At 58.8% G+C, this 45,509-nt stretch carries 44 protein-coding genes and 4 tRNA genes; 30 read left to right on the top strand and 18 right to left on the bottom strand.

The genetic code is table 11. From position 1 onward, the window contains the following. Positions 1-121 precede the first annotated feature (121 nt). Both PMI37_RS02680 and PMI37_RS02675 read left to right on the top strand, forming a co-directional pair. Positions 122-907: a sulfite exporter TauE/SafE family protein gene (locus tag PMI37_RS02680; protein ID WP_008077785.1), complete on the top strand. Its 786-nt coding sequence runs from the start codon at positions 122-124 to the stop codon at positions 905-907. 7 nt (positions 908-914) lie between these two features. Next, positions 915-1,241 (top strand): hypothetical protein, encoded by a 327-nt coding sequence (locus tag PMI37_RS02675; RefSeq protein ID WP_008077784.1) that lies wholly within the window; start codon positions 915-917, stop codon positions 1,239-1,241. Between the two features lie 163 nt (positions 1,242-1,404). Here the strand turns inward: PMI37_RS02675 and PMI37_RS02670 are convergent, their stop codons facing one another. Beyond that, on the bottom strand, positions 1,405-1,869 hold the full coding sequence (locus PMI37_RS02670) for a GNAT family N-acetyltransferase (RefSeq protein WP_008077782.1): 465 nt from the start codon (positions 1,867-1,869) through the stop codon (positions 1,405-1,407). Between the two features lie 208 nt (positions 1,870-2,077). Here PMI37_RS02670 and PMI37_RS02665 point away from each other — a divergent pair, with 208 nt between their 5' ends. Further along, a complete protein-coding gene (locus PMI37_RS02665; protein WP_008077777.1) occupies positions 2,078-2,641 on the top strand; it encodes a DUF4174 domain-containing protein in 564 nt (187 codons plus the stop codon). Positions 2,642-2,791: 150 nt separating this feature from the next. Here the strand turns inward: PMI37_RS02665 and ampC are convergent, their stop codons facing one another. Next, positions 2,792-3,886, bottom strand: coding sequence for a class C beta-lactamase (gene ampC / locus PMI37_RS02660; protein ID WP_443216810.1), 1,095 nt, complete (start codon positions 3,884-3,886; stop codon positions 2,792-2,794). A gap of 232 nt (positions 3,887-4,118) precedes the next feature. Between ampC and PMI37_RS02655 the strand changes: the two genes are divergently transcribed. Then, on the top strand, positions 4,119-4,991 hold the full coding sequence (locus tag PMI37_RS02655) for a LysR family transcriptional regulator (protein ID WP_008077773.1): 873 nt from the start codon (positions 4,119-4,121) through the stop codon (positions 4,989-4,991). Positions 4,992-5,140: 149 nt separating this feature from the next. Here PMI37_RS02655 and gudD read toward each other — a convergent pair whose 3' ends face one another. Then, positions 5,141-6,484 carry a glucarate dehydratase gene (gene gudD / locus PMI37_RS02650; RefSeq protein ID WP_008077771.1) on the bottom strand — a complete coding sequence of 448 codons (1,344 nt, stop codon included), beginning with the start codon at positions 6,482-6,484 and terminating at the stop codon, positions 5,141-5,143. A 40-nt stretch (positions 6,485-6,524) separates the two neighbouring features. Next, a complete protein-coding gene (locus PMI37_RS02645) occupies positions 6,525-7,871 on the bottom strand; it encodes an MFS transporter (RefSeq protein ID WP_008077769.1) in 1,347 nt (448 codons plus the stop codon). A gap of 358 nt (positions 7,872-8,229) precedes the next feature. Between PMI37_RS02645 and PMI37_RS02640 the strand changes: the two genes are divergently transcribed. After that, positions 8,230-8,943 carry a FadR/GntR family transcriptional regulator gene (locus PMI37_RS02640; protein ID WP_008077767.1) on the top strand — a complete coding sequence of 238 codons (714 nt, stop codon included), beginning with the start codon at positions 8,230-8,232 and terminating at the stop codon, positions 8,941-8,943. Positions 8,944-9,035: 92 nt separating this feature from the next. Continuing rightward, positions 9,036-9,266 carry a hypothetical protein gene (locus PMI37_RS02635; RefSeq protein ID WP_008077765.1) on the top strand — a complete coding sequence of 77 codons (231 nt, stop codon included), beginning with the start codon at positions 9,036-9,038 and terminating at the stop codon, positions 9,264-9,266. A 160-nt stretch (positions 9,267-9,426) separates the two neighbouring features. Here the strand turns inward: PMI37_RS02635 and PMI37_RS02630 are convergent, their stop codons facing one another. Further along, positions 9,427-10,320, bottom strand: a complete 894-nt coding sequence (locus PMI37_RS02630; RefSeq protein ID WP_052635249.1) for a DMT family transporter — start codon at positions 10,318-10,320, stop codon at positions 9,427-9,429. Between the two features lie 101 nt (positions 10,321-10,421). Here PMI37_RS02630 and PMI37_RS02625 point away from each other — a divergent pair, with 101 nt between their 5' ends. Then, positions 10,422-11,285 carry a LysR family transcriptional regulator gene (locus PMI37_RS02625; protein ID WP_008077761.1) on the top strand — a complete coding sequence of 288 codons (864 nt, stop codon included), beginning with the start codon at positions 10,422-10,424 and terminating at the stop codon, positions 11,283-11,285. Positions 11,286-11,356: 71 nt separating this feature from the next. On the opposite strand, the gene trhP is transcribed toward PMI37_RS02625, so the two are convergent. Then, positions 11,357-12,679: a prephenate-dependent tRNA uridine(34) hydroxylase TrhP gene (gene trhP / locus PMI37_RS02620; RefSeq protein WP_008077758.1), complete on the bottom strand. Its 1,323-nt coding sequence runs from the start codon at positions 12,677-12,679 to the stop codon at positions 11,357-11,359. A 156-nt stretch (positions 12,680-12,835) separates the two neighbouring features. Between trhP and PMI37_RS02615 the strand changes: the two genes are divergently transcribed. Continuing rightward, complete coding sequence (locus PMI37_RS02615) at positions 12,836-13,897, top strand: AI-2E family transporter (RefSeq protein WP_008077756.1); 1,062 nt, start codon at positions 12,836-12,838, stop codon at positions 13,895-13,897. Here the strand turns inward: PMI37_RS02615 and PMI37_RS02610 are convergent. From PMI37_RS02610 to PMI37_RS02600, 3 genes are all read right to left on the bottom strand, one after another. Next, positions 13,894-14,076, bottom strand: coding sequence for a hypothetical protein (locus tag PMI37_RS02610; protein WP_008077753.1), 183 nt, complete (start codon positions 14,074-14,076; stop codon positions 13,894-13,896). The two genes, PMI37_RS02615 and PMI37_RS02610, sit on opposite strands and share 4 nt — an antisense overlap. A 101-nt stretch (positions 14,077-14,177) precedes the next feature. Beyond that, positions 14,178-14,372, bottom strand: a complete 195-nt coding sequence (locus tag PMI37_RS02605; RefSeq protein WP_016984641.1) for a hypothetical protein — start codon at positions 14,370-14,372, stop codon at positions 14,178-14,180. A 230-nt stretch (positions 14,373-14,602) separates the two neighbouring features. After that, complete coding sequence (locus PMI37_RS02600; protein WP_008077748.1) at positions 14,603-14,962, bottom strand: hypothetical protein; 360 nt, start codon at positions 14,960-14,962, stop codon at positions 14,603-14,605. Between the two features lie 256 nt (positions 14,963-15,218). On the opposite strand from PMI37_RS02600, the gene PMI37_RS02595 reads away from it, so the two are divergent. Next, the gene (locus tag PMI37_RS02595) at positions 15,219-16,037 is read left to right on the top strand and encodes a shikimate 5-dehydrogenase (protein WP_008077746.1); all 819 of its coding nucleotides are present in this window, start codon (positions 15,219-15,221) and stop codon (positions 16,035-16,037) included. A 203-nt stretch (positions 16,038-16,240) separates the two neighbouring features. Beyond that, positions 16,241-16,759, top strand: coding sequence for a cupin domain-containing protein (locus PMI37_RS02590; RefSeq protein ID WP_008077744.1), 519 nt, complete (start codon positions 16,241-16,243; stop codon positions 16,757-16,759). Positions 16,760-16,892: 133 nt separating this feature from the next. On the opposite strand, the gene PMI37_RS02585 is transcribed toward PMI37_RS02590, so the two are convergent. Next, positions 16,893-17,540: a YceH family protein gene (locus PMI37_RS02585; protein ID WP_008077742.1), complete on the bottom strand. Its 648-nt coding sequence runs from the start codon at positions 17,538-17,540 to the stop codon at positions 16,893-16,895. A 125-nt stretch (positions 17,541-17,665) separates the two neighbouring features. On the opposite strand from PMI37_RS02585, the gene PMI37_RS02580 reads away from it, so the two are divergent. After that, positions 17,666-18,175, top strand: coding sequence for a DUF1993 domain-containing protein (locus PMI37_RS02580; protein WP_008077741.1), 510 nt, complete (start codon positions 17,666-17,668; stop codon positions 18,173-18,175). A gap of 144 nt (positions 18,176-18,319) precedes the next feature. On the opposite strand, the gene sstT is transcribed toward PMI37_RS02580, so the two are convergent. Continuing rightward, on the bottom strand, positions 18,320-19,549 hold the full coding sequence (gene sstT / locus PMI37_RS02575) for a serine/threonine transporter SstT (protein WP_008077739.1): 1,230 nt from the start codon (positions 19,547-19,549) through the stop codon (positions 18,320-18,322). 335 nt (positions 19,550-19,884) lie between these two features. On the opposite strand from sstT, the gene PMI37_RS02570 reads away from it, so the two are divergent. After that, positions 19,885-21,048 (top strand): MFS transporter, encoded by a 1,164-nt coding sequence (locus tag PMI37_RS02570; RefSeq protein WP_008077737.1) that lies wholly within the window; start codon positions 19,885-19,887, stop codon positions 21,046-21,048. On the opposite strand, the gene nhaR is transcribed toward PMI37_RS02570, so the two are convergent. Continuing rightward, a complete protein-coding gene (gene nhaR, locus PMI37_RS02565; protein WP_008077735.1) occupies positions 21,043-21,942 on the bottom strand; it encodes a transcriptional activator NhaR in 900 nt (299 codons plus the stop codon). The genes PMI37_RS02570 and nhaR overlap by 6 nt on opposite strands. Positions 21,943-22,173: 231 nt before the next feature. Between nhaR and PMI37_RS02560 the strand changes: the two genes are divergently transcribed. Together PMI37_RS02560 and PMI37_RS02555 are read left to right on the top strand one after the other, a co-directional pair. Next, a complete protein-coding gene (locus tag PMI37_RS02560; RefSeq protein ID WP_008077733.1) occupies positions 22,174-22,419 on the top strand; it encodes a hypothetical protein in 246 nt (81 codons plus the stop codon). 28 nt (positions 22,420-22,447) lie between these two features. Next, positions 22,448-23,197 (top strand): TerC family protein, encoded by a 750-nt coding sequence (locus tag PMI37_RS02555; RefSeq protein WP_008077731.1) that lies wholly within the window; start codon positions 22,448-22,450, stop codon positions 23,195-23,197. A 201-nt stretch (positions 23,198-23,398) separates the two neighbouring features. On the opposite strand, the gene PMI37_RS32000 is transcribed toward PMI37_RS02555, so the two are convergent. Beyond that, positions 23,399-23,569 carry a hypothetical protein gene (locus PMI37_RS32000; RefSeq protein ID WP_008077729.1) on the bottom strand — a complete coding sequence of 57 codons (171 nt, stop codon included), beginning with the start codon at positions 23,567-23,569 and terminating at the stop codon, positions 23,399-23,401. A 233-nt stretch (positions 23,570-23,802) separates the two neighbouring features. Here PMI37_RS32000 and PMI37_RS02545 point away from each other — a divergent pair, with 233 nt between their 5' ends. The 3 genes from PMI37_RS02545 to PMI37_RS02535 all read left to right on the top strand — a co-directional run bounded on the left by PMI37_RS02545 (position 23,803) and on the right by PMI37_RS02535 (position 24,990). After that, positions 23,803-24,474 carry a peptidase C39 family protein gene (locus tag PMI37_RS02545; RefSeq protein ID WP_008077728.1) on the top strand — a complete coding sequence of 224 codons (672 nt, stop codon included), beginning with the start codon at positions 23,803-23,805 and terminating at the stop codon, positions 24,472-24,474. A 90-nt stretch (positions 24,475-24,564) separates the two neighbouring features. Next, positions 24,565-24,771 carry a DUF6021 family protein gene (locus tag PMI37_RS02540; protein WP_008077726.1) on the top strand — a complete coding sequence of 69 codons (207 nt, stop codon included), beginning with the start codon at positions 24,565-24,567 and terminating at the stop codon, positions 24,769-24,771. A gap of 12 nt (positions 24,772-24,783) precedes the next feature. Further along, on the top strand, positions 24,784-24,990 hold the full coding sequence (locus PMI37_RS02535; protein ID WP_008077724.1) for a hypothetical protein: 207 nt from the start codon (positions 24,784-24,786) through the stop codon (positions 24,988-24,990). A gap of 121 nt (positions 24,991-25,111) precedes the next feature. On the opposite strand, the gene pbpG is transcribed toward PMI37_RS02535, so the two are convergent. Next, positions 25,112-26,050, bottom strand: a complete 939-nt coding sequence (gene pbpG, locus PMI37_RS02530; protein ID WP_008077722.1) for a D-alanyl-D-alanine endopeptidase — start codon at positions 26,048-26,050, stop codon at positions 25,112-25,114. Between the two features lie 230 nt (positions 26,051-26,280). Then, the gene (gene folD / locus PMI37_RS02525; RefSeq protein ID WP_008077717.1) at positions 26,281-27,135 is read right to left on the bottom strand and encodes a bifunctional methylenetetrahydrofolate dehydrogenase/methenyltetrahydrofolate cyclohydrolase FolD; all 855 of its coding nucleotides are present in this window, start codon (positions 27,133-27,135) and stop codon (positions 26,281-26,283) included. A gap of 276 nt (positions 27,136-27,411) precedes the next feature. On the opposite strand from folD, the gene PMI37_RS02520 reads away from it, so the two are divergent. The 10 genes from PMI37_RS02520 (at position 27,412) to PMI37_RS02470 (ending at position 36,814) form a co-directional block, all read left to right on the top strand. Beyond that, a tRNA-Arg gene (locus tag PMI37_RS02520) sits at positions 27,412-27,488 on the top strand. A gap of 32 nt (positions 27,489-27,520) precedes the next feature. Next, positions 27,521-27,596: transfer RNA gene (locus PMI37_RS02515), tRNA-His, on the top strand. Between the two features lie 58 nt (positions 27,597-27,654). Continuing rightward, a tRNA-Leu gene (locus PMI37_RS02510) sits at positions 27,655-27,739 on the top strand. 77 nt (positions 27,740-27,816) lie between these two features. Beyond that, positions 27,817-27,892 (top strand) — tRNA-His (locus tag PMI37_RS02505). 403 nt (positions 27,893-28,295) lie between these two features. Next, positions 28,296-29,606: a trigger factor gene (tig, locus tag PMI37_RS02495; RefSeq protein ID WP_008077716.1), complete on the top strand. Its 1,311-nt coding sequence runs from the start codon at positions 28,296-28,298 to the stop codon at positions 29,604-29,606. Between the two features lie 92 nt (positions 29,607-29,698). After that, on the top strand, positions 29,699-30,334 hold the full coding sequence (gene clpP / locus PMI37_RS02490; RefSeq protein WP_007951559.1) for an ATP-dependent Clp endopeptidase proteolytic subunit ClpP: 636 nt from the start codon (positions 29,699-29,701) through the stop codon (positions 30,332-30,334). A 112-nt stretch (positions 30,335-30,446) separates the two neighbouring features. After that, a complete protein-coding gene (gene clpX / locus PMI37_RS02485) occupies positions 30,447-31,730 on the top strand; it encodes an ATP-dependent Clp protease ATP-binding subunit ClpX (RefSeq protein ID WP_003223632.1) in 1,284 nt (427 codons plus the stop codon). Between the two features lie 163 nt (positions 31,731-31,893). Next, positions 31,894-34,290: an endopeptidase La gene (gene lon, locus PMI37_RS02480; protein WP_008077715.1), complete on the top strand. Its 2,397-nt coding sequence runs from the start codon at positions 31,894-31,896 to the stop codon at positions 34,288-34,290. A gap of 148 nt (positions 34,291-34,438) precedes the next feature. Then, on the top strand, positions 34,439-34,711 hold the full coding sequence (locus tag PMI37_RS02475; protein ID WP_008077714.1) for an HU family DNA-binding protein: 273 nt from the start codon (positions 34,439-34,441) through the stop codon (positions 34,709-34,711). 231 nt (positions 34,712-34,942) lie between these two features. Next, positions 34,943-36,814, top strand: coding sequence for a SurA N-terminal domain-containing protein (locus PMI37_RS02470; protein WP_008077712.1), 1,872 nt, complete (start codon positions 34,943-34,945; stop codon positions 36,812-36,814). Positions 36,815-37,481: 667 nt separating this feature from the next. On the opposite strand, the gene PMI37_RS02465 is transcribed toward PMI37_RS02470, so the two are convergent. Beyond that, entirely contained in the window at positions 37,482-38,687 is a 1,206-nt protein-coding gene (locus PMI37_RS02465) for an MFS transporter (protein ID WP_008077704.1), read from the bottom strand. A gap of 119 nt (positions 38,688-38,806) precedes the next feature. Between PMI37_RS02465 and PMI37_RS02460 the strand changes: the two genes are divergently transcribed. Continuing rightward, entirely contained in the window at positions 38,807-39,706 is a 900-nt protein-coding gene (locus tag PMI37_RS02460; RefSeq protein ID WP_008077702.1) for a LysR family transcriptional regulator, read from the top strand. Positions 39,707-39,798: 92 nt separating this feature from the next. After that, on the top strand, positions 39,799-40,671 hold the full coding sequence (locus tag PMI37_RS02455; protein WP_008077700.1) for a DUF2242 domain-containing protein: 873 nt from the start codon (positions 39,799-39,801) through the stop codon (positions 40,669-40,671). Positions 40,672-41,063: 392 nt separating this feature from the next. Here the strand turns inward: PMI37_RS02455 and PMI37_RS02450 are convergent, their stop codons facing one another. Both PMI37_RS02450 and PMI37_RS02445 read right to left on the bottom strand, forming a co-directional pair. Then, positions 41,064-42,104, bottom strand: a complete 1,041-nt coding sequence (locus PMI37_RS02450; RefSeq protein ID WP_008077698.1) for an AraC family transcriptional regulator — start codon at positions 42,102-42,104, stop codon at positions 41,064-41,066. Positions 42,105-42,107: 3 nt separating this feature from the next. Beyond that, positions 42,108-43,238, bottom strand: coding sequence for a carbon-nitrogen hydrolase family protein (locus PMI37_RS02445; protein WP_045122943.1), 1,131 nt, complete (start codon positions 43,236-43,238; stop codon positions 42,108-42,110). Positions 43,239-43,446: 208 nt separating this feature from the next. Between PMI37_RS02445 and PMI37_RS02440 the strand changes: the two genes are divergently transcribed. Continuing rightward, positions 43,447-45,486 carry an NADPH-dependent 2,4-dienoyl-CoA reductase gene (locus tag PMI37_RS02440; RefSeq protein ID WP_008077696.1) on the top strand — a complete coding sequence of 680 codons (2,040 nt, stop codon included), beginning with the start codon at positions 43,447-43,449 and terminating at the stop codon, positions 45,484-45,486. Positions 45,487-45,509: the final 23 nt, after the last annotated feature.

Below are 45,509 nucleotides of genomic sequence, written 5' to 3'. Positions count from 1 at the left end.
AGCTCCTACAGGGGGAGTGGGGGGTTGGGGTATAACGATAGACCGTATCGATATATGTAGTTATAAGAAAAATCGCTATGCTGCGGGCCAGATTTTTCCTGTCGTTTTTCTGGACGGTTTAATGGAATTGGCAAATTTCGGCCTGGTGATTGCCGGGCTGGTGGTGGGTTTTATTGTCGGCATGACCGGTGTCGGCGGCGGTTCCTTGATGACGCCAATCCTGCTGTGGTTCGGCATCAACCCGGCCACGGCGGTGGGTACTGACCTGTTGTACGCGGCCATCACCAAATCCAGCGGCGTGCTGGTGCACAGAAAGAACAAGAACATCGACTGGGCCATCACCGGTTGGCTGACCCTTGGCAGCGTGCCAGCGGTGGCGATGACGCTGTGGTTTCTCAGCACCCTGCACACCGCGCCGGAGGCGATGAACGCCATCATCAAACAGGCGCTGGGCTTCGTCCTGTTCGCCACCGCGCTGGCAATCTTCTTCAAGAAACGCTTGCTCGAATTCGCCCACAAACGCGCGGGTGGCAACTACAACCCAAGCGGTTCACGCTTGAATCTGCTGACGGTGATCACCGGTCTGATCCTCGGCACCATGGTCGCGCTGACCTCGATCGGCGCTGGCGCCCTCGGCACCGTGGCGCTGTTTATTCTCTATCCACTGCTGCCGACCCGCCGCCTGGTCGGCACGGAAATCGCCCACGCAGTACCGCTGACGCTGGTCGCCGGTCTGGGCCATGCGAGCATGGGCAACATGGATTGGGGTGTACTGGGCTTTCTGCTGGTCGGCTCGCTGCCGGGCATCTGGCTCGGCAGCCACTTGACCGGGCGTATCTCCGACGAAGTCCTGCGTCCGTGCCTGGCAACGATGCTGGTGCTGATCGGCTACAAACTGGCGTTCTGATCCGGCCATGAGTGAAACCACTTATCACTGCGATGGCCGTGTCGCGATTTCCGTCGAGCCGCGTGAAATGCGCATGAGCCATTGGCTGTATGCGCCGAAAGTGGTTGATCAGCAGCGCCAGCAGGTGCTGCTGGATCTGAGCGACAGCCTGTGGGATCTGATCGCTACTGCTGACGAGACTCCCGATAGCATCGAGTTGATGTTGCGTAAGTATCCGGGGGATCGCGGGTCGGTGATGGTGAGTGTTGGTCTCGACAGCGGTGAGCTCAGGATCGGCGAGCGGCGAGTCGATGCTGGGCAGTTGCTCGCAGCACTCGACTCAACCCTGAACTGAAGCGCTACCTTTGTGGTGAGGGGATTTAGCGAAACGTCGTCGCGTCCCGTTGGGCTGCGCAGCGGGTCCTGGGTCACCCGACCGGGTCTATCTGAGACTCCGTGTCGGGTGGTTTTGGGGCTGCTTCGCAACCCAACGGGGATGAATCCCCTCGCCACAGGGGTTAGCGGTGGAGGGTGTATTTCATGACGGTCATCGGCAAATCGTCGTAGACGAGTTCTTCAATCACTTCCCAACCCAGCCGTGCATACAGCGACTGCGACGTGTCGGTGTACAGATACAACTCAGGCACACCCAGCGCCGCCGCTTCTTCAACCACACGCTTGACCAGTTGCGAAGCAATCCCGCGACCGCGCTCTTCAGCTTTCACATAAACCCCAGCCAACCATGGCGTCAGGTTCGGGCGCAGTTTCAAATCGTTTTCGATGAGCAACGCGCCGCCCAGTAAGCGTGAGCCTTCCAGTGCTACCACCACACTGGGGATCGCACCTTTGCCACAAGATTCACGCATATGTTCGATGCGGTGCTCAACGGTTTGCCCGGGACGAAACTCGCCCCACTCCTTGAAGTTGAGCGTGGCCAGTTCTGCGATCAATTCGGGGTGGTCGCACAGGTAATCGATGTGCACGCGGGTGAACTCCATTTCATTGGCGAAGCGTCCACCCTAATGCGGTCATAAAAGGTAATCAAATCCGCGTTGCGATCACATCGGATATGTTGCGCAATGTCGCGCCTGTCCTAAGCTTCTGACTAGGCGGAAGATATTTGCCGGGTCGCCCCGGAACAATCGCCACGATGCGCAATCATTAGAGCGTGGATATCAAAAGGAGATGCGCATGCTCATCAGGTCATTGACCCTGACACTCTTGCTGGCGATTGCCGGCCCCTTGTTCGCCGCTGACAACGATTCGCCCATCGCCGGGGATATGGGCCGCGCCCGACCGCTGATCGTGATCGCGCAAAGCACCGTCGACCCCGTGTGGGTCAGCCTGAAAAAGTCGCTGGAAGACCCCGCGAATAAAAAGGGCGTCACCGACCGCAACATCAAGGTCTACACCATCCTCAACATGTCCGGCCAGCTCGACGGCAAGGACATGGGCCAGCAAGACACCATGGCGTTGCTGCGCTCGCTGAAGCTGGGCGCCGGGGCGTACCCGAAAGTGTTCCTGGTGGGCAAGGACGGCGAGACCAAACTCTCGGCCTCAGGGGATGAAGCGAAGGCGGTGGACTTGAAGAAGATTTTCGACACCATCGACGCCATGCCGATGGCTGAGAAAGAAGCAGCCGCTGCTGCCCAAGCGCCGGTTGCTGCCGAGCCAGAGCCGGCCAAAGGCGCCAAGAACGCCAAACCCACTAAACCGGCTAAACCAACCAAGCCGCCGGAAATGCCGGATGATTGATCACGTAAAAGAGCAATGAAAAATGGGCGATCCAAGAAAGATCGCCCATTTTTTTGTCTGCAAAAAGATCGCAGCCTGCGGCAGCTCCTACACAATCGGGTTTTCACTCGGTCAATGTAGGAGCTGCCGCAGGCTGCGATCTTTTGATCTTTATTCAGCCACAGCGCTGAGGATTTCATGAGCCATCTTCACCCGCTCAGGAATCGGGAAGTTCTTGTTGGCCATGATCACGATGCCAACATCCTTGCTCGGTACAAACGCCACGTAAGTCCCGAAACCACCGGTTGAGCCGGTCTTGTTGATCAATACGTCTTCCGGCTGCGGTTGCGGCGGATTCAGCCACTGCACCTTGTGCGCCTCCATGGCCATTTCCGTCGAGTTGCCGGCGAGCAAACGGTCGAGGCTGATCGGGTAGCGATACATTTCCCAACCCAGGCCCTGGGTCATGTCGCCGACGCTGTAGTAACCGGTGTGCGTGTTGGCGATGGTTTGTTGCAGCAGCGGTTCCAGTGTTTCAGGCCTCAGGTTGGCTTGTACGTAACGCAGCATGTCCACGGCGCTGGTTTTTACCCCGTAAGCCTGCGAGTCCAGCGCACCGGGTGTGACGCGCAGCGGTTTGCCGTCCTTGTTGTAGCCCTGCGCATACAGGCTCATTTGCGCGGCGGGCACGCTGAGGTAGGTGTGCTGCAAACCGAGTTTCGGCAGCAGGGTTTGCATCATCGCTTGATCGAATGGTTGGCCGAGACTTTTCGCGGCCAGATAACCGAACAGCCCAAGGCTCGGGTTGGAATACTGGCGATGGCTGCCTGCCGGATAGATCGGTTTCCACCGCTGGAAATAGCCGAGCATCTTGTCGGCCGAATCCGCGCTTTCCGGGAATTGCAGCGGCAAGCCGCCGGCGCTATAGGTGCCCAGTTGCAGCACGCTGATGTGGTCGAAAGCGCTGCCTTTCAAATCCGGCCAAAGCTGACTGGCCTTGCTCGACAGATCCAGTTTGCCGGTGGCCTGGGCGTAACCGGCGAGGGTGGCGGTGAAGGTTTTGCTCACCGAACCGATTTCGAACAAGGTGTTTTCACTGACCTTTTGCCCGGTGTCTTTGGCGGCGACGCCGTAGTTAAAGTAATGCGCCTGACCCTTGACGGTCAGCGCCACGGTCAGGCCGGGAATGTCCTGTTGCTGCATGATCGGAGTGACGGCGGCGTTGACCAGCGCTTGCAGTTGCGCGTCGCCAGGTGCGGCGGCCATGCAGGAGGCAGCGCCGAACAGCAGGCCGAAAGCGCTGCAGGAAATGACTTTGATCGGGTGGATGGATGACATGAGTGAACCACTCTCCATGAGTGTTGATGGTTTTATCCCGCTACACTGCGGACGATTTCCCCGTCGGGCGGCTGATCAGCGCGGCTAATTTAGTCAGCTCGACGGTGATCGGCAAACGACGAAATTTCGCACGAGCCATTAGAAAAATTTGGGACTGGGCATGATTCGACCTCAATTGCCGCTCAATGCACTGCGCGCTTTCGAAGCCTCTGCGCGCCATTTGAGCTTTACCCGCGCGGCGGTGGAGCTGTGTGTCACTCAGGCAGCGGTCAGCCATCAGGTCAAAAGCCTCGAAGTGCAGCTCAACGTCACTTTGTTCAAACGCCTGCCCCGTGGGCTGATGCTGACCAGTGAGGGCGAAACCCTGCTGCCGGTGTTGAGTACTTCGTTTGATCACATCGCGCAGATTCTCGAACGCCTCGCCGGTGGCCAGTACCGTGAGATGTTGACCGTCGGTGCGGTGGGCACATTTGCCGTGGGGTGGCTGTTGCCGAGGCTGGCGGACTTCCGGGCGAAACATCCGCTTATAGATCTGCGGCTGTCGACCAATAACAACCGCGTGGATGTGGCGGCGGAGGGGCTGGATTATGCGATCCGCTTTGGCGCCGGGGCTTGGCACGGTATCGAAGCGACACGTTTGCTCGATGCGCCGCTGTCAGTGTTGTGCGTGCCGGAAATCGCCCGGCAGTTGCATACGCCAGGCGATCTGCTGCAGCAGACGTTGCTACGTTCGTATCGAACTGATGAATGGCCGGAATGGTTTCACGCCGCCGGGTTGGCGGCTCAGGCCGCACCGCCACAGAGCATCGTCTTCGACTCGTCGCTGGCGATGATGGAAGCGGCGTTGCAGGGCAGTGGGGTGGCGCTGGCACCGCCGCTGATGTTCGCCCGGCAACTGGCGGCGGATGCGATTCGTCAGCCGTTTGCGATTGAAATCACCACCGGCAGTTACTGGTTGACGCGGTTGCAGTCACGGCTTGAAACAGCGGCGATGCTCGCATTCAAAAACTGGCTGCTGCAGATCTCTGTCTGACTCACATCGTCCCTGTGGGAGCTGGCTTGCCAGCGATAGGGCCGGCACGGTCAACATCGATGTCGGCTGACCCACCGCTATCGCTGGCAAGCCAGCTCCCACAGGTTCATTTGTCAAAATACAAAATCTGATTCAACCCAGGCTAGTGTTCAACGCACCAAACACGGCCGCTTGTTATCGAACTTCCACCCCGGGATCAGAAACTGCATTGCCACGCTGTCATCCCGCGCGCCGAGGCCCATGCCTTTATACAGTTCGTGAGCCTTGGCCACTTGGTCCATGTCCAGTTCGACACCCAGCCCCGGTTTTTTCGGCACCTGCACGCAGCCATCGACAATTTGCAGCGGCGCCTTGGTCAGGCGCTGGCCGTCCTGCCAGATCCAGTGGGTGTCGATCGCGGTGATGTCGCCCGGTGCGGCAGCGGCGACGTGGGTGAACATTGCCAGTGAGATATCGAAGTGATTGTTGGAATGCGAGCCCCAGGTCAGGCCCCACTCGTGGCACATCTGCGCGACACGCACCGAACCCTGCATGGTCCAGAAATGCGGGTCGGCCAACGGAATGTCCACCGACTGCAACTGGATCGCGTGACCCATTTCGCGCCAGTCGGTGGCGATCATGTTGGTCGCGGTTTTCAGCCCCGTGGCACGGCGAAATTCGGCCATCACCTCGCGCCCGGAATAGCCGTTTTCCGCGCCACACGGGTCCTCGGCATAGGCCAGCACCTGATGCTGGTCGCGGCACAAACGGATGGCTTCTTTCAGTGACCACGCGCCGTTCGGATCGAGGGTGATGCGCGCCTCGGGGAAGCGTTCGGCGAGTGCCGTCACCGCCTCGATTTCCGCATCGCCGCTGAGCACGCCGCCCTTGAGCTTGAAGTCTTTGAAACCGTACTTGGCATGGGCCGCTTCGGCGAGGCGTACCACCGCTTCGGCAGTCATCGCCTGCTCATGGCGCACGCGGAACCAGTCGTTGTCGGCGTCTGGTTCGCTGCGGTAGGCGAGGTCGGTTTCGCGCTGATCGCCGACGTAGAATAGATAGCCGAGCATCTTCACTTCGTCGCGTTGCTGACCTTCGCCGAGCAGCGCGGCAACCGGTACGTCGAGGTGTTGGCCGAGCAGATCGAGCAGGGCGGCTTCAAGGCCAGTCACCGCGTGGATGGTGATGCGCAGGTCAAAGGTCTGCAAACCACGACCGCCGGCATCGCGGTCGGCGAAGGTCTGGCGCACTTGATTGAGGATTTTCTGATACGTGCCGATCGGGCTGCCGACCACCAGGCTGCGCGCGTCTTCCAGGGTCTGACGAATGCGCTCGCCGCCAGGCACTTCGCCGACGCCGGTGTGGCCGGCGTTGTCCTTGAGAACGACGATGTTGCGGGTGAAAAACGGCCCGTGGGCGCCGCTCAGGTTGAGCAGCATGCCGTCGTGGCCGGCCACCGGGATGACTTGCATGTCGGTGATGATCGGGGCTTTGGCAGTGTCGTGTGCGGTCATGGTTTTTATCCTTCTAATTCGCAATCTTTAAAAATGGACGTCAGGCGTGCTTTGGCTCGGCATCGGCCAGAGGAATGTCAGCAGCAGGTTTCGCTGTGGTGCGCGCGAAGAAGACAATGATCGCGGCGATGATCGAGGTCGCGGCCAGGCCATAGAGGCCGCCCTGAATCGAACCGGTGTGTTCTTCGAGCAGGCCGAACGTGGTGGGCGCGACGAAGCCGCCGAGGTTGCCCACCGAGTTGATCAGCGCAATCACCGCCGCAGCGATGCGGGCATCCAGATACGCCTGGGGAATCGGCCAGAACAGCGACGATGCGGATTTGAACCCCAGCGCAGCAAAGCAGATCGCGACGAAGGCGAAGATCGGTCCGCCGGTGGTCGACATGAACATTCCCGCTGCGGCAATCAACAGCGCGGTGGCGACCCACGCCTGCTGGTGTTTCCACTTGGCCGAGAACGAGGCGAAGGCGTACATGCCGATGATCGACAGCAACCAGGGGATCGAGTTGAACAGGCCGACCTGAAAGTCGCTCATCTCACCCATTTTCTTGATGATGCTTGGCAGCCAGAAAGTCGCCGCATAGATGGTCAACTGAATAAAGAAGTAGATCAGGCAAAACAGAATGATCTGTCGGTCCTTGAGCAGTTTGCCCATCGATGGACGGATCGGCGTCGCGGCTTCGCGGGCCTTTTGTTCGTCGTCGATGGCGTTGACCAGTGCGTCCTGTTCGGCACGGCTCAGCCATTTCGCGTCGTGAGGTTTGGCGTCGAGCCAGAACCAGACGAACACGCACAGGCACACCGAGAACATCCCCTCGATGAAGTACATCCATTGCCAGCCGTGCATGCCCAGCCCGTTGATTTGCAGGAGCAGGCCGGACAACGGGCCGGAGATCAATGAGGCCACGGCCGAACCGCTGAGGAAGATCGCAATTGCCTTGCCGCGTTCGGCGCCGGGCAGCCAGCGGGTGAAGTAGTAGATCACCCCGGGAAAGAACCCGGCCTCGGCCACGCCAAGCAGGAAGCGCAAAACATAGAAGTGGGTTTCGTTCTGGATGAACGCCATGCCGGCGGCAACCAGGCCCCAGGTGAGCATGATGCGGGTCAGCCAGATGCGTGCGCCGACTTTCTGCAGGAGCATGTTGGAGGGTACTTCGAACAGCGCGTAGCCGATGAAGAACAGACCGGCGCCGAAGCCGTAGGCGGCAGCACCGATGCCCAGATCATGTTCCATGTGGGTGCGGACGAAACCGATGTTCACCCGGTCAATGTAATTGACGATGAACATGATCACGAAGAGCGGCAGGACGTGGCGTTTCACTTTCGAGATGGCCGACGCGAGTGTCGAATCGACGCCCTCATTCATCCCGGAGACGGAGGTTTTCACTTGGTTTTCTCCCACTGATTATTTTTATGCGGGGTAGGGCTGGGTTGCTGCGTTGTTGATAGACATCATACAACCTGAATTTTTTGTCCTACAAGTGGGTTGGCCCGATTAATTTTCTCTGAATGGTCCTGTTTTTATACTTTTTTGTGTTTGTGGCCAGCGTTTGTTGGTTGTTCTCCTTGTTAAGGGAGCGAATTTTCTCTGCCTACAGTCAAGGTATGGGCTTCGGGTTAAGAAAGGTTTCACGCTCTATTTGAGTGTTGTCATACAAGTTGACTACGTTTTAGCGCTAAATTCAGTCTCGCCAGCCATCCTTGCAATGCTACGATCGACGAGCCCCCGATCACCGGAACCGACCATGCAAGAAGACCTCGACGCCCCCGCGCGCAAACGTGCGCACAACCTCGCCCATGACCTGGTGGAGAAGCTCACTCAGAGCATCCTGCTCGGCCAGATGTCACCGGGTGACAAGTTGCCATCGGAGAACACCATCGTTCAGGAACACGGGGTCAGCCGCACCGTGGTGCGTGAGGCAATCTCGAAATTGCAGGCGTCGGGGCTGGTCGAGACGCGGCATGGCATTGGTACGTTTGTGATCGAGCGTGCCCCGGAGCAGGGGCTGCGGCTGAACGTCGATACGGCGCTGGGGGTGCGCAGCATTCTTGAATTGCGCCTAGGCCTGGAGACGCAAGCGGCAGCGCTGGCGGCGCAACGGCGCAGCGAGCAGCAGGTGCTGCAGATGCGGCAGGCGCTGGATGACTATCAGCGCCTGCTGGCGAACAACGACAGCTGCGTCGAAGCTGATCGGCGTTTTCATCTGTTGATTGCCGAAGCGACCGGCAACGTCTGCTTCAGTGAGATCATGCAGCACCTGGGCAGTGCCATGATTCCTCGTCAGCGGCTCAACGCGGTCGAGCGCGGGGCGGCGGACCTGAGCAAGCTTGGGCAATTGGCCAATCTGGAACACGAGGCGATTCTGAATGCGATCAAGCGTCAGGACCCGGATGCGGCGCGCGCGGCGATGTGGTTGCACTTGACCAACAGCCGCGATCGGTTTTCCGCGCAGGGTTGAGCGCCGTTGGTCTGTTCGATAGCACGGTGTACAACCGGTCGATTCCAAGCTGTACGGCCCGGGTATTCCGGACCTCCTTGGTGAGGTGCGTCATGGCTAACGATTTGCTGTTTCAGGGTGGTGTGTTGCCGACCGACCCAACCCGGCCGATGCCGGGCACGGATGAGCCAACATTGGCCGATCACGATGCACCGCCGGGGATGAGTCCGGGACGCGATCCTTTGAGTGATGCCGATCGGCCGGAAGACTGGAAGGACCCGGGCGCCGATGAAGACGTGCCGCCGGCGGATGAGCCGACGCCATTGTCGGATGATCGGCGCTGATCGCGGTTTGCTTTCGGTAATGTGTTGTCGCTCAGGGCCTCATCGCTGGCAAGCCAGCTCCCACAGGTTTTAGGGTGGACATAAAAATCATGTCTAGCTGCAACCTTGTGGGAGCTGGCTTGCCAGCGATGACGGCATCGGCCTCAACCACGAACGCTGATCAGATTGCTGCTCGGGTAATCCCGATTCGCCGCTCCAGATTCAACGCCAGCACACTGACCAACACCACCGCCGAGCCCACCAGCACCATCAACGTCGGTCGCTCGCCGAGCCCCACCGAAGCAATCCCCATCGCCGTCGGCGGGATCAGGTAGAGCGTCATTGTCGCCCGACTCAAATCCACATGTTTGAGCACATACCCCCACGCCAGATACGCCAGCGCACTGGGAAAAACCCCCAGGGCCAACACCGCCCATTGCACGCGCAGCGGCGCATTGATCACGGTGTCGCCCAGCCCCGGCAGGTAAATCAGCAGCAGCAAGGTGCCTGACCACACCGCGTAGCACGCCAGGCTGAAGCTGTCGTAGCGCCGGGCATGGTGTTTTTGCAGGGCGAAGTACAGGCTCCACGACAGCGCCGCGAGCAAGATCAGCAAACCGTGCGCATCGATTGCGCCCAGGCCTTTGTCGCCGCTGACCACAATCACCACACCGACCAATCCCAGTAACACGCAACCCCAGCGCCAGGCACTGACCTGATCCCTGAAAACAAACCGCGCCAGCAGCGTGCTGAACAACGGGCTCGACTGCGCCAGCACACTGGAGGCCCCGGCACTGACACTCTGCTGGCCAATGTTCAGGGCCACGTGATGCAGGCTGACCGCGAAGAACCCCAGCGCGAACAGCAGCGGCACATCACGCCCTTGCGGCAAGCGAATGCCCTTGAACGCGGCAATCACCGCCATCAACAACGACGCCAGCAGAAATCGCATGAGTGCCAGATGCCCGGGGTCGTACGCCTGCAGACCGATGTGAATGCCGGTCGGCGAGTACGCCCAGCAACCGACGACGAAAGCCATGGCCAAAAGGATTTTCCAGGGAGAAGGGGACGGCATGATCGGCGCACCAGGAGGAGGAATGCGCCGAGTATCCGGGTCGCCGATTGTTCGCCACAACTGACTTATACTGCGCTGAATGTTCACTCAGAGTGATGAATATGGAGCTGGCACAAATTCGCATGTTCAAGGCCGTGGCCGACGTCGGCAGCATCGCCCGGGCAGCGGAAAAGCTGTTTTGCGTGCCGTCGAACATCACCGCGCGCATCAAGGCGCTGGAGGCCGAGTTGGGCGTGGCGCTGTTTTTGCGCGAAGGGCGCGGGCTGCGGATCAGCCCGGCGGGGCAGACGTTTCTGAGCTATGCCGAGAAAATTCTGGCGCTGACCGCTGAGGCAAAACGCGCGGTGGATCCCTCGGCCGAGCCGTCGGGGCCATTGCGTATCGGCGCTATCGAATCGTCGGCCACGGGCCGCTTGCCCAAATTACTGGCGAAGTTTCACAAACGCTATCCGCAGGTGGCGCTGGAACTCACCACCGGCAGCTGGGGCCAGTTGCTCGACGACACCGTCAGCCATCGCCTCGACGGGGCAATTGTTGCGGTGGACGTCGAACGTTCGCAGTTGCGACGCACACCGATGTACCGCGAGGAGTTGCTGTTGATTGCTTCGACATCGTTCGGGCCGGTGCGCAGCATCGAGGATCTGCAGGACAAAACCGTGTTCATGTGGCCGCAAGGTTGCCCGTATCGGGCGGCGCTGGAGCATTGGTTGTTGCGCCAGGGCCAGGCGCTGCCGATTGTCAGCCTCGCCAGTTACGGGGCGATCGTCGGCTGCGTCAGCGCGGGTGCCGGTGTGGCCCTGGTGCCCAAGGGCGTGTTTGATCAATACGCCAAAGGCGCCGGCTGTGTCGGTTTTGAATTCCCCGAACTGACGGCCATCGACAACCTGTTCTACTGGCATGAAAACGCCGGCGTGCACCCGGCGCGAGAAGCATTCGTCGCGATGCTGCACGAAGAATTCACCTGACCCTGCAGGCGCTGCCGCAGGCTGCGATCTTTTGTTTTTAAAGATCAAAAGATCACAGCCTGCGGCCGCTCCTACAGATCGCGCATCAGCAGGCCAAAACGCAGATCCAGCGCCTCCGGTATTGGCAGGTACACCGTATGCCCATCCCCCGGTGCGACGTCGATCGCCTCACCTTTGAGGCTTTGCAGCTCATGCAGATCAAAGTGGAAATTGCCCTGTGGCGTCATCAGTTCGAGGTGATCACCCAAGGCAAAACGATTCTTCACCTTGACCTCGGCCAGCCGCCCGCGCCGCTCCCCCGTCAACTCGCCGACAAATTGCTGGCGCTCCGACACCGAGCTGCCGTGCTGATAATTCTGGTACTCGTCATGCACATGCCGACGCAGAAATCCCTCGGTATACCCGCGCTGAGCCAGTGATTCGAGATCGGTCATCAGGCTGCGATCGAATTCACGACCGGCCACGGCATCATCAATGGCGCGGCGATACACCTGCGTAGTACGCGCGCAGTAGAAGTGCGATTTGGTCCGCCCTTCGATCTTCAGCGAATGCACGCCCATCCGGGTCAGGCGCTCGACGTGCTGCACCGCGCGCAGGTCCTTGGCGTTCATGATGTAGGTGCCGTGTTCGTCCTCGAATGCGGGCATCAATTCGTCGGGGCGATTGGCTTCCTGCAACAGAAACACCTGATCAGTCGGCGCCCCGATCCCCAGGGTCGGTTCCGGCTCGAAGGTCTGGACGATCTCGCCCAGCTGATTTTCCGTGGCCTCTTGCGTCGAATATTTCCAGCGGCAGGCGTTGGTGCAGGTGCCCTGATTGGCGTCACGCTTGTTCATGTAACCCGAGAGCAGGCAGCGCCCGGAGTAAGCCATGCACAGCGCACCGTGGACGAAAACTTCCAGCTCCATGCCAGGCACCTGCTCACGGATTTCGCCGATTTCTTCCAGCGACAGCTCGCGCGACAGAATGATTCGGCTCAGTCCCTGTTGCTGCCAGAACTCGACGCTGGCCCAGTTCACCGTGTTGGCCTGCACCGACAAGTGAATCGGCATCTGTGGAAAATGCCGGCGCACCAGCATGATCAGGCCCGGGTCGGACATGATCAGCGCGGACGGTGCCATCTCGATCACTGGTGCCAGATCCTTGAGAAAGGTCTTCAGTTTGGCGTTGTGTGGCGCGATGTTGACCACTACGTAGAAGCGTTTGCCCTGCGCCTGAGCCTCACGAATGCCGAGTGCGAGGTTGGCGTGATCGAACTCGTTGTTGCGCACCCGCAGGCTGTAGCGCGGCTGGCCGGCATAGACGGCATCGGCGCCGTAGGCGAAGGCGTAACGCATGTTTTTCAGGGTGCCGGCGGGGGCCAGCAGTTCCGGGGCGGCGAGGGTAGGGGTCATGGCAGCGTCGGTCGCAAAAGCGCGGCAGGGTAAGTCAGTGGCGACGAGGCTTTATTGATCTGGATCTATGCTCCATAAACAAAGATGGCACTCGCGCGGATGGCGGCTGACTAAGTGGGGCAGGCGTGCGTGGCGCCTGACTGACATGGATCGGACATGAACGAAAAAAGTCTTCAATTCAAATCCCTCACCGTGCTGCTGTTATTGGTGACGGTGGCCTTCATCTGGATCTTGCTGCCGTTTTACGGCGCGGTGTTCTGGGCCGTCATCCTCGGCATTGTCTTTGCGCCGATGCAGCGCCGGCTGCAGGCGAAATTCGGTTGGCAACGCAACCTGACGTCGCTGTGTACGTTGAGCGTTTGTCTGGTGATTGCGATTTTGCCGGTGATCATCCTCAGCGTGTTACTGGTGCAGGAAGGGGCGACGGTCTACAAGAACATCGAGAGCGGTGAACTCGATATTGCGGCGTATCTGGCGCAGTTCAAACACAGCCTGCCGCCGTACTTTCAGCATTTGCTCGATCGTTTTGGCGTCGGTGAACTCAATGCGCTGCGCGAGAAAATCGTCAAGGCAGCGATGCAGGGCAGCCAGGTGCTGGCCAGTCAGGCCTTCAGTTTCGGCCAGGGCACATTCGAGTTTGTGGTGAGTTTTTTCATCATGCTTTATCTGCTGTTTTTCTTTTTGCGTGACGGTCCCGAACTGGCGCGCAAAATGCGCACGGCGGTGCCGCTGGAAGAAAACCACAAGCGTCGTCTGCAACTGAAGTTCAACCGGGTGGTGCGGGCGACCGTCAAGGGCAATCTGGTCGTCGCGGTGACGCAGGGCGCATTGGGCGGGGCGATTTTCTGGTTTCTCGACATTCCCAGCGCGTTGCTCTGGGCGGTGTTGATGGCGTTTCTGTCGCTGTTGCCGGCGGTGGGCGCGGGGATTGTCTGGGCGCCGGTGGCCGCGTATTTCCTGCTCAGCGGGATGGTCTGGCAGGGCGTGGTGCTGGGGTTGTTCGGGGTTTTTGTGATCGGCCTGGTGGACAACGTGCTGCGCCCGATTCTGGTAGGCAAGGACACGCGCATGCCTGATTACATGATCCTGATCTCGACCCTGGGCGGTCTGGCAGTGTTCGGCTTGAACGGCTTCGTGATCGGGCCTTTGATCGCGGCGCTGTTCATGTCGAGCTGGGCGCTGTTCGTCGAAACCAAGCCCAAGGTGCAACTGCCTTAGGCGCGAAACGGTTCGCTGACAAGCTTTTGCGACAACGCCTGAGCGGCGGGTAACGAGGTGAGCGGGCCGCTGATCGCCTCGCCGTCGCGCATCAGATACCAGCAGGCAAGCAGACCCGACGCCCGAAGCGAGGCGGGAACGGCGCTGCCGATAACGGACATGATTTGAACCTGAGCCATGAAAGTACCTCCATCAATCTATGGAGCTACCTTAGGGATTTGCAGGTTCTACGGACAATCAACGCTTTTGATAGTGGTCATTGATGCCGTTGAGGGCTGCCTCAATCGACCACTTGATCAAGCATGTGCATGACTTCGCGCTCATTGAGCAGGCCTTTGTGCACCAGATTCTCCGCCAGCAAGGAAAGAAACTTGGCGCAGCGATGGCCTTCCAGGTGCTTGAGCTCGGTCAGCGCGCTGTACACCTTGCTTGAGGTGCACAAACCGACGATGCGGTGCGGGTTTTGTGTTGGCATGCGGTCGTCCTTGTTGTTATCAACCTGTTGTTTACGGACGGATTCAGAGTGCGGTTCCGTCATGACAAAGCGATGACCGTTTTGTGGAAATGTCCATAACGGTCAATCCATCATGCCGACTTTAGCCGCTGAAACTGTCCTCACAGCGACCTTGGCGAGATTTTTTCAGACGCTGGCCGACCAACGGTCATAAAAAAGCCCCGCTATATAAGCGGGGCTCTGTATTTCGATTACCAGCGTGGGCCGCCGTAATAGCCATGTGGCCGACCGTAATAACCGCGAGGCGGGCCGTAGTAGACGGGGGCCGGTTGAACGTAAACCGGTTGTTGCACATACACCGGTGCAGGCTGGTAGTAAACCGGTGGTGGTGGCTGCTGCACGTAGACCGGTTGTGGCTGAACATAAACCGGCTGTTGTTGCACATACACCGGGCGATCCTGATTGATCAGTGCCGAGCCGATGATGGCCGAGCCAACGATCGCGCCAAACACCGCCGGGCCTTGCCAGTTGTTGCCGCCATGGGCTTCTGCTTGCCCTGCGACAGCAAATGCACCGATCAGCAGGGCCACGATAGGGAGTTTACGAATCATGATAATTCCTCGGTTCTTCGACCCGGCGGCAGGGCCTGCACCAGGCCCACAGTTGTCGCGGGGATACTTCTAAGACAGCGAAATCGTGAAAATCAGCACAGCCGCTGGGTAAATTTTGTGTAAGGTCTGTACCGGCTTCTTTACCGGGCCGTGCAAGGGCCGCGCAATGCGTTTAAAACAGGCCTCTATGATCGTTCAGAACCCGATGGGCTGGCTAATCCCGTCTATCCGAAAGTGCGTTTGAAGGAGAAGTTTCATGCAGATGAACCCGAACAAAGACACCCAACTGTGCATGTCCCTGTCGGGTCGCCCAGGGAATTTCGGTCTGCGTTTTCATAACCATTTGTATGAGCAGCTGGGCCTGAATTTTTATTACAAGGCGTTCAGCAGCCAGGACTTGACCGGCGCGGTCGGCGGCATTCGCGCCTTGGGCATCCGTGGTTGTGGCGTGTCGATGCCATTCAAGGAGGCCTGTATTGCTTTGGTCGATGAACTCGATGCGTCGGCGGCGGCGATCCAGTCGATCAACACCATCGTCAACACCCAAGGCCATCTCAAGGCCTACAACACCGATTACATCGCCATCGCCCAGTTGCTTGAAACCCATGCGGTGCCCACAGAAACCACGTTCGCCCTGCGCGGCAGTGGCGGCATGGCCAAAGCGGTGGCCAGCGCCCTGCGTGATGGTGGCTACCAGAATGGTCTGATTGTGGCGCGCAATGAGCCTGCCGGGCGAGCACTGGCGCAATCGCTGGGGTACCGCTGGCAGGCCGAACTGGGCGATGAGCGCCCGCAGATGCTGATCAATGTCACGCCGGTGGGCATGGACGGCGGCCCGGAAGCCGGGCAACTGGCGTTCGAGCCTGACGTGATCAAAGCCGCTGATACCGTGTTTGATGTGGTGGCGATTCCTTCGGAGACGCCGTTGATCGTGCGTGGCCGGGCTGAGGGCAAGAAGGTCATTACCGGGCTTGAGGTCATTGCGATCCAGGCGCTGGAGCAGTTTGTGCTGTACACCGGCGTGCGGCCGAATGAGCAGCAGTTTGCGGCGGCGGTGGCGTTTGCCCGCAGCTGATGATGTGTTGAATTGACTGGCCTCATCGCTGGCAAGCCAGCTCCCACAGGTACCGAGTGGGAGCAGGAGTCTTTGGGGCCGCCCCAAACTCTGTGGGAGCTGGCTTGCCAGCGATGAATTCACCTCGGTTTCACCTGCTGCCTATACTGCCTCACCAGCAAGCAAAGACTTGCCCCTCCATAAAAACCGTGCCCGAGGCCCCCATGCATCCGCCTATCCTCAACCTGCACCAGGTCGAACTCGAACCGCTGCCCGAAGCCCTGGCCCCCGAAGGCGAAACCGCCGGACGCTACCAGCAACGCACGGCGCGAATCGGCCAGCAACTGGGCTCGCAAAAACTCGGTTATCGCCTGTACGTGCTTGCGCCAGGCATGCGCGGCAGTCCGTTTCACAGTCATCGGGTCAATGAAGAAATGTTCTACGTGGTGGCCGGGGAGGGAGAGGTGCGCCTTGGTGCCGAGCGCTTTCCGATTCGCGAGGGTGATGTGATCGCCTGTCCACCGGGTGGGCCGGAGAAGGCGCATCAGATCATCAATACCAGTCAGGCTGAATTGCGTTATCTGGCGGTGAGCACCCAGCAGCAGCCGGAAATCTGTGAGTACCCGGATTCGAATAAATACGCGGTGATGGATAACTTCACGGTCGATGCCGAGGGCAATGCCTCAGGTTTCGTCGCCGTGGCGCGGCAGGCGGATGGCGTGGATTACTGGGACGGCGAATAGCACACAGATCCTGAATTGACGCACAACCCTGTAGGAGTGAGCCTGCTCGCGATAGCGGTGTGTCATTCAAAGATGATGTGACTGACACACCGCTATCGCGAGCAGGCTCACTCCTACAAGGGGTTTATGTTGGTTATTCGAGGCGAGCCAGGCGCTCTTCCAGCGCGGCAATGCGTGCTTCCAGCTCTTCGATTCGCTCGACGGACACGCCGCTGCTTGCGCCGCGCTCTTGCGGATTCTGCCGCGCTGCCAGAATCGCCTCGATATCCGCCGGATCGCCCAGTGCATGGGTGTAACGGTCTTCACGTTGCCCGGCCTGACGCGGAATCAGCACCGCCAACCCCCGCGCAATCAAACGCTCAAGCTGATGCAGCACCTGCTCGGCATCTTCGAAATCATGCATGCGCCCGCTGCGGGTCAGCAGTTCGTTAATGGTTTGCGGGCCGCGCAGAAACATCAATCCCGTCAGAATCACCTGCGCCGGCACCAGTTCCAGCGCCTTGTCGACCTTGTGCTCCCAGCGGTCGGCGCGACTGCCCATCACCAGCTTGGCGAAACCGCGACCTTCAAGGGCTCGCAGGCTTTGGCCGACCTGACCTTGAGTCAAGTTCATCACCGGTTCGCGGCTGGTTTTCTGGTTGCACGCCGTGACCAGCGCGTTGAGCGTCAGCGGATAGGTTTCCGGGCTGGTCGCCTGTTTCTCGATCAGCGAACCGAGAATGCGGATTTCCGTGGCGTTGAGCCGAGGCTCGTCGAAGGTGGATTCATGTTCGGTGGTCATCGCGCGTTCCCTCAACAGTCGAAGGCGCCTAGCCTAATCCTTGCCTAACAAAAGGCAAGCCGTGTGGTCATCAAGCATGGCTATAATCGCCTCCTTGTTCCACCCAGCCACCACACGAGACTGCCATGACTATTTCCCTGTACGCCGCATCCGTCCCGGTTTTTCAACAAATGCTCAACGCTTTGAGCGATGTGTTGAAAAAGGCTGAAGCCCACGCCACCGAGAAAAACATCGACCCGAACGCTTTTCTGCAGGCGCGTCTGTTTCCGGACATGTTCCCGCTGACCCGTCAGGTGCAGATCGCGGTGGACTTCGCCAAAGGCGTTTCCTCGCGTCTGGCTGAAGTCGAAGTGCCGAAGTACGACGATACCGAAACCACCTTCGCCGAACTTCAAGCCTTGATCACCAAGGTGTTGGCTTACATCGGCGAGATCAAGCCAGAGCAGATCGATGGCAAGGAAGGCATCGAAATCGTTACCCGTCCGGGCACGCCGAAAGAGAAGCGCTTCAGCGGCCAGGCTTACCTGCTGACTTACGGCCTGCCGCAGTTCTTCTTCCACGTCACCACCACGTATGCGCTGCTGCGTCATAACGGTGTTGAAGTGGGTAAACGCGATTACATGGGCGCGTTCTAAAACTTCCGGCAACAAAAAGCCCGCCAAGGTTTGCGCCTTGGCGGGCTTTTTGTTGGCTGAAGCAAAAGATCGCAGCCTTCGGCAGCTCCTACCGGGAACGCATTCCAGATGTAGGAGCTGCCGAAGGCTGCGATCTTTTGATCTTCAAGCGCGTTGGGCTTTCGCTTCTTCGCCCAGGCACGCCGCTGCGGTGAACAGCACGTCGGTGGAGGAGTTCAGCGCCGTTTCGGCAGAATCCTGCAACACACCAATGATGAAACCGACCGCCACCACCTGCATGGCGATTTCACTTGGAATGCCAAACAGGCTGCACGCCAGCGGAATCAGCAGCAACGAACCACCGGCCACGCCCGAAGCGCCACAGGCGCAGATGGCCGCGACCACGCTGAGCAGAATCGCGGTCGGGATGTCCACCGCAATGCCCAAAGTATGCACGGCAGCCAGGGTCAGCACAGTGATGGTAATTGCCGCGCCGGCCATGTTGATGGTCGCGCCCAGTGGAATCGATACCGAGTAAGTGTCTTCGTGCAGGCCCAAGCGCTTGCTCAATTCCAGATTGACCGGAATGTTCGCCGCCGAACTGCGGGTGAAGAAGGCGGTGATGCCGCTTTCGCGCAGGCACTTGAGGGTCAGCGGGTACGGGTTGCGGCGCAGTTTCCAGAACACGATCAGCGGGTTCATCACCAGCGCCACGAACAGCATGCAGCCGAGCAGCACGGCGAGCAGGTGCGCGTAGCCGATCAGCGCGCCGAAACCGGAGGTGGCCAGCGTCGAGGCGACCAGGCCGAAAATGCCCAGCGGGGCAAAGCGAATCACCACGCGCACAATCAGGGTCACGCCGTTGGACAGATCACCGAGCACTTCACGGGTGGTATCGCCGGCATGCCGAATCGCCACGCCCATGCCGATGGCCCAGGCCAGAATGCCGATGAAATTGGCTTCGATCAGCGCCTTCACCGGATTGTCCACCACGCTCAGCAGCAGGCTCTGCAACACTTCAGCGATGCCGCCCGGCGCAGTCACCGCAACGTTTTCGGTGGCCAGCACCAGATGCGACGGGAATGCCATGCTGGCAACCACAGCCACCACTGCGGCGGCGAACGTGCCCAGCAAGTACAGGAACAGAATCGGCCGAATGTGCGTTTCCTGGCCGTGTTTATGGTTGGCAATCGAAGCCATCACCAGCACGAACACCAGAATCGGTGCCACGGCTTTCAACGCCGAAACAAATACCTTGCCGATGAACGCGGTGTCTTTCGCCACTTGCGGGGCAAACATCGCCAAAGCGATACCGGCAATCAGGCCGATGAGGATCTGTGCGACCAGGCTCAGGTTCTTCAGACGTTGCAAGACAGAAGGGGATGAAGCAGTCATAGCGGCATCTCTGATTTTTTATAGGCTGCAGGTTGCATGAAAGCGCCGGCGAATCGGGGGCAGACCAGCGTCACGAACCGAAAGGATTGAAGCGCTTTCAACGTCAATAAACCGATCGTTGAACAAGCTGTACGTTTTTCAGGGCGCGGACTTTATCACAGCGTAAGTCCCATCCTTCAGGCGTGTGACGATCTGCCACCGGATCAGGCAACAAAGTCGGCAGGTTTGTGCAAGTCAGCCCGGACACACTCTGTTAAGATTGCGCATCCTTATTTTCAAGTTCTGCCAGCGGGCCCTCGGGTCAACGCTGGTGTCGTCGTTTTGCTGGAGTTGCCATGCTGTTGCCCATTCTTCTGTTGTCCGCCGCCGGTTTTACCGTGCTGACCACGGAATTCGTTATCGTCGGCCTGCTGCCGGCGATAGCCCGAGACCTCGAAGTGACCATCCCCCAGGCCGGTTTGCTGGTGACGCTGTTCGCCTTTACCGTGGCGCTGTTCGGGCCTTTCCTGACCGCGTATTTCGCCCGCTTCGAGCGGCGCAAGCTGTTTATCAGCATCCTGATCATGTTTGGCCTGGCCAATACCGTCGCGGCGCTCGCGCCGAATATCTGGGTGATGGCGTTTGCCCGCTTGATCCCCGCGCTCGGTCTGCCGGTGTTCTGGGCGCTGGCCAGTGAGACGGCGGTGGACATCGTTGGCCCGGATTTCGCCGGTCGTGCGATCGCCAAGATCGGTTTCGGTATTGTCTGCGCCACGGTGTTCGGCATTCCGGTCGGCACGCTGATTTCCGATGCATTCGGCTGGCGCAGTGCCTTCGGCATTCTGGCGGTGATCGCCTTTGCCAAGGCTTTGCTGCTGTTTGTCTACTTGCCGAAAACCAGTTTGCACCAGCATCAGGTGAGCTTCCGCTCGCAGTTCAACATTCTGCGCAGCCCGTTGATGATCGGCCATATCGTGCTGTCGATTCTGGTGTTCAGCGGCATGTTTACCGCTTACACCTATCTCGCCGACATTCTTGAACGTCTGGCCGGTTTCAACGGCACCGTGGTCGGCTGGTGTCTGATGGGCTTCGGCGCCGTCGGACTGATCGGCAACTCGCTGGGCGGTCGTGCAGTGGACCGCCATCCGCTGGGGGCGTCGGTGTTGTTTTGTGCATTCATGATCGCCGGCATGGTGTCGCTGGTGCCGAACATTCATTCGCCGCTGGGGCTGGCGGTGGCGATGGGAATCTGGGGCATTACTCAGGCCGCGTTGTTCTTGGTCAGTCACGTACGCCTGATGAAAGCCGCGCCGGAAGCGCCGGCCTTCGCGGCCTCGTTGAACATCGCCGGGGCTAACCTGGGGATCGGCCTGGGCGCAATGGTCGGTGGCCGGGTCATCGACAGTGCGGGGCTGGGTTTCCTCGGCTTTGCCGCCGCCGGTTTCATTCTGCTGTCGGTGTTCCTCGCCATGGTGCTGATGACACTCAAGCCGCGCGACCTGTGCGCCGAGCCTTCATAACGCCGTAAACAACTCGCGTCGGGCACCTTCGGTAATCGCAACGATGCCGGGGTGCTTGACCTTGCGCTCCACCGAAATGGCGTAGAACGACTCGGTCACCGCATCAGTCTGGCCAATCAGTTCGACGCCGTATTGGCGCTTCACTTCCTCGGCAATCACGCTGGGGCCGATAAAAATCCCGCTTCCAGACTGTCCGAAGGCCTGCATCAAGGCGCTGTCGTCGAATTCGCCGACAATTTTCGGCTGGATCTGCTGCTCGGCAAACCAGCGTTGCAAGCGGCTGCGCACCACGGTTTCCGGGCCGGGAATCAACAGCGGCGCACCGTGCAGGCTGCGCGGGAAATCCTCTCCATACCTGGCGGCCAATGCAGCGGTGGCAAAAAAGCTGATGCCGCATTCCCCGAGCTTTTGGCTGTAGCCCTTGATGTCGAGGTGCGAGGGCATCGGGCTGTCGGAAATCACCAGGTCCAGGCGCTGAATCGCCAGATCCGCCAGCAACCGCTCGAGTTTGTCCTCGCGACATGTGATGCGCAGCGGTTCGTTCAACTCCATGGTCGGCGCAATCAGGCGATAAACAATCGATTTCGGTACCACGTCAGCCACGCCAACGCGAAACAGGATCTGCTGCTCATTGGGCTCCGCGCGCAGCATCAGCTCCAGCTCGCCGCCGAGCTGGAACATCTGTTCGGCATACGGCAAGGCCTGGCGCCCGGCTTCAGTGAGTTCCAGTTGCCGACCGACTCGGCGAAACAGCTCGATGCCATACGTCTGTTCGAGCAAGGAAATCTGCCCGCTGATGGTCTGTGGCGTCAGGTTCAGTTGCTCGCAGGCACGCACGATGCTGCCGGTCTTCGCCACCACCCAGAAATAATGCAACTGTCGATAATTGAGCATCCGCCTCCCCTGTAGGAGCTGCCGAAGGCTGCGATCTTTTGATGTTGCTTCTAAAAGAAAAGATCAAAAGATCGCAGCCTTCGGCAGCTCCTACATTGTTTATTTCTGGGTTCGTAAAAACCGAAGTATAGCCGGTAAAAATACGAATTTTCCTGAAGTGTTTGCCTCTCTAGAATGCCCAGCCATCGACGGCCGGTCCGGTGACCCTGTCTGTTTTATCAAGGAAGCATCATGAAACTTAAAACTGCGGCACTGTTGTTGTTTACGTCTTTACTGGTTCTGACGGGTTGCGATCAGGCCGAAAAAAGCGCCCAACAGTTGATGGGCAAAGCCGCCGAAAGCGCAAAACAGGCGATTGACGATACCCACAAGGCTGCCGAGCAAGCCCTGAGCGATGCCACTGGCGGGTTGATCGAGAAAAAAGAAACAGCGGAAAAAGACGCGGAACAATCCGAATCTTCTTCCAAGACCATTTAATTTTCGTACACAGAGTCAGGACTGACCCATGGAATATCTGTTAGAACTCGCCGCCAGCCCCGCTGCCTGGGTAGCTTTGGCCACATTGGTGGTGATGGAGATCGTGCTTGGCATCGATAACCTGATCTTTATCTCGATCCTGACCAACAAGCTGCCCGAGCAACATCGGCAGAAAGCGCGGCGCATCGGTATCGGCATGGCGCTGATCCTGCGATTGGCGCTGTTGAGCACCATTGCCTTCATCGTGCAGTTGACCGAGCCAGTGTTCGAAGTCCTCGGCCAGGCGTTCTCGTGGAAGGACATGATCCTGATCGCCGGTGGTCTGTTCCTGGTGTGGAAAGCCACCACCGAGATCCATCACAGCATGGACCCGGCGCCGGAAGATCCCAAGTCCGCGACGTCGACCGTGACTCTGGGCTTTGCCGCTGCAATCGGGCAGATCCTGATGCTCGACATGGTGTTCTCGATCGACAGCATCATTACTGCTGTCGGCATGACCGAGCACTTGCCGATCATGGTCATCGCGGTGGTGGTGTCGGTTCTGGTGATGCTGTTTGCGGCTGAGCCGCTGGCCAAGTTCATCAACGACAACCCGACGGTGGTGATGCTGGCACTGGGCTTCCTGATCATGATCGGCATGACCCTGATCGCCGAGGGTTTTGGCGCCCACGTACCGAAAGGGTATGTGTACGCGGCCATGGCGTTCTCGGCGGGTATTGAGGTGTTGAACATGATGTCGCGTCGAGCGAAGCAGAAGAAGCTGGCTGCGCAGGCGTAAACGCTGAAGGACAAAAGGCCGCCTGAACTCACGAAGTTCAGGCGGCCTTTTTGCCATCTGCTTCCCGCCTTTCCACCTCTGTAGGAGCTGCCGAAGGCTGCGATCTTTTGATGTTTAAGATCAAAAGATCGCAGCCTTCGGCAGCTCCTACCGGGATTTTATTTCAGGCGTCTTTCGGTGTTTTTTGAAAGATGCCGTGGCTCAGTGCGCGGTAGCGGGACGGACACGGTGCTTTTCGGGTTTTGCTACAGGTGCTGGCTGGATCGGGTGGTGATGGTGGCGGCGCGACACGCGCAGTACGCCCCACAGCATGGCGGTGGCAACGGCCAGCCAGCCGGCAATCAACATTACGATGGTCATGGTCAGGCTCATCAGTGCCTCCTCTTTGCCCTGCATCGGGCGCACACTTTTCAATTCGCTCTGTTTCAGTGACAGTCTAGACAATGGGGTGTTTCAGACTATTGACCAAAGGTCGCTGATGACCAATCAGTTCGCTCTATGCAATCGACGTGTCTGCGGTTTAAGGCTATACCGCAGCTTTGCTGCGCCCTATGATCGCAGGCGTTGCCGGAACACGATGACCGGCGTCTGAACAGAGAGTGACGATGGTGCAGGTATTTTCTCGAATTCGTGCGGCGTTGCTGGTCGTCAGTTGCGCGGCGGCATTGGCTGGTTGTGCGGGCAGTGTGGCACCCGAGGTCAAGCGACTGCCCGAGCGAGTCGAACTCAGTGGCACATTTTACCGAGGTCAGGCCAACCAGAGCGGCCCTCAGGTATTGGCCAGTCTGCTATCGCAGCAGGGCATCGTGATCACGCCGGGGTTGCTGGAAAAACCGCTGCACCTGCCGGGCGCTGAAGACAAATTGCAGCAGAATATTCAGAACCTGGCCCGCGAGTACGGCATGCTGGTTTACCCGCTGGACAGCAATCTGCCTGCACTGTTGACGCAGGTTGCGGCAGGGTATCCGGTGATGGTGCGTTTCAGTGAGGGCTCGGCATTCTGGGCCGAGCCGCGTTACGCAATTCTGTCCGGCTATGACCGTAACAAGCAGAACGTGCTGCTGCGTGCCGGCATGAATCGTCGCGAACTGATGAGCTTCAGTGCGTTTGAGTCGGCATTCGAAAAGTCCGGCGGCTGGGCCATTCTGATTCAGAAGCCAACGCAGATTCCTGCTGCGGTTGATCGTCAGCGCTGGTTGAAGGCGGCCGACGAACTCGGTCAGGCCGGTCAGGAGAATGAAGCGGCGCAGGCGAAGAAGGCATTGGCTGCGCACTGAGTTTCCCGTTCGTCATCTGCCGGGCACGTCCGCGCCCGGCAGGCCTCTTACCTCTATAACCCGATTTTCCGGGTGAATAAGGAGGCGAGCATGGCAGATTCCCCATCCCCGAAAGGCCCACATTCGTCCGAACACGCGCCGGACCACGATCTGGGGTTCGATCCGGACTCGCCGGATCTTGATGATCCGCAGGTCGATCCCGTCGGCCCGGCCAAAGCCCCCAAAGACGTAGAGCCGGGGGAGGACGACAAGAAGCCGTCCAAGCCTTATGACCCGTTAGCCAATCTGAAACCTTGATGTGAGGTGCGTATGAGTACCGATTCAAGTTTTGACGATCAAAAACCCGACAGTGTGCCGACAACGCCGGAGCCTGAGGTTGATCCGGTGCTGGACCCGGACAGTCCGCTGCGTGATCCGATGGCGCGGCCGAATGTGCTGACGCCGGAGCCTGGGCGGGATCCGAGCAAAGGGGACGGCATTCCTGATGATGAGCAGATGCCGTTGCCCAATGATTGAGATCTCTCAGCGTTACTAAGTTTTATTGTAGCGAGGGGATAAATCCCCTCGCCACGGGTGCATGTGAATTCACCGGTGCAGGTGAATTCACTGGTGAAGGTGAATCCTTTAGATCGCAGGTTTACTTCGAGGCTTCAACCACGCCGCTCTGGCGCGATTTCAGGTTTTTCTCGGCTTTGTACTGCTGCGCCACGGCTGGAACGGCGGCACTACGACCGGTTTCTACCCAGCTGCGGATGCGGCTGGCATCGGCAAAATGAGTGTATTTGCCAAACGCATCGAGAATCACCAGGGCGACCGGGCGGTTACCCATTTTCGTCACCAATACCAGGCAATGACCGGCAGGGTTGGTGAAGCCGGTTTTGGTGATCTTGATGTCCCAATCGGCTTTATTGACCAAGTGATCGGTGTTGCGAAAACCCAGGGTGTAGTTGGGTTTGCGAAAAGACACGGTCTTTTCCTTGGTAGTGGTCAGTTCGCTCAAGATCGGGTGCTTGCTCGCCGCCACCAGCAACTTGCTCAAGTCGCGTGCAGTCGACACGTTGCGCTCAGACAAACCCGTCGGCTCGACGTAGTGAGTGTTGGTCATGCCCAGCGCCTTGGCCTTGGCGTTCATCGCCGCGATAAAGGCTGCGTAGCCACCAGGGTAGTGGTGCGCGAGGCTGGCGGCGGCACGGTTTTCCGAGGACATCAGAGCAATCAGCAGCATCTCGCGGCGCGGCAGTTCACTTCTCAGTTTGACTCGGGAGAACACGCCTTTCATTTCTGGCGTGTGACTGATATCGACATCGATCCATTCGTCCATGTTCTGTCGGGCTTCAACCACAACCAAACCAGTCATCAGCTTGCTGACGGAAGCGATCGGCACGATCACGTCAGGGTTGCTGGAGTAGATGACTTTGTTTGTCTGCATATCCATGAGCAGGGCGCTGCCGGAGGCGATCTTCAAAGATGAAGCGTCACGTGGGGCAGCGGTGGTTTCCGCAGCGTTGATCGTTGGCGTGATGCATGTGCCTGCAAATGCAAAAAACAGGCTCAGAATCGAAAGACGAATTTTCACGCGGGCGAACTCATAAAGGTTGGATATTCCGTTAGTTTGTAACGGGTTATTTCTTAAAAGCGGCGCATTTTAGGAGTATGGCTGAAGAACTGTCGATGGTTGTTTGAACGACCTGAAAATCTCGTGAAAAGGCCTGTAAAAAGAGGGGTTTCCGGCGAACGGTTACAGTTTTTTCTCAGGCATGAAAAACCCCGCACAGGGCGGGGTTTTGGTGCTGCAAAAATCACGTCTTAAGCGTGCAGGGTTTCCGCTGCATAAAGCGTATTTTCCAGCAGGCAGGCACGGGTCATCGGACCGACGCCGCCGGGTACTGGAGTGATCCAGCCTGCACGGGGCAGGGCGGTTTCGTAGACAACGTCACCGACCAGTTTGCCGTCGTCCTGACGGTTGATGCCGACGTCGACAACGATCGCGCCTTCCTTGATCCATTCACCCTTGACCAGGCCAGGCTTGCCGGCGGCCACCACCACCAGATCGGCACGGCCGACGTGGCCAGCCAAATCCTTGGTGAAGCGGTGGGTCACGGTGACAGTGCAGCCGGCCAGCAGCAGTTCCATCGCCATCGGGCGACCGACGATGTTGGAAGCACCGACAACCACGGCGTCCAGCCCGTATAGATCAACACCCGTGCTTTCCAGCAGGGTCATGATGCCTTTCGGGGTGCACGGTCGCAGCAGCGGAATGCGCTGGGCCAGGCGGCCGACGTTATAAGGATGGAAACCGTCGACATCTTTGTCCGGGCGGATGCGTTCCAGCAGTTTGGAGGCGTCCAGGTGCTCGGGCAGCGGCAGTTGCAGCAGGATGCCGTCGATTGCAGGGTCGTCGTTGAGACGATCAATCAGATCGGTCAGCGCGTCTTGCGTGGTTTCAGAGGGCAGGTCGTAGGCTTGAGAGAGGAAGCCGACCTCTTCACAGTCTTTACGCTTGTGCGAGACATAAACCTGAGAGGCAGGATCGCTGCCGACCAGGATCACCGCGAGGCCGGGAGTGCGCAGGCCTTGCTGGCGACGCTCGGCAACTCGTTGGGCGATCTGCTGGCGCAGGCTGGCGGCGATCGATTTGCCGTCGATTAGTTGTGCAGTCATTGCGCGTGATTAACCATCGAGAGGGGAAAAAAAGAGAACGCATTCTCGCATGTCGGGCGGTGAGGGCAAAGGCGCTTGGTCAGCAAATTCCCCTAACTCCTTTAATTAAATGAATTTTTTTCAAAAAAGATTTGACGACCTTTGGAGCGCTCTATACTATTCGTCGCACTTGTCGGGCACAGCCTAGCACTGGTTAAGAAGGTCGAGCGGGATTACGATTCTGCGAAGACTGGAAAGCACTTAGTTTGTAGTCCTTTAAGAGTACAGATTAATAAGGCGCCCGTAGCTCAGCTGGATAGAGCATCCGCCTTCTAAGCGGATGGTCGCAGGTTCGAGTCCTGCCGGGTGCGCCATTAGGCAGCTTTGGCACAAGTAACGCGATATGGTGGGCGTAGCTCAGTTGGTAGAGCACGGGATTGTGACTCCCGTTGTCGTGGGTTCGATCCCCATCGTCCACCCCATATTTCGAAAAGCGCCAGATTTAACGGTCTGGCGTTTTTGCTTTAAAGAGCTTCATCTGCGGATGTGGTGGAATTGGTAGACACACTGGATTTAGGTTCCAGCGCCGCGAGGCGTAAGAGTTCGAGTCTCTTCATCCGCACCAATTAAAGCTTCATTCGTGCCTTTGGGCTGGTGAGGTTTCAACAAAGAAGTTATTTGGCTTTTTTGTTACGCAATATGGTGGGCGTAGCTCAGTTGGTAGAGCACGGGATTGTGACTCCCGTTGTCGTGGGTTCGATCCCCATCGTCCACCCCATATTTCGAAAGGCGCCAGATTTAACAGTCTGGCGCCTTTTTTGTTTTTGCGGTTTCAAAAGTTGGCGTTTGCTGGCTTTGAGTCGCAGGGAGCAGGGCGCTTCGTCGTATTTATGTTGCTCGATGATGCTGCGCTGTTCGCCGGGCTTGCTTGCAAGGTCGGCCGTCAGGGAGCGATTGGCAGTCCCCTCTATATATAGAAGAGGTCGCCGCAGAGCCCTGGCGTGATTAGTTGTATTCGCCTGTGGGGCGCGCTGCAATCGTGCATCGGTCCCTATAAATTGCCTGCTGTTTTTTTACCCGTTTTCAGTAGGGTGACTTCTTGAGTTTGACCCACTAGAATGCATGCCCTTGATTCTGGGGTCGGAAACGGCCGGCTAACGTCTGTGCAACGAGGAATATCCATGCAAGTTTCTGTTGAAAATACTACTGCTCTTGAGCGCCGCATGAGCGTCACCGTGCCGGCTGAGCGCATTGAGAGCCAGGTCAACAAGCGTCTGCAGCAGACTGCCCAAAAGGCCAAGATTGCTGGCTTCCGTCCAGGCAAAGTGCCAATGAGCGAAATCAAGCGCCGTTTCGGTGCTGATGCGCGTCAGGAAGCTGTAGGCGACGTGATCCAGTCCTCCTTCTACGAAGCTGTGGTTGAGCAGAAGCTGAACCCGGCGGGTTCGCCTTCGATCGAGCCTAAGTCGCTCGAAGCTGGCAAGGACCTGGAATATGTTGCAGTGTTCGAAGTGTTCCCTGAGTTCACCGTTGCCGGTTTCGACGGCATCACTGTTGAGCGCCTGAGCGCTGACGTGGCTGACGCTGACCTGGACAAAATGCTCGACATCCTGCGCAAGCAGAACACCCGTTTTGAAGTGGCCGATCGCGCTGCCCAGAACGAAGACCAACTGAACATCGATTTCGTTGGCAAGGTTGACGGCGAAGTCTTCGCTGGCGGCTCCGCCAAAGGCACCCAGCTGGTACTGGGTTCCGGCCGCATGATCCCGGGCTTCGAAGAAGGTCTGGTAGGTGCAAAAGCTGGCGAAGAGCGCGTTCTGAACCTGACCTTCCCAGAGGACTATCAAAACCTCGACCTGGCTGGCAAAGCCGCCGAGTTCACCGTGACTGTCAACACTGTCTCCGAGCCTAAGCTGCCTGAGCTGAACGAAGAGTTCTTCGCTCAATTCGGCATCAAGGAAAGCGGCATCGACGGTTTCCGCACCGAAGTTCGCAAGAACATGGAGCGTGAACTGCGTCAGGCGATCAAATCCAAGGTCAAGAATCAGGTAATGGACGGTCTGCTGGCCACCAACCCGATCGAAGTGCCTAAGGCTCTGCTGTCCAACGAAGTTGACCGTCTGCGCGTGCAGGCTGTTCAGCAGTTCGGTGGCAACATCAAGCCTGATCAACTGCCGGCCGAGCTGTTCGAAGAGCAAGCCAAGCGCCGCGTTGTGCTGGGTCTGATCGTGGCTGAAGTGGTCAAGCAATTCGACCTGAAGCCTGACGAAGCTCGCGTTCGCGAAATGATTCAGGAAATGGCTTCGGCTTACCAGGAGCCTGAGCAGGTTGTGTCGTGGTACTACAAGAACGAGCAGCAACTGAACGAAGTGCGTTCGGTTGTGCTGGAAGAACAAGTTGTGGATACTGTTCTGCAGAAAGCTAGCGTGACCGACAAATCGGTCTCTTACGAAGAAGCGGTCAAGCCGGTAGAAGCTCCAAAAGCCGACTGATTGTTTTTGCGTTAAGAAGTACACACATAAGCCAGCCTTCGAGCTGGCTTATGCGTATTCAAGACATAACTATTTGGGAGTGACTGCAGAGCATGTTCCGTAATTCGTATATTCAGCAGAACTCTGATATCCAGGCCGCAGGCGGCCTGGTCCCGATGGTTGTCGAGCAATCTGCTCGTGGCGAACGCGCCTATGACATCTATTCGCGCCTGCTCAAGGAGCGAGTGATCTTTCTGGTTGGTCCGGTAGAGGACTACATGGCCAACCTGATCTGTGCGCAACTGCTGTTCCTTGAAGCGGAAAACCCGGACAAGGACATCCATCTTTATATCAACTCCCCGGGCGGTTCGGTGACAGCAGGCATGTCGATCTACGACACCATGCAGTTCATCAAACCCAACGTATCCACCACTTGCATCGGTCAGGCCTGCAGCATGGGCGCGTTCCTGCTGACCGCAGGCGCTCCAGGCAAACGTTTCTGCCTGCCGAACTCGCGTGTGATGATTCACCAGCCACTGGGCGGTTTCCAGGGCCAGGCGTCGGATATCGAAATCCACGCCAAGGAAATCCTCTTCATTCGCGAGCGTCTGAACACGCTGATGGCCAAGCACAGCGGCCGCACCCTTGAAGAAATCGAGCGCGATACCAATCGCGACAACTTCATGAGTGCAGAAGCTGCGAAGGAATACGGCTTGATCGATGAAGTGATCAACCAGCGCCCCGCTTAAAATAAGCAGCTCAAAATAGGCTTGGTCGGCGAGTCTGTTCGCCAGCGGGCTTGAAAAAGCCCGCAATAGCCTTCATCTTGTGTTGCAAGCCTATCGGATTTGGATCGAACGAATGACTGACACCCGCAACGGCGAGGACAACGGCAAGCTGCTCTATTGCTCCTTCTGTGGCAAAAGCCAGCATGAAGTGCGCAAATTGATTGCCGGCCCCTCGGTCTTTATCTGCGACGAGTGCGTCGACCTGTGCAACGACATCATCCGCGAGGAGGTGCAGGAAGCCCAGGCCGAAAGCAGCGCGCATAAATTGCCTTCGCCTAAAGAAATCAGCGGCATCCTTGACCAGTACGTCATTGGTCAGGAGCGTGCGAAGAAGGTTCTGGCCGTAGCGGTGTACAACCACTACAAGCGTCTGAACCAGCGTGACAAAAAGGCTGACGACGTCGAACTCGGCAAGAGCAACATCCTGCTGATCGGCCCGACAGGCTCCGGTAAAACCCTGCTGGCCGAAACACTGGCCCGCTTGCTGAACGTTCCGTTCACCATCGCTGACGCAACCACCCTCACCGAGGCGGGTTACGTGGGTGAAGACGTCGAGAACATCATTCAGAAGCTGCTGCAGAAGTGCGATTACGACGTAGAGAAAGCCCAGATGGGTATTGTCTACATCGATGAAATCGACAAGATTTCGCGCAAGTCCGACAACCCGTCGATCACCCGGGACGTTTCCGGTGAAGGCGTGCAGCAGGCCTTGCTCAAGTTGATCGAAGGCACGGTCGCTTCGGTTCCGCCGCAAGGTGGCCGCAAGCATCCGCAGCAGGAATTCCTGCAGGTCGACACCCGTAACATCCTGTTCATCTGCGGTGGTGCGTTCTCTGGTCTGGAAAAGGTTATTCAAAACCGTTCCACCAAGGGCGGCATCGGTTTCAACGCCGAAGTGCGCAGCAAGGAAGAGGGCAAGAAAGTCGGTGAATCCCTGCGTGAAGTCGAGCCTGACGATCTGGTCAAGTTCGGTCTGATCCCGGAATTCGTCGGTCGTCTGCCAGTCCTCGCGACGCTGGACGAGCTCGACGAGGCTGCGTTGATGCAGATCCTCACCGAGCCGAAAAATGCTCTGACCAAGCAGTATGCCAAGCTGTTCGAGATGGAAGGCGTGGATCTGGAGTTCCGCACCGACGCTCTCAAATCGGTCGCCAAGCGTGCCCTGGAACGTAAAACCGGTGCCCGCGGCCTGCGCTCGATTCTTGAAGGTGTATTGCTCGACACGATGTATGAAATCCCCTCGCAGTCCGAGGTGAGCAAAGTCGTGATCGATGAAAGCGTGATCGAAGGCAAGTCCAAGCCACTGTATATCTACGAAAACAGTGAGCCGACGGCCAAGGCAGCGCCGGACGCGTAAGTGTCCAGTCTGCTGGAATAAAGAAGGGGCCTTCGGGCCTCTTTTTTTTTATGTCGTTTTTTACATCCGCTTTGCGCTTGTTTTTTTCCAGAGCTGCCCCCATCTTGGTTCCAAGCTCAATTCCATCTGATTACGGCCATATGGCCGCCGTAGAGGCGAAATCATGAAGACCACCATCGAATTGCCTCTCCTGCCATTGCGTGATGTCGTGGTTTATCCGCACATGGTTATCCCGCTGTTCGTGGGGCGCGAGAAATCCATCGAAGCCCTCGAGGCTGCGATGACGGGCGACAAGCAGATCCTTCTGCTGGCCCAGAGAAACCCGGCTGACGACGATCCCGGTGAAGACGCTCTCTATCGCGTAGGTACTATCGCTACCGTTCTGCAACTGCTCAAGCTGCCTGACGGCACCGTCAAGGTGCTGGTCGAAGGTGAGCAGCGCGGTACCGTTGAGCGTTTCAGCGAAGTCGACGGCCACTGCCGCGCCGAAGTCTCGCTGATTGAAGAAGTCGACGCTGCCGAGCGCGAATCCGAAGTGTTCGTGCGCACGCTGCTGTCGCAGTTCGAACAATATGTACAGTTGGGCAAGAAAGTCCCGGCTGAGGTTCTGTCGTCGCTCAACAGCATCGATGAGCCGGGTCGCCTGGTCGACACCATGGCGGCGCACATGGCGCTGAAAATCGAACAGAAGCAGGAAATTCTCGAAATCATCGATCTGTCAGCCCGGGTCGAGCACGTCCTGGCGCTGCTGGATGCCGAGATTGATCTGCTGCAAGTCGAAAAGCGCATTCGCGGCCGCGTCAAAAAGCAAATGGAGCGCAGTCAGCGCGAGTACTACCTGAATGAGCAGATGAAGGCCATTCAGAAAGAACTCGGCGACAGCGACGAAGGCCACAACGAGATCGAAGACCTGAAAAAGCGCATCGACGCTGCCGGTCTGCCAAAAGACGCACTGGCCAAAGCCACGGCCGAGCTGAACAAGCTCAAGCAAATGTCGCCGATGTCCGCAGAAGCCACCGTGGTGCGCTCCTACATCGACTGGCTGGTGCAAGTGCCGTGGAAGGCCCAGAGCAAGGTGCGCCTGGACCTGGCGCGGGCTGAAGACATTCTCGACGCCGATCACTACGGCCTCGAAGAGGTCAAGGAGCGCATCCTTGAATACCTCGCCGTGCAAAAGCGCGTGAAGAAAATCCGTGGCCCGGTGTTGTGCCTGGTCGGTCCTCCGGGCGTGGGTAAAACCTCGCTGGCCGAGTCGATCGCTCACGCCACCAACCGTAAATTCGTGCGCATGGCCCTCGGTGGCGTGCGTGATGAAGCGGAAATTCGTGGTCACCGCCGGACTTACATCGGTTCGATGCCGGGAAGATTGATTCAAAAGATGACAAAGGTCGGCGTGCGCAACCCGCTGTTCCTGCTCGATGAAATCGACAAAATGGGCAGCGACATGCGTGGCGATCCGGCCTCGGCGTTGCTGGAAGTGCTCGATCCAGAGCAAAACCACAACTTCAACGATCACTATCTGGAAGTCGATTACGACCTGTCGGATGTGATGTTCCTGTGCACCTCGAACTCGATGAACATTCCGCCGGCGCTGCTCGACCGGATGGAAGTGATCCGTCTGCCGGGCTATACCGAAGACGAAAAGATCAACATCGCCGTCAAATACCTCTCGCCAAAACAGATCGCCGCCAACGGCCTGAAGAAAGGCGAGCTGGAATTCGACGCAGAAGCGATCCGCGACATCATCCGTTATTACACCCGTGAAGCCGGTGTGCGTGGTCTTGAACGTCAGATCGCCAAGGTCTGCCGCAAGGCTGTGAAAGAACACGCGCTGGAAAAACGCTTCTCGGTGAAAGTGACAGCTGATGCGCTGGAACATTTCCTCGGCGTGCGTAAATTCCGCTACGGTCTGGCTGAACAGCAAGATCAGATCGGTCAGGTCACAGGCCTCGCCTGGACTCAGGTCGGCGGTGAATTGCTGACCATCGAAGCCGCTGTCGTGCCGGGTAAAGGTCAACTGATCAAAACCGGCTCGCTGGGTGATGTAATGGTCGAATCGATCACTGCAGCCTTGACCGTGGTGCGCAGCCGCGCGAAAAGCCTGGGCATTCCGGTGGACTTCCACGAGAAGCGCGACACGCACATTCACATGCCGGAAGGGGCGACGCCGAAAGACGGCCCTAGCGCTGGTGTCGGCATGTGCACGGCCCTGGTGTCGGCATTGACCGGCATTCCAGTGCGCGCCGATGTTGCCATGACCGGTGAAATCACTTTGCGTGGTCAAGTGCTGGCGATTGGTGGTCTGAAGGAAAAACTGCTCGCGGCACACCGTGGCGGAATCAAGATTGTGATTATTCCTGAAGAGAACGTGCGTGATCTCAAGGAGATTCCGGACAACATCAAGCAGGATCTGCAGATTAAACCGGTTAAATGGATTGACGAGGTCCTGCAAATTGCGCTGCAATACGCGCCGGAGCCCTTGCCGGATGTGGCTCCGGAGATAGTTGCCAAGGATGAAAAACGTGAGTCTGATGCTAAGGAAAGAATTAGCACGCATTAGTATGCTTTTGCCTGGGTGGCTTCCTTGACAGCTTTTTAGAGCCCTTGTTATAAAGCGGCTCTTAAGTGTCTGTAGGCCATTCAGCACTCGTTTTTGCTTTCACCAAAAAACTTAGAATCATCTCAAAATAGATATAAGGGGACTTAGAGTGAACAAGTCGGAACTGATTGATGCTATCGCTGCATCCGCTGATATCCCGAAAGCTGCTGCTGGCCGTGCGCTGGACGCTGTAATCGAATCCGTCACTGGCGCTCTCAAGGCTGGCGACTCCGTTGTTCTGGTTGGTTTCGGTACTTTCTCCGTGACTGATCGTCCAGCTCGCGTTGGTCGTAACCCACAGACCGGCAAGACGCTGCAAATCGCTGCTGCTAAAAAACCAGGTTTCAAAGCCGGTAAAGCACTGAAAGAAGCGGTTAACTAAGTTCGTTACAAGTTTTTACCCATCCGGGTCGGGGTTATCCCTGACTTGGCAGCGGAGCGGTAGAGCAGGTCGCTGAAACAGGCGCCTGTAACGCCGGGATCGAGGGTTCGAGCCCTGTCCGCTCCGCCAGTTACGAGAAGGCGCATCCTCGGATGCGCCTTTCTTCTATCCGGATTCTACCCACGCTCCACGGTTGCCAAATTTTGAAGTTCAACCGTTTCTGGGGGACGCATGCTGCAGAATATCAGGGACAATTCACAAGGCTGGATTGCCAAGACCATTATCGGGGCCATCATTTTGTTGATGGCTTTGACCGGTTTCGACGCCATTTTCCAGGCCGCCACTCACAAGAATGAGGTGGCCAAGGTCAATGGTGAAGAAATCAGCCAGAACGAGCTGAGCCAGGCCGTTGATATGCAACGCCGCCAGCTGATGCAACAGCTGGGCAAAGACTTCGACGCCTCATTGCTCGATGAAAAAATGCTCCGCGAATCGGCCCTCAAGGGTTTGATCGATCGCAAGCTGCTGCTGCAAGGCGCGGAACAATCGAAATTCGCCTTCTCTGAAGGCGCACTGGATCAAGTGATCCTGCAGACGCCTGAATTCCAGGTGGACGGCAAGTTCAGTTCCGAGCGTTTCGATCAGGTCATCCGTTCGCTGGGCTACAGCCGTATGCAATTCCGCCAGATGCTGGCTCAGGAAATGCTGATCGGCCAACTGCGTGCCGGTATCGGTGGCAGCGGTTTCGTCACTGACGCCGAAGTCCTGGCATTCGCCCGTCTGGAGAAGCAGACCCGCGATTTCGCCACCCTCAACATCAAGGCCGATCCGGCTGCGGTCAAGCTGACCGATGATGAGGTCAAGGCTTACTACGACGAACACGCCAAGGAATTCATGACCCCTGATCAAGTGGTCATCGATTATCTGGAGCTGAAGAAGGCTTCGTTCTTCGATCAGGTCACCGTCAAGGACGAAGACCTGCAGGCGGCGTATCAGAAAGAGATCGCCAACCTGTCGGAACAGCGTCGTGCGGCGCACATTCTGATCGAAGTGAACGACAAGACCACCGAAGCTCAGGCCAAGGCGAAGATCGAAGACGTCCAGGCGCGTCTGGCCAAGGGCGAGAAATTCGAAGCGCTGGCCAAAGAGTTCTCGCAGGACCCGGGTTCGGCCAACAATGGCGGTGACCTCGGTTATGCCGGTCCTGGCGTTTACGACCCGGCCTTTGAGAAAGCCCTGTACTCGCTGAACAAAGACCAGGTATCGGAGCCGGTGCGTACCGATTTCGGTTTCCACCTGATCAAGCTGCTGGGTGTTGAAGCCCCTGAAGTGCCGACCCTGGCCAGCCTGAAAGACAAACTGACCCGCGATCTGAAAGCGGCACAGGTCGAGCAGCGCTTCGTCGAGGCGACCAAGCAACTGGAAGACTCCGCGTTCGAATCGTCCGACCTGGCCCAGCCAGCGGCGGATCTGAAGCTGACCGTGCACACTTCCAAGCCGTTCGGCCGTGAAGGTGGCGAAGGTGTTGCTGCCAACCGCGCTGTAGTCACTGCTGCATTCAGCACTGAAGTGATTGATGAGGGTGCCAACAGCACCGCCATCGAGCTGGATCCGGATACCGTGATCGTGCTGCGCGCCAAGGAACACCTGAAGCCTGCGCAACTGCCTCTGGAAAGCGTGAGTGCGGCCATTCGCACCCAGTTGACCAAAGAGCACGCCAGCGCTGCAGCCAAGACCAAAGCCGAGAAGCTGATTGCTGATTTGCGCGATGGCAAGGCGCCGCTGGACAAGGCGATTGAAGGTCAGACCTGGAAAACCACCGCAGCGGCCACCCGTGCTCAGGAAGGTGTTGATCCGGCGGTGCTGCAAGCGCTGTTCCGCATGCCGAAACCGGCTGCCAAGGACAAACCGACGTTCAGCAACGTCACGCTGCCAGACGGTAGTTTGATGATTGTGCGTTTGAACGGCGTTAACGAAGCGGCTGCACCGACTGAGGAAGAGAAGGTTCAGTACCGTCGCTTCCTGGCTTCGCGTGAAGGTCAGCAGGACTTCGCGGCGTTCCGCAAGCAGTTGGAAGCTCAGGCAGAGATCAAGCGGTATTGATCGCTGAGTGAGTGTTCAGATAAAAAGCCCCGGCTCGTGAGTCGGGGTTTTTTTTGGGGTTTGGATTGGGGGGTATATCCGTTGCTGCGGTTATGGCTGCTTAGGGTTCCGCCCTTACGGCGGGTCACTTTGGCAAACGCCCCAAAGTAACCAAAGGTCTATGCCCTGACGTTCGGCCCGCTCGCTGGGGCTCGGGGTTCCTTCGCTCCGGGATCGATCCGGGGGGGCATCGCCTACGGTTTGCTTCGCTGCACCTCCTCTCGATGTGTTCGACTTCGTCGAACGGTCGCTGCGCTCCCACCCCCGGATCAATCCCTCCACTCAGCCTGCCGACGGGCCTTCAGATCAAAAGCTGCACCCGAGCTTGCGCTCATCGTGTTGAGTGGTGAGGGGCAGGGGCTGTGCGCATTCTGCTTTCGCTCTTCTGTGGGAGCCTGCCGACGGGCCTTCAGATCAAAAGCTGCACCCGAGCTTGCGCTCATCGTGTTGAGTGGTGAGGGGCAGGGGTGGTGCGCATTATGCTTTCGCTCTTCTGTGGGAGCTGGCTTGCCAGCGATGGCGGCCTGAGCGCCGACCCATTTCCTACTGGTGTACCCGATCCAACTGTAGGAGTGAGCCTGCTCGCGATAGCGTCCTCACTGCCCACCATTCCCCAACAGGCCTCGCCCTAACCAGCGCTCGGAAATCCATGGACTTTGGCCCTGAGCGTCGCCCACAGACTAAGCACCAACAGCGCTGTGACGATCCACGGAAACGCCCCGACGCCTGGATTCTCCAGCAGTAAGCCACCCAACAGGCCACCGCCGGCTATCCCGACATTCCACAATGTCACCAGCATCGATTGCGCGGTATCAGCGGCCTCTTTTGCGGTTTTCGCAGAAGCGGTTTGCAGCAGTGATGGCATTGCGCCGAATGCCAGTCCCCAGACAGCGGTGGCGAAGTAAATCACGCCGGGCAACTCACGCCATACGCCGAGCGCAATCGAGGCCAGCATGAACAGCCCTGCACTGATCAGCACCAGTCCGCGTAGCCAGCGGTCGATCAGGCTGCCGACGATCCACAGGCTCAGTACTGACGCGAGGCCGAACACCAGCAACACCCGGTCGACGCTCGAAGCAAGCCCGGACGGTTGCAAAAACGGCGCGATGTAGGTGTACAGCAAGTTGTGTGCGACGACGTAGGACAGGGTAACGAACAGCACGGATCGCACGCCCGGCAGGGTAAAGACCTGACGCAAGGGCAGGCGTTGGCTGGCGCGTTCACCGGCGAAATCCGGCACTTGCCAGCGTACCCAGATGACCAGCAGCACGGTCAGCCCGGTCATGATCGCAAAGCTGAGGCGCCAGCCCACCACGGTGCCGAGCAACGTGCCGGCCGGGATGCCCAGCGACAGCGCAAGGGGCGCGCCGAGCATCGCCACTGTGATGGCGCGGCCCTGCAGGTGCGGTGCAACCATGCGGCTGGCGTAGCCTGCCAGCAGCGCCCAGAGCAGTCCGGCGAAGACGCCGGCGATCAGGCGGGCGATCAGGGTCAGCCAATACAGGTCTGATACGGCGGTGATGATGTTGGCGATCGCGAAGCCGCCGATCGCTGTCAGTAGCAGAGGCCTGCGTCGCCAGCCGCGGGTGGCGATCGTCAGCGGAATTGCCGCCAGGATCGAGCCGATGGCGTACAGGGTGACCAATTGCCCGATCAATGCTTGTGAGACGTTCAAGCCCTCGCTCATTTGCGGCAGCAGGCCGGCCGGCATGGCTTCGGTCATCACTGTGATGAATCCGGCGGTTGCCAGCGCGAGCAATGCGCCGAGGGGTAAACGTTCGCGGGTCTGGAGCGAGTCATCCAGTGCGGTACAGGTCAGTGGGGCGTCGTTCATGAGCCGGCATCCATGTGCAGAAGGGGACGAAGGCTACAGGGTAGGGCGCTGCGCAGCGGCGAAAAACAGGTTAAGGTTCCGAACATATCGGACACGGATGTCTTCAATGGAGGTGAGGGATGGATAGCCTGGGCAGTATTTCGGTGTTTGTGCAGGTCGCCGAGACGCGCAGCTTTACCGAGGCCGGTAGGCTGCAAGGGGTTTCATCTTCGGCCGTGGGCAAAAGCATCGCGCGGCTGGAGGCGCGGCTGGGTGTGCGTTTGTTCCATCGCACCACCCGCAGCATCACGCTGACCAGCGAGGGCGCGCTGTTTCTTGAGCGCTGTCGCAAGATTCTGGCGGAAGTCGAGGCGGCGGAGTTCGAGCTGTGCGATGCCGCCGCGCAGCCTCACGGCAAGTTACGCATCAGCCTGCCGCAGGTGCACGGTCTGGTGATGCCGGTCATGAACAAGTTCATGACGCTCTACCCACAGATCGAACTGGATCTGGATTTGACCGATCGCATGGTCGATGTGGTCGAAGAAGGCTTTGACGCGGTGATTCGCACCGGCAAGCCGCGTGATTCGCGCTTGATGGCGCGGCCACTGGGTGAATTTCATATGGTGCTTGTGGCCAGCCCGGTTTATCTGCAGCAGCGCGGCACACCGCAAAGTCCCGCCGATCTGGCCGATCACGCCTGTTTGCGGCATACCTTTCACGCCACCGGCAAGCTGGAGCCCTGGCCACTGCGGCGCGAGGAGGGCAGCGCCGAGCCGATGTTGCCGACGCGGCTGGTCAGTACCTCCATCGAGGCGATCAACCACGCGGCCCTGGCCGGCATGGGCATTGCCTGTCTGCCTGATTTCATGACACACGATGACGTGGCCCAGGGGCGCTTGCAGCGGGTGTTGGAGGCTGATATCGAGCACGTCGGGCAATTCTGGCTGCTGTGGCCATCGAGTCGCCATGCCACGGCAAAATTGCGGGTTTTTATCGATCATTTATCCGCGCGACTTTTTCCCGCCCATGAAGGTCGATAGAGTTGTAAGCGTTTCAAGACACTAATCCATACGCCGCGGGGCTGCGATCTGTTGCACAATACGCCCCGGACTGTTTTCCCTCAGGATGTTTAATGTTGATTTCCACTCCCTTGCGTGTTGTCGGGTTGGCGTTGTTGGTGGCTGCAGTGGCCGGCTGTTCGAAAGACAAGCCGATGTACGAGCATGAGAACTTCGATGACTCCGGTACGTTCTCGCGCAACTATCCGGTGACCGACGCTACCAGTTGTGAAGCGGCGCGCCGCGCCTTGCTCAGTCAGGGCTACATCATCACCAGCAGTGATCCGAAGCTGATCAGTGGCCACAAGAGCTTTCAGCAAACCGGCGATACGCACATGGAGATCAGCTTCAATGTGGTCTGTGCCGAAGACAGCAGCGGCAAGCATCACGCGACCATGTTCGCCAACGCCCTGCAGGATCGCTATGCGCTGAAGAAAACCAACAACTCCGCCAGCCTCGGTGTCGGTGTGCTGGGCTCGGTGTCGATGCCGATCGGCTCGTCGGACGACTCGATGGTCAAGGTTGCCAGCGAAACGGTGACCTCGCAGAAGTTCTATGAACGATTCTTCACCCTGGTCGAGCTGTTCCTGCCGGCCGATGCGAAGAAAGCGGCGCATATCGAAGAAAAACCGAAAACCGACCTTGGTGTGCCTGAGCCGAAACCTGCGCCAGCGCCCGCTGCGTTGGTGCCGACACCTGCGGCCGAGCCAGCAGCAACCCCCGCAGCGACACCCGCTCCGGCGGCCGAACCGGCTCCGGCCCCGGCTGAAGTAGCCCCAGTGAGTTCTGAGCCCGTTGTGCCGCCCGCCGAGACTGCGCCGATCACCCCGGCACCCGCCGCAGAACCCGCGCCGGCAGCCCAGACCGAGGTCATCACGCCGCCGGCCAATCCGGACATCCCGCCGCCGTCCGAGCCGATCCCGGCGATGCCGCCCTCCGGCCAATAACCCGATCGCCCTGTAGGAGCTGCGGCACGCTGCGATCTTTTGATGTTGTTTTTAAAGGCAAGATCAACAGATCGCAGCGTGCCGCAGCTCCTACGAGGGATTCGTGACATTCCCCTGACAAAATTCTCGCGATAAATTCCTGACCGTCTGCTACGTTTTATTGATGAAGGCCACGTTTCATTTTTCCTTCACACGGGCACTTTATGCTCGGGGCACGGGTCGATTGATCAGGCCATTTTCAGCGAGCAGCAGGGGGATTACACGATGGACGACTATCAAGAAGAACTGCTCGAGTACCAGGCTTTTGAACTGGATCCGCCGGAGCCTGCGGAAGACGCTACCGAGCTGTAAGCGCTTGCTTGCCGCTTGTGGCTGTCGGCTCGTAGCTGCCTTTATGCCGTTTTGCGGTGACTGCGGCGGAATTCGCCCGGGGTCTGGCCGCTCCAGCGTTTGAATGCCCGCTGGAATGCTTCGGCTGAGGCAAAACCCAGCAGGTAGGCGATCTCACCGAACGCCAGTTCCGTGTCGCGGATGTAGGTCATCGCCAGGTCACGGCGAGTGTCATTGAGGATCGCGCGAAACTGCGTGCCTTCCTCGGCCAGTTTGCGCCGCAACGTCCAGGTGGGTAGCTTCAGGCGTGCCGCCACTTCTTCCAGGTCGGGTTCCCGGCCACCATTCAACAATGGCCCCAACAACTGCGTGATGCGTTCGCGCAGGCTGCGAGTGCGGGTCAGTTGTTCCAGTTCGCGTTCACACAATTGCAGCAGGTGCCGCCAGGTGCTTGGGCAATGTTGCGGGTTGCGTTGGGCGAGGCTGCTCAGGCTCAGGCGCAATTGATTGCGCTCGGCGCCGAACTGTAGCGGGCAATCGCCCAGTGCGGTGTAGGCGTCGCGGTAATCCGGTTCGTCGAATTCAATGTCGATGCGCTCGGCTCGCAGCGATTCGCCGCTGACGCTCGACAACTGATGCAGCCAGCCAGCAATAATCGAATCCACCACGAAGCGGTTATAGGCGTTGTATGGGCTGATCGAATAGAAACGCAGCCACGCGCCATTCGCGTCTTCGTGAAAACTCGACTGGCCGCGATAGTTGGAGCCGTACAACGGTTCGAAACGGATCAGGCAGCGTGCCGCCTCGCGCACGGTCGGGGCTTGCGCGGCGGTCACCCCGGCCAGCCCGGCCTGACTCAGGCGACTGAGCTGGCCCATGCGCAGCCCCAACGCCGGATCGCCGGTCAACTGAATCGCCGCGTGTCCCAAACGCATGTAGCGCGGAATAGACAACCGCGCGCCAGCTTCCGCCAGTCGCGCGGTATCCAGACCGTATTGCTCCAGCAGCGGCAGAGGGTCGGCGTCGTGGCTGCGCACCGCATCGGCGAGGCTATGGACAAAGCCCACCGACAAATCCCCAAGGCGCATCGGCAGCGGCTTCATGGTTTACAACCAGATATTCAGCAAACGCGCGCCACGGGCGTCGCCATCGGCGAACTGTCGGCCGTTGCTGCTGAGGAAACTTTGCCCTGAACTCAACTTGTCCCAGAACTGCCCGCGCAGGAACACGCTGATGCCGGCGATCGCCCGGCTGCTCGGCGGTTGCGCGGTCAAGGTCAGACGATGCCAGGCCTGGCCTTCGCTGACTTCGCCGGGCTTGAGGCTGACCGAGCCCGGCGTGCTGGAACCCTTGTAGCCGCCCCACGGTTGATCCCACACGTTATGACCGACGACAAACGCCGGCACGGCGATCAGTTGCGCGCCTTGCTCGTCGAGTTTGCGGTAATTGTCCGGGTACCAGCTGTCGCTGCCGATCAGGATGCCAAGGCGTCCGGCGGGGGTGTCGACCACGTTGATGGCGTGCTTGTCTTCAGCCTCGATCACGTCGCGCTGATCGAAGATCGGGTGCATCTGCCGCTGCGGTTGTCCGAGCGGCACGCCGTCGCGGCCAAACACCACGCTGCTGTTGAACAGTGCGCCGCTACCCGGCTTGAGCTGGCCATCGCGGATACTCGGCTCGGGCAGCACGATGGAGCCGGCCACCAGCGTTACGTGAAATTCCTTGGCCAAGCCACCGAACAGCACCTGGTAGTCCTTGGCCATGTCTTTGGACTTCATGCGCAGGTGCGCATCATCCAGGCGACTGCTGCCCTTGGCGCTCAGCCAGGCGCGGGCAAACAGCAGCGGATTGCTCGCGGCCAGCCAGTTCATCGCTTCGGCGAGGGTCGGCGCCTGATAAAGCTCATCTTTTTCGCCGCTGATCATCAGCCAGGTGCCGACGTGCTCGGGCAACACGACCACGGTTTTGTCGTTCAACAAACCTTGATCCTGCGCTTGCTGCAAATAAGCGGCGAGCTTGCGGTGCAGGCGCTCCGGGCTTTGATAGTCGGTGGGGAAGAGTTCGGGCTGGATGCCCAAGAGATTGCCACGGTCGGCGGGTGTGCCCTGATCGACCGCGAGTTTGATGCGCAGGTCGGACAGGTACTGTCCCGCCGGGCGGTCCGCCGCCCACATGGCGTAGGAAGCAAGGACGGCCACGAGGGCCATGGAAAACGTCAGATACAAAAGTTTGCGCATGAAAACCAACAACAGCCGGGTACAGTGTGTGGCGACTAGGGTAGGGCGCATGGCGCCGGTTGCCAAGGGGCGCTGCGCATTTGGATCAATAAGTTGTCAGTTACGGTCATTGAGTGACAGCAGTGCGACTCTTAGTCTGTGCCACATGACTGACGGGGGACGCAGAGCTCCCGCAACTTTTCCGTGATTGCTCGTTGTGGAGTTACCGATGACCGCCGCTCATTACCCGCACCTGTTGGCCCCGCTGGACCTGGGATTCACCACGCTGCGCAACCGCACCCTGATGGGCTCGATGCACACCGGCCTGGAAGAAAAACCGGGCGGCTTTGAACGCATGGCCGCGTACTTCGCGGAACGTGCGCGCGGCGGTGTTGGCCTGATGGTCACCGGCGGCATTGGTCCGAACGACGAGGGCGGCGTTTATTCTGGTGCGGCCAAGCTGACCACAGAAGAGGAAGCGCTCAAGCACCGCATCGTCACCCGCGCGGTGCACGACGCGGGCGGCAAGATCTGCATGCAGATTCTCCACGCCGGCCGTTATGCCTACAGCCCGAAACAAGTGGCACCGAGTGCGATTCAGGCGCCGATCAACCCGTTCAAACCGAAAGAGCTGGACGAGGAAGGCATCGAGAAGCAGATCAGTGATTTCGTCACTTGCTCGGTGCTGGCGCAAACCGCCGAGTACGACGGCGTCGAAATCATGGGCTCGGAAGGTTATTTCATTAACCAGTTCCTCGCCGCGCACACCAACCACCGTACCGACCGTTGGGGTGGCAGCTACGAAAACCGTATGCGTCTGCCGGTGGAAATCGTTCGCCGTGTGCGCGAAGCCGTAGGCCCGAACTTCATCATCATTTTCCGTCTGTCGATGCTCGACCTGGTCGAGGGCGGCAGCACGTGGGATGAGATCGTCACCCTGGCCAAAGCCATTGAGCAAGCCGGCGCGACCATCATCAACACCGGCATCGGCTGGCACGAAGCGCGCATTCCGACCATCGCCACCAAAGTGCCGCGTGCGGCGTTCAGCAAGGTCACGGCCAAGCTGCGCGGATCGGTGAACATTCCGTTGATCACCACCAACCGTATCAACACCCCGGAAATCGCCGAGCAGATTCTCGCTGAAGGCGACGCCGACATGGTCTCGATGGCGCGGCCGTTCCTCGCCGATCCGGACTTCGTCAACAAGGCTGCTGAAGGGCGCGCAGACGAGATCAACACCTGCATCGGCTGCAACCAGGCGTGCCTCGATCACACCTTTGGCGGCAAGCTGACCAGTTGCCTGGTCAACCCGCGTGCCTGCCACGAGACCGAACTCAATTATCTGCCGGTGCAGCAGATCAAGAAGATTGCCGTAGTCGGCGCCGGCCCTGCCGGTTTGTCTGCCGCCACCGTGGCCGCCGAGCGTGGCCATCAGGTCACCCTGTTTGATTCGTCCAGTGAAATCGGCGGCCAGTTCAACATCGCCAAGCGCGTGCCGGGCAAGGAAGAGTTCTTCGAAACCCTGCGCTACTTCAAGCGCAAGCTGCAGACCACCAATGTCGAGGTGTGCCTGAATACCCGCGTCGACGTGACGAAACTGGTTGAAGGCGGCTATGACGAAATCATCCTTGCCACCGGCATTGCGCCGCGTGTGCCGGCGATTCCGGGCGTCGAGAATGCCAAGGTGTTGAGTTACATCGACGTCATTCTTGAGCGCAAACCGGTGGGCAAGCGCGTGGCGGTGATCGGCGCCGGCGGTATCGGTTTCGACGTGTCGGAATTCCTTGTTCACGAAGGTGTGGCCACCAGCCAGGATCGTGCCGCGTTCTGGAAAGAGTGGGGCATCGACACGAAATTGGAAGCCCGCGGTGGCGTGGCCGGGATCAAAGCGGCGCCGCATGCGCCGGCCCGGGAGGTGTTCCTGCTGCAGCGCAAGAAAACCAAGGTTGGCGATGGTCTGGGTAAAACCACGGGCTGGATTCACCGTACCGGTTTGAAGAACAAGCAGGTGCAGATGCTCAACAGCGTTGAATACCTGGGCATTGATGATGACGGTCTGCATATTCGCATTGGCGAAACCGGCGAGCCGCAACTGCTGGCGGTGGACAACATCGTGATTTGCGCCGGCCAGGATCCGCTGCGTGAGCTGCACGACGGCTTGGTCGCGGCGGGGCAGAATGTGCATCTGATCGGCGGCGCCGATGTCGCCGCAGAACTGGATGCCAAGCGCGCCATCAACCAAGGCTCGCGCCTCGCCGCTGAACTGTAAACACCTATGTAGGAGCTGCCGCA

It is taken from the genome of Pseudomonas sp. GM80 (assembly GCF_000282515.1).
Taxonomy (GTDB): Bacteria; Pseudomonadota; Gammaproteobacteria; order Pseudomonadales; family Pseudomonadaceae; genus Aquipseudomonas.
The sequence above is the reverse complement of the archived record's forward strand: the minus strand, read 5'-3'. Positions and strand labels throughout refer to the sequence as shown.

Bases quoted from the DNA above. Each gene is read 5' to 3' on its own strand.
- PMI37_RS02680 (WP_008077785.1), top strand. From the start codon at position 122: ATGGAATTGGCAAATTTCGGCCTGGTGATTGCCGGGCTGGTGGTGGGT.
- PMI37_RS02675 (WP_008077784.1), top strand. From the start codon at position 915: ATGAGTGAAACCACTTATCACTGCGATGGCCGTGTCGCGATTTCCGTC.
- PMI37_RS02665 (WP_008077777.1), top strand. From the start codon at position 2,078: ATGCTCATCAGGTCATTGACCCTGACACTCTTGCTGGCGATTGCCGGC.
- ampC (WP_443216810.1), bottom strand. From the start codon at position 3,886: ATGGCCGCCGCACCTGGCGACGCGCAACTGCAAGCGCTGGTCAACGCC.
- PMI37_RS02655 (WP_008077773.1), top strand. From the start codon at position 4,119: ATGATTCGACCTCAATTGCCGCTCAATGCACTGCGCGCTTTCGAAGCC.
- gudD (WP_008077771.1), bottom strand. From the start codon at position 6,484: ATGACCGCACACGACACTGCCAAAGCCCCGATCATCACCGACATGCAA.
- PMI37_RS02640 (WP_008077767.1), top strand. From the start codon at position 8,230: ATGCAAGAAGACCTCGACGCCCCCGCGCGCAAACGTGCGCACAACCTC.
- PMI37_RS02635 (WP_008077765.1), top strand. From the start codon at position 9,036: ATGGCTAACGATTTGCTGTTTCAGGGTGGTGTGTTGCCGACCGACCCA.
- PMI37_RS02630 (WP_052635249.1), bottom strand. From the start codon at position 10,320: ATGCCGTCCCCTTCTCCCTGGAAAATCCTTTTGGCCATGGCTTTCGTC.
- PMI37_RS02625 (WP_008077761.1), top strand. From the start codon at position 10,422: ATGGAGCTGGCACAAATTCGCATGTTCAAGGCCGTGGCCGACGTCGGC.
- trhP (WP_008077758.1), bottom strand. From the start codon at position 12,679: ATGACCCCTACCCTCGCCGCCCCGGAACTGCTGGCCCCCGCCGGCACC.
- PMI37_RS02615 (WP_008077756.1), top strand. From the start codon at position 12,836: ATGAACGAAAAAAGTCTTCAATTCAAATCCCTCACCGTGCTGCTGTTA.
- PMI37_RS02610 (WP_008077753.1), bottom strand. From the start codon at position 14,076: ATGGCTCAGGTTCAAATCATGTCCGTTATCGGCAGCGCCGTTCCCGCC.
- PMI37_RS02605 (WP_016984641.1), bottom strand. From the start codon at position 14,372: ATGCCAACACAAAACCCGCACCGCATCGTCGGTTTGTGCACCTCAAGC.
- PMI37_RS02600 (WP_008077748.1), bottom strand. From the start codon at position 14,962: ATGATTCGTAAACTCCCTATCGTGGCCCTGCTGATCGGTGCATTTGCT.
- PMI37_RS02595 (WP_008077746.1), top strand. From the start codon at position 15,219: ATGCAGATGAACCCGAACAAAGACACCCAACTGTGCATGTCCCTGTCG.
- PMI37_RS02590 (WP_008077744.1), top strand. From the start codon at position 16,241: ATGCATCCGCCTATCCTCAACCTGCACCAGGTCGAACTCGAACCGCTG.
- PMI37_RS02585 (WP_008077742.1), bottom strand. From the start codon at position 17,540: ATGACCACCGAACATGAATCCACCTTCGACGAGCCTCGGCTCAACGCC.
- PMI37_RS02580 (WP_008077741.1), top strand. From the start codon at position 17,666: ATGACTATTTCCCTGTACGCCGCATCCGTCCCGGTTTTTCAACAAATG.
- sstT (WP_008077739.1), bottom strand. From the start codon at position 19,549: ATGACTGCTTCATCCCCTTCTGTCTTGCAACGTCTGAAGAACCTGAGC.
- PMI37_RS02570 (WP_008077737.1), top strand. From the start codon at position 19,885: ATGCTGTTGCCCATTCTTCTGTTGTCCGCCGCCGGTTTTACCGTGCTG.
- nhaR (WP_008077735.1), bottom strand. From the start codon at position 21,942: ATGCTCAATTATCGACAGTTGCATTATTTCTGGGTGGTGGCGAAGACC.
- PMI37_RS02560 (WP_008077733.1), top strand. From the start codon at position 22,174: ATGAAACTTAAAACTGCGGCACTGTTGTTGTTTACGTCTTTACTGGTT.
- PMI37_RS02555 (WP_008077731.1), top strand. From the start codon at position 22,448: ATGGAATATCTGTTAGAACTCGCCGCCAGCCCCGCTGCCTGGGTAGCT.
- PMI37_RS32000 (WP_008077729.1), bottom strand. From the start codon at position 23,569: ATGAGCCTGACCATGACCATCGTAATGTTGATTGCCGGCTGGCTGGCC.
- PMI37_RS02545 (WP_008077728.1), top strand. From the start codon at position 23,803: ATGGTGCAGGTATTTTCTCGAATTCGTGCGGCGTTGCTGGTCGTCAGT.
- PMI37_RS02540 (WP_008077726.1), top strand. From the start codon at position 24,565: ATGGCAGATTCCCCATCCCCGAAAGGCCCACATTCGTCCGAACACGCG.
- PMI37_RS02535 (WP_008077724.1), top strand. From the start codon at position 24,784: ATGAGTACCGATTCAAGTTTTGACGATCAAAAACCCGACAGTGTGCCG.
- folD (WP_008077717.1), bottom strand. From the start codon at position 27,135: ATGACTGCACAACTAATCGACGGCAAATCGATCGCCGCCAGCCTGCGC.
- tig (WP_008077716.1), top strand. From the start codon at position 28,296: ATGCAAGTTTCTGTTGAAAATACTACTGCTCTTGAGCGCCGCATGAGC.
- clpP (WP_007951559.1), top strand. From the start codon at position 29,699: ATGTTCCGTAATTCGTATATTCAGCAGAACTCTGATATCCAGGCCGCA.
- clpX (WP_003223632.1), top strand. From the start codon at position 30,447: ATGACTGACACCCGCAACGGCGAGGACAACGGCAAGCTGCTCTATTGC.
- lon (WP_008077715.1), top strand. From the start codon at position 31,894: ATGAAGACCACCATCGAATTGCCTCTCCTGCCATTGCGTGATGTCGTG.
- PMI37_RS02470 (WP_008077712.1), top strand. From the start codon at position 34,943: ATGCTGCAGAATATCAGGGACAATTCACAAGGCTGGATTGCCAAGACC.
- PMI37_RS02465 (WP_008077704.1), bottom strand. From the start codon at position 38,687: ATGAACGACGCCCCACTGACCTGTACCGCACTGGATGACTCGCTCCAG.
- PMI37_RS02460 (WP_008077702.1), top strand. From the start codon at position 38,807: ATGGATAGCCTGGGCAGTATTTCGGTGTTTGTGCAGGTCGCCGAGACG.
- PMI37_RS02455 (WP_008077700.1), top strand. From the start codon at position 39,799: ATGTTGATTTCCACTCCCTTGCGTGTTGTCGGGTTGGCGTTGTTGGTG.
- PMI37_RS02450 (WP_008077698.1), bottom strand. From the start codon at position 42,104: ATGAAGCCGCTGCCGATGCGCCTTGGGGATTTGTCGGTGGGCTTTGTC.
- PMI37_RS02445 (WP_045122943.1), bottom strand. From the start codon at position 43,238: ATGCGCAAACTTTTGTATCTGACGTTTTCCATGGCCCTCGTGGCCGTC.
- PMI37_RS02440 (WP_008077696.1), top strand. From the start codon at position 43,447: ATGACCGCCGCTCATTACCCGCACCTGTTGGCCCCGCTGGACCTGGGA.